Origin of the sequence: Streptomyces sp. rh34, from assembly GCF_002551245.1 — a bacterium.
Taxonomy (GTDB): domain Bacteria; phylum Actinomycetota; class Actinomycetes; order Streptomycetales; family Streptomycetaceae; genus Streptomyces.
Genome location: NZ_NTGZ01000033.1, coordinates 1 through 42,353 on the forward strand (window position 1 = coordinate 1; position 42,353 = coordinate 42,353).

The following is a 42,353-nucleotide window of genomic DNA, read 5'->3' on the forward strand; positions in this document are numbered from 1 at the left end:
AGATGTGTATAAGAGACAGGTGCGGCCCGGCGCCCTCGCCCGGCACGCCCACCTCGCCGGCGGTGCGCTGGACCGCGACCGCCGGATCGACCTGCTGCTGGCTGCCGCCCGGGACGCCGCGGCCCGCCTGGCCGACGAGGAGGCCGTCGGCCACTACCGGCGCGCACTCGCGGTGGCCTCCGGCGAGTCGAGTGAGTCGGGTGTGTCGGGTGAGCCAGGAGGCCGGGAGGAATCCGCGGGGCCGAAGGGGCCAGGAGGAGTCCCGGCATGCGGGCCGGGAGCGGCACACGGGACGGTAGCGGCGGATGGGACGGGAGCGGCCCGGCGTGCCGCGCTGATCGGTCTCGACCTCTCCGGACAGCTCCGGCACGCGGGGGAGACGGCCGAGGCGCAGCGTCTGCTGGACCGGTCGGTCGCCCTGGCCCGGGAGCTGGACGAACCGGAGCTGCTGGCCCGGGTGGCGATCACCCTCCACCGCGACCGTTCCCTGGGCGGCCACGACGTGCCCACGATGGGGCTCCTCGCCGAGGCCCACCGCAGGCTCACCGGCAAGGAGGGCCAGGAAAGCCTCTCCGACGACCGGCTCGCCCAGGAGCTGGCCATCCACATCATGGCGCTGGCCCGGAGCGGCTCGGACGACGAGGCGCTCGCCTTCTCGCTCTGGGCACGCCACGACTCCGTGTGGGGCCTCGGATCGGCGGTGGAGCGGCTCGGGCTGACCGACGAGATGACCGTCGTCGGCCGGCGCTCCCAGAACCAGGACATGGAGCTGCACGCGACGTCCATGCGCTGGGTGGCGCTGCTGGAGCTGGGCGACCCGGCCTTCATCGACCAGTTCCGGGCGTTCGTCCGGCTCGCCGAGCTGACCGGGCTGCCCCGGTTCGCCCTGGGAGTCGCCGTGGACACCAGTCTGATCGCCTCCCTTCAGGGCCGGTTCGCCGAGGCGTCCACCGCGCTGGAGGACGAAGCACTCGACCCCGAGAGCGATGAGCACGTGGCCTTCGGCTTCATGGGGCATCACCTGCGCTGGGCGTTGCATCTGCTCCAGGGACACTTCGCCGAGGCCGAGGAGGTCCTCGGCGCGCTTCCGGGCGCCGGGTACCCCTATCCCGGACTGCTGGAGGCGGTCACCGCCGTGGAGCAGGGCGACGCCACGCCCGCGCTGCGCCTGATCGCCGAACAGGCGGACCGCCCCGCCCCCTACCCTCGGGCGTTCATGCCGCTGTGGCTCCGGCTGCTGGCCCAGACGGCCGCGCTCACGGGCGACCCACGGCTCATCACCCGCGCGGAGGACGAGCTGACGCCCTACACGGGCCAGTGGATCGTCTCGCTGTACGGGTGCGACATCGGCGGCCCCGTCGACCTCTGGCTCGGCATGCTCGCCGCCGCCCGCGACGACCAGGACGCGGCGGTGGCGGCGCTCACCGAGGCCGCCGCCTCCTCGGACCGCCTCGGCGCCCGCCCCTGGGCCGTACGCGCCCGGCTGTGCCTGGCCCGTTCCCTGATCGCCCGCGCCGACGCGGCCGATGACGGGGCGGCCCGCGCTGGGGCGGACCGTGCCGGGAGCGCCGATGCCGGTGACGCCGGGCAGGCCCGTCGGCTGCTCGGTGAAGTGGAGCGGGAGGCGGGTGAGTTGGCCCTGGCCCACGTGGAGACCGAGGCCGCAGCCCTCCGCGCGGCCCCGCCCATCACCGCCGCCCCTGCCACTACCGCGAGCGACGCCCCCGCCGCCCCTCGCCCCGCCTCCGGTCCCTCCGTCTCGCGGGCCCGGGGCCCGGTCGCGGCTCCGGACCGGGGCACGTCTCCCGACCGGGGCACGGCAGGCGCAGCGGCCTGGTCGTCGGCGGCGGCAGAGACAGCTGCCGGGTCATCGGCAGGGCCCCGGGCCGTGCCGTCCGCCGAGTTCCGGCGGAACGGGCCGGTGTGGCAACTGCGTTGGGACGGGGTGACCGTGCACGTCCCGGACGCCAAGGGCCTGCGGGACCTGCACAGCCTGCTGGGGCAGCCCGGCGCCGACGTCCCGGCCGTCCGGCTCCTCGCACCCGAGGGCGGGGACCTCGTCGTCGCCGCCGGGCAGCTCGGCGGCGATCCGGTGCTCGACGAGGAGGCCAAGCGCCGCTACAAGGAACACCTGGCCCGGCTGGACGCCGAGATCGACCGGGCCGCCGCCCTGGACGACGCCCGGGGTGTCGAGACGTACGACCGGGAGCGGCAGGCCCTCCTCGACCAGCTCCGCACCGCGGCCGGGCTCGGCGGCCGGACCCGCCGGCTGGGCGACCAGACCGAGCGGGCCCGCAAGACGGTCACTGCCCGGATCCGCGACACCCTGCGCAAGCTGGACACCCTGCACCCCGCACTGGCGGCCCACCTGAAGGCCTCCGTGACGACCGGGACCACCTGCGCCTACCGCCCCGAACACTCCCCCGACTGGCGGCTCTGACCCGCCCCCTCGCCCCGGGAACACCCGCCCCTGCCACGGCCACCGGGGCGGGCCGCGCTTCCCCGAACAGCGCTTTCAGCAGCAGTGCACGCCCCGGGTGAAAAGCGGGCTCCTCCCGGCTCAGCGAACCGTCGTCGATCATCGACTGGACCAGGCTGTGGTCATGGGTGATCCGGAACAGCTCCCCGCCCCGCAGCGGAGGCCCGCGAGTCCCCCAGGTGCACGAGCCCGCGCACCACCCGGCCGATCCGGCTCAGGGGCATGCCGATCCTGCGCAGCCACGTCACAAGCCGGGCCCCCTCCCCTGTGCCGGGTCGTAGTACCGGTAGCCGTTCACCGGGTCGACCAGGGCGGGCCGGAGCAGGCCCAGCTCGTCGTAGCGCCGGAGCGCCTTGGCGGAGAGCCGGGACAACCGGGCGAACTCGCCGATCGTCACCAGCTCTCCGCTCGCGGCGTCCACCGCGCGGCCTTCGCGTTCCACCCCGTACCTCCTCGTACCGGGCGCCTTCCGCCCGGCCCCACCGATGCTGGGGCTTCCCCTGCGGGGAAGGTCAAGGATGCACGGCGGATACGTCCGCGGCCCCCGCGCGGGCAGGCAGGCCCGCCGCAGGTCACTTCCGGTTGTAGAGCCGCATCGTCACCGCGCCGAAGACCACCATGAGCACCCCGGCCCAGCCCAGCGTCCAGGCGATGTCGGAGGCCGGCCAGTTGCCCGCCATCAACTCACGCACCGCCGTGGCGAGGTGGGTGACCGGGCTGTTGTTCACGAAGGCCTGAAGCCAGCCCGGCATCGTCTTCGGGTCGACGAAGACATTGCTGAGGAACGTCAGCGGGAAGATCACCATCATGCTGACGCCCATCACCGACTTCTCGGAGCGCAGCAGCAGCCCGAACATCGTCCAGATCCAGGAGAACGCGAACGAGAACAGGACCAGCAGAGCGACACCGGCCAGCACGCCGAGCACACCGCCGCCCGGACGGAAACCGATGATCATGCCGATGGCGAGCATCACCACCGAAGCCAGCAGATACCGCAGAACGTCGCCGAGCAGATAGCCGACCATCGGAGCGGGCCGCCAGATCGGCAGCGTGCGGAACCGGTCGAAGACGCCCTTGGCGATGTCCGTGTTCACCGCGATGCCCGTGTACATCGTGATCATCACGACGCTCATCACCATGATGCCGGGCAGCAGGAACTGGATGTACTCCTCCGTGGAGCCGGCCAGCGCCCCTCCGAAGAGGTACGTGTACATCAGGACCAGCATGATCGGGAAAGCCGTCACATCGAAGAGCTGTTCCGGCACATGCTTGATCTTCAGCATGGCGCGCCAGCCGAAGGTCATCGATGCCGACAGGGCACTGGGCCTCGGCGGGCGCTCCCGGCCCACCAGGAGCGCCGAGAGGCGTTCCTTGTCCGGCGCGGCGAGCGCGACGCCCTCCAGCTCCGTCTTGGCGGTCGCGGTGCTCATGCCGCCACTCCCTTCTTGTCCGTGAGTGCGAGGAAGACCTCGTCGAGGCTGGGCTGTCCCAGCGAGAAGTTGTCGACCGTGATGCCGCAGCGGGCCAGCTCGGCCAGGGCCCGTCCGGCCTGCTCCGCGGCCCCCTGCTCGGTGCTCTGCCCGTCGACCCGGGCGGTCAGCGCCACCGGGTCCGCGTCCAGCTGGACCTCCACGTCCAGCGCGAGCGCCAGCACCCGCTGTGCCTCGGCCCGCTGACCGCCGTCCCGGAGCCGCAGATGGACGGTGCCGGCCCCGACGGAGGCCTTGAGCTCGCCCTTGGTTCCCTCGGCGATGACCTTGCCGTGGTCGATCACCGCGATACGGGAGGCCAGCTGGTCGGCCTCGTCCAGATACTGGGTGGTCAGCAGCACCGTGGTGCCGTGGGCGACGACCGCCCGCACGATGTCCCACACCTGGTTGCGGCTGCGGGGGTCGAGTCCGGTGGTCGGCTCGTCCAGGAACAGCACGTCCGGGGTGTTCAGGATGGACGCGGCGATGTCGATGCGCCGCCGCATGCCTCCCGAGTAGTTCTTCACCTGCTTGCCCGCCGCCTCGCTCAGCCCGAACCCTTCGAGCAGCTCGGCCGCCCGGTCGCGGGCCGCAGGCTTGGAGTGCCCGAGCAGCCGGCCGAGCAGGACGAGGTTCTCCACCCCGGTCAGGTCCTCGTCCACCGAGGCATACTGCCCGGTCAGACTGACCCGGCTGCGTACCGCGTCGGCGTCCTTCACGACGTCCTTGCCGAACACCCTGGCCGTGCCGCCGTCGGGGCGCAGCAGGGTCGCGAGCATACGGACGGCGGTGGTCTTCCCGGCGCCGTTGGGCCCGAGGACGCCGTAGACGGTGCCGGTGGGGACAGCGAGGTCGATGCCGTCCACCGCACGGTTGTCGCCGAAGACCTTCACCAGCCCCGTGGTCTCGATGGCCAGTTCAGTGCTCATGATCCATTCCTTGTGGGTCGTCGGTGGGAGTGTGCGATCTGCTTCGGATGCCGGGAGCTCATGAGACGTACGGGCGGACGGCGCGTGCCTCGCGCAGGGCCCAGCCCCACCAGCCGAGCTGGTCGAGCATCAGACCCACGGACCGGTCCCGGCCGGTGTCGCCGGAGTGGCCCTCCAGCGGCTGCCGGAGGAAATCGAGCGCGACCCCGTTCCTCAGGGTCACCGTGTGCAGCTCGGTGAAGACCGAACGCAGCTGCTCCACGGCGTACAGCCCGGCGGAACCGTGCCCGTAACTCACGAAGGCGACCGGCTTGGTCTGCCACTCCTCGTAGGCGAAGTCGATGGCCTGCTTCAGGGAGGCGGGGAACGAGCGGTTGTACTCCGGGGTGACCACGACGAAGGCCTCGGCCCTGGCGATCTCCTCGGTGAACTCCGTCATCTGCCCGGTCGCCCGTCCCGGATAGTGCACGGGGAAGTCGTAATCGGCGAGATCCAGCACGGCGAGGTCCAGCTCGCTCCGGTGCTGGGCCCGCTCCACGAACCAGCGGCCGACCGCGTCGCCGATGCGGCCCTCGCGGGTGCTGCCGATGATCACCGCGACACGCAGGGGAAGGATGCTTCCCGCGTCCGCGTCCCGGCCCCCGCCGGCGCTCTCGTCCGTCGTCATCGCTCGCTCCTCCTCCCGCGACCTCCGCCGCCTCCCGGGCCTCCCGGGACCTCTCGTCCGGCCCCGGCCGTTCCGCTCCCTCACCTCTGGGGCGCCAGACGCGGGGACGCGGCCGCCAGATTGAATCTGGCGGCCGCGGACGCGGTCGGAGACGCCGGGAACCCGATGTCCGGAGCCGGCCCCGGAAGCCGGCCCGGGACATCGGGCGGGCTTCAGGCCTCCCGCGTGTAGAAGACGTAGAACGAGACGCAGAGAACGCCCGCCCCGACCACCAGCCCCAGAACGGTCGACCTCAGCACGCTGGTGTCGGTGAGACTCACCAGGAAGCCGATGGCGCACGCGGTCAGCGCGCCGTACACGGCTGCCCGCAGCTCGCGCGGCAGCGAGCGCTGGATCCGGCCCACCGCGAAGCAGAGAACCGCCAGAGCGGCACCGGAGACGAGCCCGAGCAGGACCTGCCCGCCGGTGCTGGGGCCGCCGTCGCGACGGATGAACGCCGCGTAGAACCCGTAGACCACGCCGAGCACCAGGGGCAGTGCCCAGGCGAGCGGGGTGTGATGGCGGGTCCGCGCATGGGCGCGGGAACCGCTTCGGCCGGGCATGGCTGCGTGTGTGGCCATCGCGGACAGCTCCTTCCGTCGCCCCCGTCGCACGCTCCCCGTTCCTCCAGAGCACACCCGACCGCGCCGCCCGGCAACTCGAATGGCGTACGGCCCGGAGCGGCCCGGCCCCGTACGGGATTCCCTGGAGGAGTGCGGACACCCTCGGCGACCTCGGCGACCTCGGTGACCACGGCGGCCTTCTCGGCGGTCCTGCTCGTTCTGCTCGCCGTCCTCGTGCCGTTGAGCGCGCTCTCCGCCTGGGTCGACCTGGAGATCGACGACACCGACCGGTACGTCGCCGCCGTGTCGCCGCTCTCCTCCGACCCGGCGGTGCGGAGCACTGTCGCGGACCTGGTCACCGAGGAGGCGATGCGACAGATCGATCTCGGCCCGCTCCAGGACACGGTCCGGGAGTTCCTGCACGAGACCGTGCGGTCGTTCACCGCCACCGAGGCCTTCCGGAACGCGTGGGACACCGCGAACCGGTCCGCCCACAAAGCGGTGGCAGCCGCCCTGGACGGCGACAGCGGGGAGGCCGTGACAATCGATCTGGCGCCGGTGATCGACCAGGTCAAACAGGACCTGGTGCGCGACGGAGTGCCGTTCGCGGACCAGATCCCGGTCGAGCGGACGGAGATCACCGTACTCGGCCCCGGTCAGGCCGACGAGCTCAGGAGCTCGTTCCGGTGGCTGCGCTACTGCAGCATCTGGCCGGCCGTCGCCACCCTGGTGTTCCTCGTCCTGGTGGTCGGGATCGCAACCGTACGGCGCGGGCTGCGGGCCGGGCTGTGGGCCACCGCGACCGTAGGAGCCGGGTTTGTGCTCGGCGCGATCGTGCTCCGGGTGCTGGTCGCGGTCGGCCGCAGCCGGGTGCTGGAGGAGACGCCGGACAGCGACCGGGACACGGCCGCCGCGGTGGTCGACGCCCTGACCGCCTCGCTGCGGACCACGGTGTGGACGGTGCTGGCGGTCGGTGCGGTCCTGCTCGTGGGGGCGGTGCTGGCCCGGGTGCTCCTGCGGGGCGGGCGGTCCGCGGCCGGCGGCCGCCCCGCCGACGAGGTGGAGGGGTATCAGAGCTGACCACAGCCCCCAGGACGGACCGGAGGCTCCCCGCTCGGTGTTTCACGTGAAACACCGAGCGGGGAGCGGCACATCCGGGAGCCGCACGACCGGGCCGCGCCGTGGCCTCAGCTCTCCGGTGGGCGCCCCTGAAGACGTTCCATCTCCCGGCGGTCGCGCTTGGTCGGACGACCCGCGCCCCGGTCCCGTACCGGGACCTGGATCGCGAGCTCGCGGGGCGGCGGGGGCGGGCTGTTGTCGACGAAGCACTCCACGGCCACCGGCGGGCCGACCCGCTTCTTCACGATCTTCGAGACGACGACCACCCGGTCCCGCCCCGCGTGCCGGAGCCGCACCTCGTCGCCGACGCGTAGGGCCTGCGCGGGCTTGGCCCGCTCGCCGCCGACCTTCACATGTCCGGCCCGGCAGGCGGCGGCCGCCTGGGCACGGGTCTTCGTCAGCCGGACCGACCAGATCCACACGTCGACCCGGACGCTTCCCTCCGCCTGCGGCGCGTCACCGGAAACCATGCCCTCGACTCTAGTGCGGACCGGGCCGCGGGCGGGAGGCATCAAGCCCCCGCCCGCCGGACCTCACACGCCGATGTCGCGCCCGTCCTTCCGCCAGACGGCGACGACGGAGGGGCGGACGATCTTGCCCGGGCCGTCGGGCCAGATGCTCGCCGGCTTCTCCACGGAGGCCCCGTCGATCTCGCCCGGGTGCTGGACCGCGACCAGGACGCGACGGTCCTGGATGACGGGGCCGCAGGTCTCGGCCCCGGCCGGGACGGTCAGGAACTGCTTCAGCTCGCCACGCCGGTCACCCTGCGTCGCCACGCCGAACAGGCCGTCGTGCGAGTCGAGCTTGTTGCCGTCCGTGGAGATCCACAGGTTGCCGTGGTCGTCGAACGCCACGTTGTCCGGGCAGGAGATGGGGCTGACGTTCTCCTTGGGGAAACCGGCGAAGTACGTGGACGGGTCGTCCGGGTCGCCCGCCACGAGGAACAGGCGCCAGGCGAATCCGTCACTCGTCGGGTCGTCCCAGTTCTCCGCCAGCTCCAGGATCTGCCCGTGCTTGTTGTTGTTGCGCGGGTTGGCCTCGTCCGCACCGGCCTTGCCCGCCTTGCCGCGGTCCGTGTTGTTGGTGAGCGCCACGTACACCCGGCCGGTGCGCGGCGAGGGCTCGACGTCCTCGGGGCGGTCCATCTTGGTCGCGCCGACCTTGTCACCGGCGAGCCGCGTGTACACGTACACCTCGTCGGCGGTCATGCCGGGCACATGCGAAGTGGTGCCGGTGGCCAACGGGATCCAGACGCCGCTGCCGTCGAACTCCCCGTCGTCGGGCAGCTTTCCGGTGCCGTCGATCTCGGTGACCGGTGAGTCGCCGGTCAGCTTGGCGACGTACAGGGTGCCCTCGTCCAGCAGCGTCAGGTTGTGCTCGCGGGCGGCCCGCGAGTTGCCCTTCTGCATCCGCTTGCTGGAGACGAACTTGTAGAGGTAGTCGAACTTCTCGTCGTCGCCCATGTAGACGACCGGGCGCCCGTCGGAGGTGAGCCGGGGCTCTGCCGCCTCGTGCTTGAACCGGCCCAGCGCGGTCCGCTTGCGCGGGGTGGAGTCCGGGTCGTACGGGTCGAGTTCGACGACCCAGCCGAAGCGGTTGGCCTCGTTGGGCTCCTGCGCCAGGTCGAACCGCCGGTCGAACTGCTCCCACTTGCGCTCGGTGCCGCCGGTGCCGATCCCGTACCGCTTGTGCATGTCGGTGTTGCCGTGGGCGAAGTACTGGTTGAAGTTCTCCTCGCCGTGCAGCGTGGTGCCCCACGGAGTGGTGCCGCCCGCGCAGTTGTTGAGGGTGCCGAGCACCTTGCGGCCGGTTCGGTCGGCGGACGTGCGCAGCAGGGCGCTCCCCGCGGCCGGGCCCGTCATGCGGAACTCGCTGGTCGCGGTCAGACGGCGGTTCAGCGGGTGCCGGTTGACCGGCCCGAGCTTGCCGGTGCGGTGCTCCTCCTGGACGACGACCACGGAGAGTCCGTGCGCCGCCCAGGCGATCTCCACCTGCTCACGGGTCGGGTTGGCCGGATCGTAACCGCGGAACATGAGGATCTCGTCCGTGTACTCATGGTTCGCGACCATGACCTGCCGGCCGCGCTCGCCGCGCAGCGGGAGCAGGGAGAGGAAGTCGTTGTTGTAGCCGAACTGGCCGGCCTGGGCCTTCGCCGTCTGCTTGTCCGGGTCGAAGGCGGGCGCGCCGCGCAGGATCGGCTCGCCCCAGCGGATCACCACGTTCTGGGCGTACCCGTCGGGGATGGTGACCTTGTCGTCCTTGTTGGGCGCGACCGGCGAGAACCGCAGGCCACGCGCACCGGACGGGGCCGGTTTGTGGGGGTGGCCGGGCTTGTGCCCGTGCCCGGCGAGCGCGGCGGCTTCGGCCTGCGGGGCGCTCGGGCCGGTCAGCGCCGCGGTACCGGCGGCGGTGGCGACGGTGACCACGGCGGCGGCGCGCATCATCGAGCGGCGCGACACGGCACCGGCGATGATGTCGCCGGCGTACTCGTTGTCGCTGTTGTTGGGCGTCTCCTTGAAGCAGGCGTCCCCGCAGCGGAAGCGGCAGGTCAGCGCGGAACGCCCACCCGGATGCGAGCTGATGAACGGCAGCAGATTGCGCACGTGGATTCCCTCCGTCTGGTGTCGTGCGTGACGGTATGTGTGCCTCCACGCGGTCCGAGGGACTCCCGGTGAACGGCGGGTGAAGTCCGGGACACCGCTGTTCCCTTGGGTGTCGGTGGTGGACGCCGTCGCGGACTCGGTCCGGGAACGGTTTCGGCTCGGTTGACGCAGGGGTGGGCCGCACCGGCGAACGGCCGGATCCGGCCGCTAACCTTACGTATCCGTCCTGGCCAGGGAGGAATTCACCCAGGTCGGACATTCACCGCACCCAACTCATGCGAAAGGCCTCGCCCATGGGCATTCGGAGCTTGCTGCGTAAGGTGTTCGGCCGCACGGAGCAGGACGAGCCGACCACGGCCACCGTCCCGCCCCAGGCCGAGCGCACTCAGCCCAAGGAGCCGGAGCCGGAGACCACTTCGGCGGCCGAGCCCGCGACGGAGGCGAAGGCGTCGATCCCGGCCCCGGCCTCGCCCTCGTCCCCCGCCTCGTCCCCTGCCTCGTCCGCCGCGGAGACGCCCTCCGCCGCGTCCACGGCTTCCCCCGCCTCCGACTCCACGGAGCGTGACGACTCGCGGGCCGCCGACCTCGTGGCGGAGGCTTTCGACAAGGCGGCCGCCGCGCCAACGCCGCCGACCGTCCCCGCGCAGAAGTCGGCCCCGGAGGACGCTCCGAAGGCGGAGAAGCCCCAGGAGCCGGTGACCGCCGAGGAAGCCGCCCAGCCCGAGGAGCCGGTGGCTCCCGTCGAGCCCGTCGAGCCCAAGAAGCCGGTGGCAGCCGAGGAGCCCGCCAAGGCCGAGGAGCCCGAGCCGACGCCGGAGCCGATCACGATCGACCTCGACCTCGACGAGACCCCGGAGCCCGCACCGGAGCCGAAGGCCGAGCCGGAACCGGAGCCGGCAGCGGAAGCCGCCCCCGAAGCAGCGGAGATCGCGGCCCCTGAGGCCGCCCCCGAAGCACCTCAGGCCACCACCGAGGCACCCGAGGCGCCCCAGGAGGCAGCCAAGGCCTCAGCGGCACCGGCACCGGCAGCCGCAGAGACGCCGGAGACCGCAGAGGCGCCGTCCGCCGCGGAGACCCCGGCGGCCCCTGCCGCACCGGAGCCCGTCGCCGCCGCGTCGGAGCCGGCCGTCACCGCACCCGACCCTGTCGTCACCGCACCGGAGGCCGCCCCCGGCAAGCCCGCCACCGCGCTCGCGCGGGTCAAGTCGCGTGCTCCGCAGCTCGTCGCCCCGTACAAGGCGGCGCAGACAGCGCTCAAGGAGCACGGGCTGACCGGACTCCGCGCCCGCGTCTACCTGGTGCTCGACCGCTCCGGCTCGATGCGGCCGTTCTACAAGGACGGCAGCGCCCAGCACCTGGGCGACCGGACGCTCGCGCTCGCCGCGCACCTGGACGAGGACGCCACCGTGCAGGTCGTCTTCTTCTCGACGGAGATCGACGGCACCGGCGCCATCGAGCTCTCCGGCCACGAGGGGCGCGTCGACGAGCTGCACGCGGGCCTCGGCCGACTGGGCCGGACGCACTACGAACGTGCGGTCGAGGAGATCGTCGCGCACTACGAGAAGACGAAGGCCACCGGTCCGGCTCTCGTGATCTTCCAGACGGACGGCCCGCCGGACGCCAAGCAGGCCGCCCGGCAGGCCCTCACGGACGCGGCGCGGCTGCCGCTGTTCTTCCAGTTCGTCGCCTTCGGCGAGCAGGACGCGAAGGGCTTCGACTTCCTGCGGAAGCTCGACGCCCCGAACACCGGCTTCTTCCACGCCGGACCGGCGCCCCGCGAGATCGCGGACGCCGACCTCTACCGCGAGATCCTCGCCGGGCTGCCGGCCTGGACCGCCGCGCGCCCGGCCGGCCCCGAGGCCTGATCGACCGGCAGCCGTACGGTCACGGCGAGACCGCCGCCCTCCGGGCCCGGTATCGCCGTGACCGTTCCGCCGTGGGCCACCGCGATCGACCGGACGATCGACAGCCCGAGGCCCGACCCCGGGCCCATCCGGTCCCGGCCCTCGCCCCGCCGGAACGGCTCGAAGAACCCCGCGATATCGGCCTCGGAGACCACCGGTCCGGTGTTGCGCACCAGCAGCGCCCCCTCCCCGGTCAGCAAGACCTCCACCGAGCCGCCCGGCACGTTGTACGTGACCGCGTTGGCCAGCAGGTTCGCCACCAGCTGGGCGAGCAGCAGCCGGTTGCCGCGCACGGAACAGGCGGCCACCGCGACGTTCACGGCCGGTCCGCCGCCCGGCCCCCGGCCGCCCCCCGGACCGCCTCCGTCCGCTCCCCGGCCCTCCGGACCGCCGCCCGCGCCCCGTACCGCCGGACGGCGGGCCGCCTCCTCCCTGACCACGTGGTCGAGACGCACCGCCTCGCGCTCGTCCGCGGCCAGCCCCCGTTCGCTGCGGGCCAGCACGAGCAGCCCCTCGATGAGCCGCTCGCTGCGCCGGTTGGTGTCCAGCAGGGTCTGCCGGGTGGTCACGAGGTCCTCGGGGGACGGATCGTCCAGGCCGATCTGGATCGCGGCGCGCTGGGTGGCCAGCGGGGTTCTCAGCTCGTGCGAGGCGTTCGCGATGAATCTCTGCTGGCTGTCGAACGCCTTCTCCAGCCGGGCCAGCAGGGCGTCCAGCGTCTCGCCCAGTTCCTTGAGCTCGTCGTCGGGGCCGGTGGGCGCCATGCGCTCGTGGAGGGTGTGCGCGGAGAGCCGGCGGGCCTTCTCGGTCATGTCGTGGATGGGGCGCAGCACCCGCCCGGCGGTCCACCAGCCCACCGCGACCGCGCAGCCCGTCATCACGAGCAGAGCGGCGGCCGACCAGTACAGGAGCTGTTGCCCCGCCGCGTTGCTGACGTTGTCGGTGAGGTCGTAGACGGTGGGCGGCCCCAGGTGCCGGCGGGAGATCAGCGGACCGTTCACCGCGTAGCCCGGCTGGGCGACCGCGGCGGACGAGGCGATGGAGCGCGCCTCGGTCTCCGTACCGGCGCGGGAGGCCAGGTTGACGGTGGCCAGCAGGGCGGTGCCGAGCACCAGGAAGACACCGCCGTACACGAGGGCGATCCGGGTCCTGATCGTCGAGTGCGGCAGCTTCGAGGCGTCCACCAGCCGCCGCAGCGGGGACGGCCGCCTCACAGGGCGTACCCGACGCCCTGCACGGTGCGGATCAGCGCGGGCTCGCCGAGCTTGGCGCGGAGCTTGCTCATACAGACGCGCACGGCCCCGGTGAACGGATCGGCGTTGGCGTCCCAGGCCCTCTCCAGCAGCTCTTCCGCGCTGACCGTGCCGCCGTCGGCCTCCAGGAGCAGTTGCAGCACGGTGAACTCCTTCGGCGAGAGGTCCAGATCCCGGCCGTCGCGGGCCGCTGAGCGGCGTACGGTGTCGAGCCGGATGCCGTGCCGCTCCAGCTGGGGCGGCACGGGTCTGGCGCTGCGCCGGCGCAGGGCACGTACCCGGGAGACCAGCTCGGGGAACTCGAACGGCTTGGCCACGTAGTCGTCGGCCCCCAGATCGAGCCCGGCGACCCGCTCCTCCATGGTGCCGGAGGCGGTGAGCATCAGGATCCGGGTGCGGGAGCCGGAGGCGACCAGCCGGCGGGCCACGTCGTCGCCGTGCACCCGGGGGAGGTCGCGGTCGAGCACGACGACGTCGTAGTCGTACAGGCCGAGGTAGGCGAGGGCCGCGTCCCCGCTGTACACCGTGTCGACCGCGAAGCCGGCCCGGCGCAGTCCGGTGGCGACCAGTTCCGCGAGGATCTCCTCGTCCTCGGCGACCAGTACCCGCATGGTGGTGTCCCCTGCCTCGTGCACGCTTGTCCGCTCCCTCCCAGGATGCGACTTTCCTACGGGAACCATTACGGGAACGGATGTTTCGCAAAGCTCTCCACCGGAGGCCGCTGCTCCGCCCGTACGGGGGTCGCGTTTATCGATGTGAGTGGATCTTGATCTGGCCGTTAGGATTTCGACCATGGCGGCCACTGGATCCGAGAAGCAGGGGGCGAAGGCGTACTACGTCTCGACCCCCATCTACTACGTCAACGACGCTCCTCACCTGGGCCACGCCTACACGACCGTCGCAGGCGACGTGCTCACGCGCTGGCATCGCCAGCGCGGCGAGAAGGTGTGGTACCTCACCGGCACGGACGAGCACGGTCAGAAGATCATGCGCACGGCCGAGGCGAACGACGTCACTCCGCAGGCCTGGTGCGACAAGCTCGTCGAGGAGGCGTGGAAGCCCCTCTGGGAGCACCTCAACATCGCCAACGACGACTTCATCCGGACGACGGAGAAGCGGCACACCGACCGTGTGCAGGAGTTCGTGCAGGACCTGTACGACAAGGGTGAGATCTACAAGGGCGGGTACGAGGGCCCTTACTGCGTGGGGTGCGAGGAGTACAAGCTCCCCGGCGATCTGATCGACGGCGAGGGCGAGTTCGCCGGGCAGAAGCTCTGCCCGATCCACAAGAAGCCGGTGGAGCTCCTCAAGGAGGAGAACTACTTCTTCAAGCTGAGCGAGTACGGCCCGAAGCTGCTGGAGTTCTACGCGGCGAACCCCGGCTTCATCCAGCCCGAGTCGGCGCGCAACGAGGTCGTGAACTTCGTCGAGCAGGGTCTCCAGGACCTGTCGATCTCGCGCTCGACGTTCGACTGGGGCGTCCCGGTGCCGTGGGACGACAAGCACGTCATCTACGTGTGGGTCGACGCGCTGCTCAACTACGCGACGGCCGTGGGCTACGGCGCGAACCAGGAGAAGTTCGACGGTACGTTCCCGGCGAACGTGCACCTGATCGGCAAGGACATCCTCCGCTTCCACTCGGTGATCTGGCCCGCGATGCTGATGGCGCAGGGCCTGCCGCTGCCCGGCAAGGTCGTCGCCAACGGCTGGCTGATGGTCGGCGGCGAGAAGATGTCCAAGTCCAACCTGACCGGCATCAAGCCGCAGGACCTGACCTCGCACTTCGGCGTGGACGCGTACCGCTGGTACTTCCTGCGGGCCATCGCGTACGGCAGCGACGGGTCGTTCTCCTGGGAGGACTTCACCGCCCGCTACACCTCCGAGCTGGCCAACGACTACGGCAACCTCGCCTCGCGGGTCGCGGCGATGGTCGGCAAGTACTTCGGCGGTGCGCTGCCGGAGGCGACGGCCGCGGGTGACGCCGAGCGGGCGGTTCGGGAAGGCCTGGCGAAGGCCGTGGCGACCGCCGACCGGAAGATCGGTGAGGAGCTGGACTTCCAGTCCGGCATCCTGGCGGTCTTCGACTTCGTGAAGCAGGTCAACGGCTACATCACGGAGCAGGAGCCGTGGAAGGTGGCCAAGGACAGCAGCCCGGAGGGCCAGGCCCGCCTGGCGTCCATTCTGTACACGGCCGCCGAGTCCCTGCGCGGGGTCGCGGTCCTGCTGAACCCGGTGATGCCGGAGACCTCGCAGAAGCTCTGGGAGTCCCTGGGCGCCGAGGAGTCCCTGGGCGCGCTGGCCGACCAGCGGGTCCAGGACGCCGGCACCTGGGGCGTGCTGCCCGCGGGCGCGACGGTGACGAAGGGCGCGGTGCTGTTCCCGCGCCTGGAGGAGAAGCCGGCGTAACGCCTCCCGTACGTACGCGAGGAGCCCGGGACCGTGAACAGCGGTCCCGGGCTCCTCGCGTTCCGGCTCCGGGTCAGCGCACCCAGCTCTTGAGTGGCTCGGTGTCCAGCTCGATCCCGACCGGGTCGGGGAGGGTGACGGTCTTGCCGTACGGCACGGTGACGACCTGCTCGTAGCGCACACCGTCGGGCCCCGTTCACGAACTCCGGTCGCAGTGCCTCCTCAGCACGTATGGCGCTGCGGGCCAGTTCCTCGAAGACGTCCTGCCTCAGGACGCGGTCCTCGGCCACGCTCACCACGACCTCCTCCTGTACCGGGCCACCGGGTCACTCGCACCGGGAACGTCTTCAGCGGACGGGCCAGGGGCTCTGCCCGTACGCCCGATCAGCGCCTCACCGCCCCAGCCTCTCCGCGTCCCCCATCACGATCACCGGCTTCCTGGCCGGGTCCAGCGTGCGCAGCAGCTCCTCCATACGCGCCTCCGGGATGGAGACGCAGCCCTGGGTGGGGCCGCCGTGGTCGACGTGGATCCAGATGCCGCCGCCGCGTTCGAGGCCGAGGGGGCGGGTGCGGTCCAGGGGGCTGACTCCCTCCGTGCGGTTGTAGTTGATCGCGACGACGTAGTCGAAGGAGCCCTCCAGCGGCTCTCCGAAGAAGCCCTCGCCGTCCACCGCGAACCGGGGGTGCTCGTCGTACGGCAGAAGCGCTCCCGGGTCGGGGAGCCGGCCGCCCGCGTCGGTGAGCGGATAGACGCCCGTGGGGGACCTCAGGTCGCCCGCCACATGGTGGTCGGTCCAGCCCTCCATGCCGTTGTGCGCCGGCCAGGGTCCCGCGACCGGCTGCCAGCCCTTCGCCGGGCTCTCGCGGCTGTACAGGACGGCGCTCGACTGGTTGGAGTCGGCCGCCTCGCCGGTCACGACGAACACCTGCCGGGTCTCGGCGGGGATCCGGGCCAGGGTCTCCGGTCCCAGGCCGGGGATCTCGACGGGGCTCGGCGTGGGCTCCGGGCTGGGCGACGCCCGGCGTACGGAGGCGCCGCCCGACTCCGGGCCCGCGGCGCCCAGCCCCGGAACTCCTCCGGGAGCCTTCGCGGGAGCGGCGCCCAAGGAGCAGCCGGTGAGCAGCAGGGCCAGGACGAGGAGCGGTGCGGCGAGCAGGGCGGGCGGGCGGCGCGGGACGGACACGGTGGCGGACTCCTCGGGTGGCGGCGGACGGCGCGACGCGACAAGGCGGGGTGCGAGAGGGGTGTCTCGGTGCCAGTCCTTGCCGGGCCCGGCCCGGCCGAACCCGATCCGGGGCCATCCGGCTGTACCGCGTAGCCCTGACCGCGTAGCCCCGCTGCTCACCGGCTTTCCGCCGCGTGCGACGAAACAGCCCCCGATCGAGTGACCGGGGGCTGTTTCACGTGAAACATCCGCAGAGCGGGAGGAGCCGCGAGGGCCGCTTCTCCGGACCTACTTCTCCGTGGGCTTCTCCGACGCGCCCGCGCCCTTCGCGGCGACCGGCTTGCGCAGCTGGATGTTCAGCTCGCGCAGGCGGCTCTCGTCCAGCTCGGTCGGAGCGCCCATCATCAGGTCCTGGGCGTTGCCGTTGAGCGGGAAGGCGATCGTCTCGCGGATGTTGGGCTCGTCGGCCAGCAGCATCACGATGCGGTCGACGCCCGGGGCGATGCCACCGTGCGGCGGGGCACCGAGACGGAACGCGCGGAGCATGCCCGCGAACTCGTGCTCGACGGTCTCGCGGTCGTAACCGGCGATCTCGAAGGCCTTGAGCATCAGCTCGGGCTCGTGGTTACGGATGGCGCCCGAGGACAGCTCGATGCCGTTGCAGACGATGTCGTACTGCCAGGCGAGGATGTCCAGCGGGTCCTTCTCCTCCAGGTCGGCGAGGCCGCCCTGGGGCATCGAGAAGGGGTTGTGCGAGAAGTCGACCTTCCCGGTCTCCTCGTCCTTCTCGTACATCGGGAAGTCGACGATCCAGCAGAACCGGAAGACGCCCTCCTCGAAGTGGCCGGCGCGCTTGGCGGCCTCGACCCGGACCGCCGACATGATCTTGGAGACCTCGTCGAACTCGCCCGCGCCGAAGAAGACGGCGTGGCCCGGGACCAACGAGAGGCGCTCGGTGAGCGTCTTGACGTCGGTCTCGGTGAGGAACTTGGCGATCGGTCCGGCCAGCGCCCCGTCCTCACCCACGCGCACCCAGGCCAGGCCCTTGGCGCCGTGCTCGACGGCGTACTCGCCGAGGCCGTCGAAGAACTTCCGGGACTGGCCCGCGGTGTCCGGGACCGGCAGCGCGCGGACGTGCTTGCCGGCGAACGCCTTGAACCCGGAGTCGGCGAAGACGTCCGAGATGTCGACGAGCTCCAGCTTGGCGCGCAGGTCCGGCTTGTCGTTGCCGTACTTCAGCATCGACTCGCGGAACGGGATGCGCGGGAACGGCGAGGTGACCTCACGGCCGTTGCCGAACTCGGTGAAGAGCTCGGTCATCAGCTTCTCGATCGGCTGGAAGACGTCCTCCTGCTCGACGAAGGACATCTCGACGTCGAGCTGGTAGAACTCGCCCGGGGAGCGGTCCGCGCGGGCGTCCTCGTCGCGGAAGCAGGGCGCGATCTGGAAGTAGCGGTCGAAGCCCGAGATCATCAGCAGCTGCTTGAACTGCTGCGGGGCCTGCGGCAGCGCGTAGAACTTGCCGGGGTTCAGCCGGGACGGGACGACGAAGTCACGGGCGCCCTCGGGGGAGGTCGCGGTGAGGATCGGGGTCGCCATCTCGTTGAAGCCGAGGGCCACCATCTTGGAGCGGATGGAGGCGATCACGGCCGAGCGCAGCATGATGTTGCGGTGCATGCGCTCCCGGCGCAGGTCGAGGAAGCGGTACTCCAGGCGCCGCTCCTCGTTGACGCCGTCCTCGGTGTTGATCGTGAAGGGCAGCGGGCCGGCCTCGCCGAGCACCTCGACCTCGGTGACCTCGATCTCGATCTCGCCGGTCGGCAGCTCCGGGTTGACGTTGTCGGCGCCGCGCGCGGAGACCTTGCCGTCGATCCGGACGACGGTCTCCTTGGTGAGCTTCGCCAGGGCCTCGTTGCCGGGGGTATCGGGGCGGGCGACGAGCTGCACCAGACCGTAGTGGTCGCGCAGATCGATGAAGAGGATGCCACCCAGGTCTCGGCGATTGTGCAGCCAGCCGCTCAGCCGGACGTCGGTGCCGACGTCAGAGGCGCGGAGCTCGCCGCAGGTGTGGGACCTGTACCGATGCATCGTCGTTCATCCAGTCTTCGCGGTTCGGGGGTGCCCGGCGGATCAGGGCCCCTAAGGGTGGATCGAGCGTCCCCAGGCTACCGCCCGGGGACGTGACGCTTCATTTCCGATGACGCAGCGGCCCCGGCCGGGTGCCGGAGCAGGCGGCGGACCCTCGGTGGCGTCCGCCGAGCACATCTTCCTAAAGTGGGGCAATGCGCACCGAGGAAGTCCTGGCCGCGATCGCGACGGGCCTGTGGCGCTGGGACAACGCAGCCGGCACGGTCACGCTCGACGCGGAGGCGGCCCGGCTGCTGGGGCTGCCCGCCGAGCCCGGCAGCTACCGGGAGTCCACGGTGCGCTCCCGTTTCCACCCGGTCGACTGGAACGAGATCTACGCGGTGGTGACCCTCGCGGTCGCCGAGGGCACCCTCGCCGAGGCGCGGCTGCGGATCGTGGACGAGCGCGGCCGGGTCCTCCGTACCGTGCGCAGCCGCTCCAAGCCGGTCGTCCCGCCGGACCGGGACGTCGGGAGCTATGTGCTCTTCGGCACGCTCCAGGAGGTCGCCGAGCCGCAGCCCGGCTCCACCGACGCCGCCCACACGCCGATCACCGGGGACTGGCGGCGGTCCCGGGAAGCGTTCCTGCTGGACGCCGGGCGGGCGCTGGCCGAGGCCCGGTCCACCGCGGAGGTGCTGCGGGTCGCCGGATCGCTCTCCATGCCAGGCTTCTCCCCGGACGGTCTCGCGGTGTTCGGTTCCGCCGGGGAGCGGCTGACGGTCATCGGGCACCACGGGCACAGCGCGGGGGACGACGAGCCCTTCACCGACATGCCCCTGGAGACCGACTACCCGGCCGCCGAGGTCGTCCGTACCGGCCGCGCGATCTACCTCCCCTCCCCCGACGAGTACCGCCGCCGCTACCCGGCCTCCTGGCCGCTCGCCCGGCGTTTCGGACGGCAGTCCTGGGCGTATCTGCCCCTGGTGTCCTCCGGCCGCACGATGGGGGCCTGGATGGCGGCGTTCCGGCATCCGGTGGCGTTCTCCCCGGACGAGCGCGCGGTGCTCTCGACGGTCGCCCGCATGCTCGCCCAGGCCCTGGCCCGTGCCGGGGTGGCCGAGACGGAACGCGAGCTGTCGCTCGGGCTCCAGCGCTCGATGATGCCGACCCTGGGTCCGGAGATCCCCGGCATGACGGTGGCCGCGCGGTACGTACCGACCGGCGGCGGGCTCCAGGTGGGCGGCGACTGGTACGACATGATCCCGCTGCCCAACGGCCGCATCGCCCTGGTCATCGGCGACGTCCAGGGCCACGACGTGCGGGCCGCCGGGCTGATGGGCCAGCTCCGCATCGCCCTGCGCGCCTACGCCTCCGAGGGGCATCGCCCGGACGCCGTGCTCTCCCGGGCCTCGCGCTTCCTGTCCGGGCTCACCGACGCGTACGAGAGCGTCGAGGGCGACGCGGAACCCGCGACGCCGCGCTTCGCGACCTGCCTGTACGCGGAGGTGGACCCGGAGGCCGGAACCCTGGACATCGCCCGCGCGGGCCACCCCGACCCGGTGGTGATCAGCGCCGACGGGACCGCGGTGATCCGGCAGACGGCCGGCGGGCTGCCGCTGGGGATCGAGACGGACTCCGACTACCCCACCACCCGGGTGGTCCTGGAGCCCGGCGAGACGATCATGCTCTGCACGGACGGTCTCATCGAGACCGGCGGGCATGACATGGCCACCGGCTGGGACCGGCTGCGCCCGGTCCTGGAGGAGCCCGCCGAGGACCTGGAACAGCTGGCCGACGCCCTGGTCCAGGCCGTGCACGGGCCGACCTCGCATTACACGACGGGGCCGCTCGCGGACCGGCGGGAGGACGACATCGCGGTCCTGGTGCTGCGGCGCGAGAGCATCTCCGCCCGGGAGACGCCGCCCCGCCGCAGCGTCATGACCATCGCGCAGGCCGAGCCCGAGCGGATCTCGGTCGGCCGGCAGCTCGTGCGCGAACTGCTGCACGACTGGAGCGATCCCGAGCAGGTCGACTCGGCGGTCCTGATGGTCTCCGAGATGGCCACCAACGTGCTCGTCCACACGGACGGGGACGCGCTGATGGTGGCGGAGGTCTCCGGTGAACAGGGGGAGCGGCGGCTGCGCGTCGAGGTCGCCGACGCCAGCGACGAACTGCCGCACAAGAGGCGGCCGGGCGAGATGGCGTCCAGCGGGCGGGGTCTGGTGCTGATGGAGATGCTGGCGGACGCGTGGGGGGTGGATCCGCGCGGGGAGGGGAAGTCGATCTGGTTCGAGCTGTACGAATCGGACGAGCCGGGGGAGTTGGCGGAGGCCGCGGCCTCCTGAGCCCCTGAGGCCCCCGCACCTCTCGCGGCCCTGGCGCTCCCCGGCCCTCTCGGCCCTGGCGTCCGGAGCCCTCGGGCCCGCCCCCCGTAACGGTTCCGTCCTCAAACGCCGGACGGGCTGGGATGACTGCCGACCGGGCCGGGACCACCGCCTGGCCGACCGGGGTCAGGATCGCCGGGAACGCCGCCGGGCGGCCCGGAAGAAGGCCCGAAGCCGTTTCGCAGCTCGCCCAGGACCCCGAAGGCCGCCGCGCACAGGGGCACGGCCAGCAGCATGCCGAGCAGGCCCGCCACGCTCGCCCCCGCCGTCAGCGCGATCATGATCATGGCAGGGTGCATCTGGACCGTACGGCTCTGGATCATCGGCTGGAGCACATGGCCCTCCAGCACCTGGACCGCGAGGACCACCCCCAGGACCCACAGGGCGATCACGAACCCCCGGTCGGCCAACGCCACCAGCACCGCCACCGCGCCGGAGAGAAACGCCCCGAGGTACGGGATGTACGCGCCGACGAACACGAGCGCGCCGAGCCCCACCGCGCCGGGAACGTCCAGGATCAGCAGGCCCACCGTGATGCACACGGCGTCGATCAGGGCGATGAACGTGGTGCCGCGCATGAAGCCCTCGACGGCCTCGAACGCCCGGCGGCCCATGGCCTCCACCAGGTCCCCGGTGCCGCGCGGGGCCACCGAGTGGGCCAGGTTCACCGCCCGGTCCGAATCGCGCAGGAAGAAGAAGGTCAGCAGCAGGGCCAGCACACTGGTCGCCACCAGCGAACCGACCAGGCTGATGCCGCTGAGCAGACCGCCCGCCGCGCTCGCCCCGAACTTCTCGAACAGGTTCTTCGCGTTGTCGGCCAGGTCGTCGACGTCCGTGGCCCCGGCGATGTCCAGATGGTCCACGACCCACTGGCCGGCGTCCTTCAGCGAGTCGACGATCTGGGCACCGGAGTCGACGAGGGCGGTGACGACGATGTATCCGGCGCCCCCGACCACCGCGACGAGGGCCGCGCAGGTCAGCCCCGCGGCCAGCGACCGGTTGAGCCTGCGGGCGATGAGCCACCGGTGGACGGGTCCGAGCAGCGCGGTGCCGAGCAGGGCGAGCAGCACCGGGGTGACCGCGGTCTTGAGGACGACGACCAGCCAGATCGCGACGGCGGCGACACCCACGACGAGCAGGACGACACCGCACCAGGCGGCCGCGCGGCGGGCGCTCTCGGGGAGGAGGGGCTTGGGTGCGGGCACCCTCCCACCCGATCACGGTGTGCTGCGGCCGGCCCGTCCGCCGCCCCCGTACGGGTGACGGGGAGTCACCTGACGGAAGCGGCGGGATGGGTCACATGCCGTGGACCGCGGGGACCGTGCCCAGGCGGCCGGCCTGGAAGTCCTCGAAGGCCTGCTTCAGCTCGGCCTGACTGTTCATCACGAACGGCCCGTAGTGCGCCATCGGCTCCCGGATCGGGCGGCCCCCGAGCAGGACGACCTCCAGGTCCGGGGTGTTGCCGTCCTGCCGCTCGTCCGCGCGGACGGTCAGCGAGCCGCCGGCCCCGAACACCGCGGTCTGCCCCGTCGTGACGGGGCGGCGCTCCGCGCCGACCGAGCCGCGCCCGGCCAGGACGTAGGCGAGGCCGTTGAAGTCCTCGCGCCACGGCAGAGTCACCTCGGCGCCGGGCCGGACGGTGGCGTGGATCATCGTGATCGGGGTGTGGGTGATGCCAGGACCCTCGTGCCCGCCGAGTTCACCGGCGATGACCCGGAGCAGCGCGCCGCCGTCGGGGGAGGCGAGCAGCTGGACCTCGCCGCCGCGGATGTCCTGGTAGCGCGGGGCCATCATCTTGTCGGCCTTGGGCAGGTTCACCCAGAGCTGGAGGCCGTGGAAGAGTCCGCCGGACATGACGAGCGACTCCGGCGGGGCCTCGATGTGCAGCAGGCCCGACCCGGCGGTCATCCACTGGGTGTCGCCGTTCTCGATGGTGCCGCCGCCACCGTTGGAGTCCTGGTGGATGAAGGTCCCGTCGATCAGGTACGTGACCGTCTCGAAGCCGCGGTGCGGGTGCCAGGGGGTGCCCTTCGGCTCGCCTGCGGCGTACTCCACCTCACCCATCTGGTCCATCATGATGAACGGGTCGAGGTGCCGGTAGTTGATCCCCGCGAACGCGCGGCGGACGGGGAAACCCTCACCCTCGAATCCGCTCGGCGCGGTCGTGACGGCGAGGACGGGACGGGCTGCGGCGTCACCCGAAGCGGCCACCTTGGGCAGGGTCAGCGGGTTGTCGACGGTCACTGCGGGCATGGAAGCCACCTCCGGGCGAGTGTTCTGCGATCAATTTAGTTGAATGATGAACATCTCGCAAGGCGTCACGCATTCCCGGGTGACCGCACCGGTGGGCCCACCCGTGAACCCGACAGCGAAAAGGGCCCGCGCCACCCCTGGCACGGACCCGTATCCGAACGACGAAACAGCAGGTCAGCGACCCACCAGGACGTCACGACTACCCGTACATACGGCGCATCGCGAAGTCGACCATCTGCTCGACGGCCTTGGCGTCGAAGACCATCCGGTGATCACCCTCCATGTCCAGGACGAAGCCGTAGCCCGTCGGCAGCAGGTCGATCACCTCGGCCCCGGTGATCACGAAGAACTTGGACTCCTTGCCCGCGTACAGCCGCAGCTCCTTGAGCGTGGTGAACATCGGGATCACCGGCTGCTGCGTGTTGTGCAGCGCCAGGAAACCCGGGTTGTCGCCGCGCGGGCAGTAGACCTTCGACGTGGCGAAGATCTGCTGGAAGTCCTCGGCGGAGAGGGAGCCGGTGGTGAAGGCCCGTACCGCGTCGGCCAGGGAGGGCGGCGACGGTTCCGGATACAGCGGCTGCTCCCCGTAGCCGCCGCCCATCTGACCCATCTGGCCCATCTGACCCATCTGCTGCTGAGCACCAGGGTTCTGGTCGTAGCCGTACATGCTGCAAAGAGTAATCGGACACATCTGCGGCTTGAGGGGTTGCACCTTATTACTGACGGGTAGCATCATCGTAGAGGTCAGCTGATAGACCTACGCCCGCCTGTCGCCCGACCCGCATCACTCCCCGGGGCGCTGTGCGCCACTGCTATTGATTACGGAGCCTTCCCATGGGGCACTACAAGTCGAATCTCCGCGACATCGAGTTCAACCTCTTCGAGGTCCTCGGGCGCGACAAGGTGTACGGCACCGGTCCGTTCGGTGAGATGGACGTCGACACCGCGAAGAGCATCCTGGACGAGATCGCACGCCTCGCGGAGAACGAGCTCGCCGACTCCTACGCCGACGCCGACCGCAACCCGCCGGTCTTCGACCCGGAGACCAGGACCGCCCCGGTCCCGGCGAGCTTCAAGAAGTCGTACCAGGCCTTCATGGACTCCGAGTACTGGCGCCTGGGTCTTCCCGAGGAGATCGGCGGCACCACGTCGCCCCGCTCCCTGATCTGGGGCTACGCGGAGCTGCTGCTCGGCGCGAACCCGGCCGTGTGGATGTACTCCTCCGGTCCGGCGTTCGCCGGCATCCTCTTCGACGAGGGCAACGAGGAGCAGAAGAAGATCGCGGAGATCGCCGTCGAGAAGCAGTGGGGCTCGACGATGGTGCTGACCGAGCCGGACGCCGGCTCCGACGTCGGCGCCGGCCGGACGAAGGCCGTGCGGCAGGAGGACGGCTCCTGGCACATCGAGGGTGTGAAGCGTTTCATCACCTCGGGCGAGCACGACATGTCCGAGAACATCCTCCACTACGTGCTGGCCCGCCCCGAGGGCGCGGGACCCGGCACCAAGGGCCTCTCGCTCTTCATGGTCCCGAAGTTCCACTTCGACTGGACCACCGGCGAGCTGGGCGAGCGCAACGGCGTGTACGCGACGAACGTCGAACACAAGATGGGCCTCAAGGCCTCCAACACCTGCGAGATGACGTTCGGCGACCAGCACCCCGCCAAGGGCTGGCTGATCGGCGACAAGCACGACGGCATCCGCCAGATGTTCCGCATCATCGAGTTCGCCCGCATGATGGTCGGCACGAAGGCCATCGCCGCCCTCTCCGCGGGCTACCTGAACGCGCTGGAGTACGCCAAGGAGCGCGTCCAGGGTCCGGACCTGGCGAACTTCATGGACAAGTCGGCGCCCAAGGTCACCATCACGCACCACCCCGACGTGCGCCGCTCGCTGATGACGCAGAAGGCGTACGCCGAGGGCATGCGCTCCCTCGTGCTGTACACCGCCTCCGTCCAGGACGCGATCCAGGAGCAGGAGGCCGCGGGCGAGGACGCCAAGGCGCTCAACGGCCTCAACGACCTGCTGCTGCCGATCGTGAAGGGCTACGGCTCCGAGAAGTCCTACGAGCAGCTCGCGCAGTCGCTCCAGACCTTCGGCGGCTCCGGCTACCTCCAGGAGTACCCGGTCGAGCAGTACATCCGGGACGCCAAGATCGACACCCTCTACGAGGGCACCACGGCGATCCAGGGCCAGGACTTCTTCTTCCGGAAGATCGTCCGCGACCAGGGCGCCTCGCTCAACACGCTCTCCGAGGAGATCAAGAAGTTCCTCGCGGGCGCCCACGGCAACGAGGAGCTGGCCCCGGCGCTGGACTCGCTCGCCAAGGCCGCCGTGGATCTGGAGGCGATCGTCGGCACGATGATCACCGACCTCACCGCGACCGGCGAGGACGTCAAGAACATCTACAAGGTGGGCCTCAACACGACCCGCCTGCTGATGGCCTCCGGCGATGTCGTCGTCGGCTACCTGCTGCTCAAGGGCGCTGCCGTGGCGGCCGAGAAGCTGCCGACCGCCTCCGCCAAGGACGTCCCCTTCTACCAGGGCAAGATCGCCGCCGCGAAGTTCTTCGCCGCGAACGTCCTGCCGGGCGTCTCGACCGAGCGCGCGCTCGCCGAGGCGGTCGACAACTCGCTGATGGAGCTGGACGAGGCCGCGTTCTAAAGAATCGCTCACCTGTTTCGTCAAAACGCGCCGCCGCCCGGACTTCGTTCGGGCGGCGGCGCTGTCGTATCAGCTGGCTACGCTGAGTGCACGGCCCAGAATCCCGTCCATGGGGAAATCCGTGGCCGCCACCGGGGCGCCGTCCGACTCGTCGCACCGCCAGTCGGACGGTTCCAGGTGGCCGCTCCCGCCGCCGGGCGGCTACACCTTGGACGAGTTCTTCACGCTCGACCTCCCGCCGCACACCGAGCTGATCGACGGGAGCCTGGTTCTCGTCCGTCATCACCTACGAACCCGACCCGGTCAACAAGACGTACGTCTCCACCGGCGTCCACCACGACCGGCTCAAGCTCTCCGCCCCGTACGACGTCGACATCGACCTGACCTCGATCGACGGGCTGTAGGGGCGACCGAACTCCCCGGTCACCGGATACCGAACCCCGAGTCCTCGTTACAGTGAAGAACATGAGTTCCCCTCTCCGGTTCGACCGCGCGCACACCGATGACCTGATGACCTTCCTGGCGGCCAGCCCGTCCCCGTACCACGCCGTGGCGAACGCCGCCGGGCGCCTGGAGGAGGCCGGCTTCCGGCAGGTCGAGGAGACCGCCGCCTGGGACGCGTCGGCCGGCGGGAAGTACGTGCTGCGCGGCGGGGCGATCATCGCCTGGTACGTGCCGGAGGGCGCGTCCGCGCACACCCCGTTCCGGATCGCGGGGGCGCACACCGACTCCCCGAACCTGCGGGTGAAGCCGCTGCCCGACACCGGGGCGCACGGCTGGCGCCAGATCGCCGTCGAGGTCTACGGCGGCACCCTGCTGAACACCTGGCTCGACCGGGACCTGGGCCTGGCCGGGCGGATCTCGCTGCGGGACGGCACCCACCGGCTGGTCAACATCGACCGGGCGCTGCTGCGGGTGCCGCAGCTGGCCGTGCACCTGGACCGGTCGGCCAACACCGAGGGGCTCAAGCTCGACCGGCAGAAGCACATGCAGCCGATCTGGGGGCTCGGCGACGTCGAGGAGGGCGACCTGATCCGTTTCGTCGCCGGGGAGGCGGGTGTCGACGCGGCGGACGTCACCGGCTGGGACCTGATGCCGCACGCCATCGAGCCGCCCTCCTACCTGGGCCGGGACCGGGAGCTGGTGGCCGGGCCCCGGATGGACAACCTCCTCTCGGTGCACGCCGCGACCGCCGCGCTGGCCGCCGTCGCCGGGCAGAACGACGCCGACATCCCGTACATCCCGGTGCTCGCGGCCTTCGACCACGAGGAGAACGGCTCCCAGTCCGACACCGGGGCCGACGGGCCGCTGCTGGGCTCGGTGCTGGAGCGCTCGGTGTTCGCGCGCGGCGGCACGTACGAGGACCGCGCCCGCGCCTTCGCCGGCACGGTCTGCCTCTCCTCCGACACCGGCCACGCCGTGCACCCCAACTACGCGGAGCGGCACGACCCGACGCACCACCCGGTCGCCAACGGCGGGCCGATCCTCAAGGTCAACGTCAACATGCGGTACGCCACCGACGGCAGCGGCCGTGCGGTGTTCGCCGCGGCCTGCGAGAAGGCGGGCGTGCCGTGGCAGAGCTTCGTGTCGAACAACGCGATGCCCTGCGGTACCACGATCGGACCGATCACCGCGGCCCGGCACGGCATCCAGACCGTGGACATCGGCGTGGCGATCCTCTCGATGCACAGCGCGCGGGAGCTGTGCGGCGCCGACGACCCGTATCTGCTGGCGAACGCGCTCACCTCGTTCCTGGCGGGCTGACCCGCCCGCACAACCGCCCTCGCACACATGGTTGTTGCCGGGCCGGGTACGCGGTCCGTACACCGGCCCGGACTCACCGGGCGGTCGAGGAGGCGGAATTCATGGGACTCGGAGGATGCATTCTCCTGATCGGTGGGGGCGCGATCCTGGCGTTCGCCACCGACTGGCAGATGGACACCGTCAACGTCGACCTGGTCGGCTGGATCATGATGCTCGTCGGCCTCGTGGGGGTCTTCGTCTACATGAGCATCGCGCGGCGCCGCCGTATGGTCGTGCCGCCCACCACCACCGTCGTCTCGGACGACGAGCACCGCTACCGCTGACGGTCCCCGCGACGACCGGTCCGTGTGGACGGCAGGTCCGCGTGGACGGCCGGCCCGCGCGACGACCGTCCCGCGCAGAGGGCCGGAAGCCGTCACCGGGTCGGCCGGCTCTGCGCGGGGCCTGCGGAATCCCCGATATTCTGGGCAGGATCCCGCGCCCCCACCGTGGGTGCGTCCCGCCCGGAAGGGGAGCCGCCCGTGGAGTTCCGGCTGCTCGGCACGGTCTCCGTCGAAACGCTCACCGGGCCCCTGCCCCTGGGGCCGGCCAAACGGCGCAGTCTGCTCGCCGCTCTGCTGCTGTCCGCCAACACACCCGTCTCCGTCGGGCGGTTGACGGACTGTCTGTGGGACGACGAGCCGCCGTCCCAGGCCCGTGGCGTCATCCAGGGGCACGTATCCCGGCTGCGCGCCCTGCTGGCGGGCGCGGACGCGGAGGCGTACGGGGTGGAGCTGGCCACCGTCGGCGACGCCTACGTGCTGCGCGCCCCGGAGACACTGCTGGACTCACAGCGGTTCGAGGAACTGCTGACGCTGGCACGGGAGCAGCGCGGTCCCGCCGACGCCGTGCTGATGCTCAAGGAGGCCCTGTCCCTGTGGCAGGGCCCCGCGCTCAGCGGGGCGTTCGCCGGCCCGCCGCTCCGGGTGGCCGCGCACTCCCTGGAGGAATCGCGGCTGGCGACGGTCGAGCAGCTGTCCCGCGCGTACGGGGCGCTCGGGGAGCACCACCGGGCCGCCGCCCTGTTGACGGCGGAGACGGCGGCGCATCCGCTGCGCGAGTCGCTGGCCGCGGAGCTGATGCTGGCGCTGTTCCGGGCGGGGCGCCAGTCGGAGGCCCTGGACCGCTTCCACCGTACGAGGCGGCTTCTCGCCGACGAGCTGGGCATCGACCCGGGGCATGAGCTCGCCGACGCCTACGCGCTGATCCTGCGCGGCGCCCCGGGGCCGCCCGCGGGCGCCACCCCGCCGGAGGCCTCCGGGCCCTCACCCGCCGCCGTGCCGCCGCCCGCCGGCGAACCGCACCCCGTCGACCTGCTGCCCCGTGCGCCCCGCGGCTTCCACGGGCGCGCCACCGAACTGGCCGCGCTCAGCCGGTCGGCGGCGGGCGAGGCGCCCGTCTGTCTGGTCACCGGTCCTGCCGGGGTCGGCAAGACCGCGCTGGCCCTCCAGTGGGCGCACCGCTCCCCCGCGCTCTTCCCGGACGGGCGGCTCTTCGCCGATCTGCGCGGGTTCAGCGCGGCCGGGGAACCCGCGCTCATCGACGTCCTGCGGGAGTTCCTGCTCGCGCTCGGCGTCTCCCCGCGCCGCGTTCCGGAGTCCGTGCCGGCCGCCGCCGCGCTGTTCCGCTCGCTGACCGCCCGGCGCAGGCTGCTGGTGGTCCTGGACAACGCGCGCGACTCCGCCACCGTCAGGACGCTGCTGCCGGGCGGTGCCGACTGCGTCACGCTGGTCACCAGCCGCCACCGGCTGGAGGGGCTCATCGCCTCGGACGCCGCCCGGCCGGTCCCGCTCGACACCCTGGAGACCGACGACGGCACGGCGCTGCTCGCCGGAGTGCTGGGGGAGGAGCGGGTCCTCGCCGAACCGGTGGCGGCCCGCCGGCTCTCCGAGCTGTGCGGCGGACTGCCCCTCGCCCTGCGCGTCACCGCGGCCCGCCTGGCGGGACGTCCCCGCTGGACGCTGGCCGCGCTCGCCGGAGAGCTGGCCGACGAGCGCGGCCGGCTGGCGTATCTCGACGTGGACGACACCGGGGTCGCCGCCGCGCTGCGGCTCACCGTCCAGCATCTGCCGCCCGGGGCCGTCCACCAGCTGGCGCGGCTCGGCCACCACCCGGGCGGCCGTTACGACCCGTACGCGGCGGCCGCGCTCGCGGGGACGGACCCGGTCACCGCGAGGGCGGCGCTGGAGCAACTGGCCGCCGCCCACCTCGTCACCGAGACCGCCCCCGGGCGCTGGGTCCTGCACGACCTGGTGCGCCTCTACGCCCGGAGCCTGGACCCGGCGTCCGCGCGCGAGGCCCTGATCGGCGTGCTCGACCACTGCATCGCCACCGCACTGGCCGCCGCCGACACGGCGGAGCCCGGCGGCGAACCCTGCTTCGTGCTCCCGGAGGACTACCGCCGGCCCAGCGCCGTACGGGACTTCGCCGACCGTGCGGAGGCGATGCGCTGGCTGGCCACCGAGCGAGAGGACCTGGCGCTGACCGCGCTCGCGGCCCGGGAGGCGGGGCTCGACGACCGGGCCTGGCGGATCATTCTGCTCCAGTGGCCGCAGATGGTCTGGCGGGCACGGGACAGCTGGTCCCCGTTGCTGGAACTGGCCCTGGAGTCGGCTCGCGCCGAGAAGGACGCCTACGCGGAGTCGAGGGTGCTCGCGCTGCTGGGCTGGGTGCTGACGGAGGAGGGCCGCACCACCGAGGCCGTCGCCCTGCTGGAGCGCTCGCCGGCGTTGGCCCGGGAGGCCGGGGACCCGCTGGGCGAGGCGACCGCTCTGATCAACCTGGCGATCGTCCAGGCCGAGCTGGGCTCCCTCCCCACCGCGGTGGAGAACTGCGCACGCGCCGTCGCACTGGCGCGCCGGGAGGGCGACCGGCACACGGAGATGCTCGCGCTCCAGCACCTCGCCCGGATGCACCTGACCGCGCACCGCCCCGAGGAGGCTCTCGCCTGTGCCCGGGCCGGGCTCGATCTCGGACCCGAGCACGAGGAGGCGGCGCGCCGTTCCCTGCTGCTGGCCGTCTGCGGCGAGGCCCACCTGGCCCTGGGCGAGGAGGAGGACGGCGTACGGCTGCTGGACCGGGCCGCGCAGGAGGCGGAGCGGGCCGGCTACGACGAGGGGGCCGTACGGTCCCTGGCGGCGCTGCTGCGGGTGTCCGCACGGGCGGATTTCCGACGGCGGCACGACGAGGCGCTGCGACGGATCGCCGCGGAGAGCTGAGCGGAGCGGGCGTCCGGCGCGGCCCCGCCCTGCCCGACGTCAGCAGGACGTCAGCGGGACGGCAGCGATACGTGAGCGGCGGCGGGCAGAGTCGTTCCTGTCAGCAGCTCGGAGGCGACGTCTCGACCGGGCGTTCGCCTCGCCTTCTCCTCGGGGGATCCTCCATGCGCACCTTCCGCAACCGCACCACCGTCCTGGCCGCCGCGACCGCGGCGGCTCTCGCTCTCACGCTCACCGCCTGCGGTGACGACGGCACCGGAACCCGGTCGGAGGGCCCGGCGACGAGCGACTCCGCGACCGTCGCCGCGTCGGCCGCCGAGTCCGGGAAGGCCGCCGACGACGCTGCGGAGACCGGCACGACGGGATCCACCGGCGGCGGCACCGGAACCGCGCAGGCCGCAGGCGCGGCCAAGAGCTCCGAAACCGCCGGCGGCACGTCCGCCGGGGCCTCCGCCCCTCTCTGCACGGCGAAGGGTCTGACGATCACCGCCGAGCGTCAGGACGGCCCGCCCTACACCCACCTCACGCTGAGCGCGAAGAACACCTCCGGCGCCGGCTGTGAGATGAGGGAGTACCCGCACATCCACTTCCTGGACAACGCGCGGGGCATCGTCCCGCCCGTCGCCAAGAGCAAGCCGGAGGCCCCGGTGATCCTGGAGCCCGGCCAGTCCGCTTACGTCGCGGTGCGCATGTCCGAGGGCGGCCGGAAGGAGAGCACCGAGACGGTGAAGGAGTTCACGGTCACACTGAAGGCCAACGGCGGCGGCATGGCGGTGGTGCAGTCCCCCGCCCCCGAGGGCCTCTCCGTCAACCCGCAGAAGTGGGCGACGGGTTACTGGACCACGGAGCTGCGCAACGGCGCCGACGACTTCTAGGCAGAGCGGGCGGGCCGCCCGTGCCGACAGACGGCCGGACGGCCGGCCGCCTGTCGGACCCCCTCCGGGCCCCTCAGCCCTGCTCGTCCATGCCCGCCAGCACCAGCGGCAGCCGGGGCGTTCCCTCCGCGGTCACGCGGACGGGGACGCCCCAGTCCTGTTGGTGCACATGGCAGGCCGGGTACTCGTTGGCCGGGTCGTCGTCGCAGGACGCCGCCATCGCGGAGACGTGGAGCACGCCTTCGGTGACCCCGTCCGCGAGGACCAGGTCGCGCCCGAGGTCCGTCCCCGCGCCGGAGCCCTCCGCCAGCAGCTCGGGCGGGGTCGCGGAGACCAGCAGCCGGGTCGAGGGGCCGTAGCGGGTGTCCAGCTTCTGGCCCGCGGGCGCCTGGAAGACGACGTCGAGGCGGAGGGTGCCCGGGGCGATCTCGGTCGCGGCCCGCTGGGTGCGGTGCGCCCGGTCGGCGACCCGGACCGCCTCCTCCGGCAGCCGGAGCCGGGTCAGCCGGTGGCGGGCCGACTCGACGACGACCAGATCGCCGTCGACCAGCACCGCGTCGCTGGGCTCGCGGACATCGGTGGCCAGGGTGGTGACCTCGCCGGAGGCGGGGTCGTACCGGCGCAGGGCGTGGTTGTACGTGTCGCTGATCGCGACCGACCCGTCGGGCAGCGCGGTCACGCCGAGCGGATGCTGGAGGAGCGCCTGCTCGGCGGCCCCGTCGCGGTGGCCGAAGTCGAAGAGGCCGGTGCCGACGGCGGTGCGGACGTGCTCATCGCGGTCGACCCAGCGCAGCGCGGAGGTCTCCGAGTCGGCGACCCAGAGCCGCTCGCCGTCGGCGGAGACGGCGAGCCCGGACGGCTGGGCGAACCAGGCCTCGGCGGCCGGCCCGTCGACCAGGCCCTCGTTGGTGGTCCCGGCGGCGACGCGTACGGTCGCGCTCTCCGGGTCGTACGTCCACAGCTGGTGCACGCCCGCCATGGCGATCCACAGCCGGTCGCCGAACCAGGCGACGTCCCACGGCGAGGAGAGGTCCACCTCGCGCGCCGGACCACTGGTCGCGGTCCCCTGCCACCACTGGCGGCCGGTCCCGGCGAGGGTGCTGGTCACTCCGGTCGTGAGGTCCAGGGCGCGGATGGCGTGGTTGACGGTGTCCGCGACGGCGATCCGGCCGTCGGGCAGCGCGGCGAGCCCCTGCGGCTCGCTGAACCGGGCCGTCTCCGGGCCGCCGTCGTTCAGGCCGCGTTCGCCCGTGCCGAAGTGGCGGCGTACGGTCTCGCCGTCGGCGTCCAGCTCGACGAGGCGGTGCCGGGTGGTGTCGGAGACCAGGAATCCCCCGTCCGGCAGGAGCAGCGCCTTGCCGGGGAAGCGCAGATGCGTGGCGACGGGCTCGGGCGCGACGTAGGGGCCGTCACCGCGGCGCAGCGTGCCCTTGGCCCCGTGCTCGGCCTCCAGCTCCTCGACGAGCTTCTCGATGGCGTGCGCGTGGCCCTCGCCCGCGTGCTGGGCGACCACGTAGCCCTCGGGGTCGATCACGACGAGCGTCGGCCAGGCCCGTACGGCGTACTGCTTCCAGGTGGCCAGTTCGGGGTCGTCGAGGACGGGGTGGTGGACCTCGTAGCGCTCGACTGCGTCGACGACGGCCTGGTGCTCGGCCTCGTGGACGAACTTGGGCGAGTGGACTCCGATGATCACCACGGTGTCGCGGTGCTTCTCCTCCAGCTCGCGCAGCTCGTCCAGGACATGCAGACAGTTCACACAGCAGAACGTCCAGAAGTCGAGGATGACGATGCGCCCTCGCAGGTCAGCGAGGGTGTACTGCTGGTCGCCTGTATTGAGCCAGCCGCCCCTGCCGATGAGTTCGGGGGCGCGGACGCGTGCACGTGATGCCATGCCACCAGTCAACACCGTGACCGCCTGCGCGCATTCCGCCGGACCCCGGGGGAACCTGTGACGCATGAGACTTCTCGTACGTGAGCGGCTGTTCGCCATCGGCGACGACTACTGGATCGAGGACGACGGGGGCCACAAGGTCTTCCTGGTCGACGGCAAGGCGATGCGGCTGCGTGACACCTTCGAGCTGAAGGACGCCGACGGCCGGGTCCTGGTCGAACTGCGGCAGAAGCTGATCAGCCTGCGCGACACGATGCTCATCGAGCGGGACGGCGAGGAGCTGGCCAAGGTCAAGCGCAAGCGGCTGTCGCTGCTCCGCAACCACTACCGGGTGACGCTGGTGGACGGCACGGAGCTGGACGTCAGCGGCAGGATCCTGGACCGCGAGTTCGCCATCGAGTACGACGGCGAGCTGCTGGCCCAGGTCTCGCGCCGCTGGCTGACCCTCCGGGACACGTACGGCATCGACGTCGTCCGGGACGACGCCGACACCGCGCTGCTCATCGCGGTGTCGATGTGCGTGATCGTGCTGGCGGACAAGGAGAACGAGGACTGAGCGCCCTGCACGCTCGCGAGGACTGAGCGCCTGCACCCACGGGGGCTCGGCTCCTGCCCGCGCGCGGGAGTTCGGTGTTTCACGTGAAACGTGGAGCCCGGGTTCTCGGACGGGTTCTCGGACGGGTTCTCGGACGGTCGGGGTTCGGCTCACCCCGCTTGTCGCGCGGCCGCCCGCCGGTCCGCCTGGACGAAGGCCGCCGCCGTGAGGGCCACGGTGGTCGCGAAGGAAACCGCGAGCGTCGGGTTGAGCCAGGAGGGGACGACCCGACTGGTGAAGTGCCCGCCGTCGGTGGTGCGGCACAGGACGTGCACCGGGAGGTAGCGCACCTCGTGCGTCTCCACGTGAGCGCCTTCCGGCAGGTTGGGCGCGTACACGCACTGGTGCATGGGCGTCGAGTTCGTTCCCGACCCGACCTCGCTGACCGTGAAACCCACGAGGAGGAGGCCGAAGAGGTAGAGGACGACCGTGACCGAGGCGGCGAAGATCGCCGTTCCACGGAGCGACGTCGATTCGGAACCGCCCGGTTCAGCCATGGCGCTCACTGTAGACAGGGCGTCCCGGCCGCCCGCATCGAGCCGCCCTCAGAGCGGCGGCGCGAGCCCCAGCCGACGGTCCTTCAGGGCCGGGAACTGCTCCCGGGTCGTGCGCACCTTCGCCGGGTCCAGCTCGACGGTGAGGACCTCCTCGTCCGCGCCCGCCCGGGCCAGCACCTCGCCCCAGGGGTCGACGACGATGCTGTGCCCGGCCTGCTGGACATCGGCGTGGGTGCCCGCCGTGCCGACGGCCAGGACGTACGCCTGGTTCTCCACGGCACGGGCCTGCGCCAGGAGCGTCCAGTGGGAGCGCCTGCGCTCGGGCCAGCCCGCCGCGACGACCAGCGTCTCGGCGCCCGCGTCGACGAGCCCCCGGAACTGCTCCGGGAAGCGCAGGTCGTAACAGGTGGCGAGGCCCAGGGTGGTGTCCGGCAGGGCGACGGTCACCAGCTCCTCGCCCGCGCCCATCATCACCGCCTCGCCCCGGTCGAAGCCGAAGCGGTGGATCTTGCGGTAGACAGCCGTGCGCTCGCCCTGGGGCGAGAAGACCAGGCTGGTGTTGTAAAGGGTGCCGTCGTCCGCCCGCTCGACGAAGGAACCGGCGTGCAGCCAGGCCCCGGCCTCGGCGGCGGCCTTCGCCATCACCTTGTGCGTCGGGCCCTCCAACGGCTCTGCCTCCGCCTCGAATGCGGTGTAGGCGAACGCCCCGACCGGCCACAGTTCAGGAAGAACCACCAGGTCAGCACCGTGCTGGGCGACCACCATCGAGGCCGCCCGCGCCCTGCGGGCATCGACGGATTCGTCCGGGTCCACTGCGATCTGGATGAGGGAGGCGCGCACACTACCACCGTCCTGGCATTCGAGCCGTCAACACAGGCCTACGATCGTCACACGAAAGCACTGCCGGGGTGCCTGCTTGCAGCGTAACTTGGACCCACCGCCGGTGGGTCCGGCGGTCGAACCTCCACGCAGCTCGCCGACAGCGCCGTCAGTGCCAGCCCACCCGCCAGCACTCCCTGCTCTCTCCAGCCCATGCACCGCAGAACCGCACGAGGGGTCCCGTGACCGTCCATCCCAGCCTCCAGCCCTACACCGACGCCGCGACCCACTCCATCGAGGCGATAGCCGAGCTGGTGAAGCCCCTCGCCGAGGGCGAGTGGAACCGCCGAACGCCCTGCCCGGGATGGTCGGTGCGCGACATCGTGTCGCACGTCATCGGCATGGAGTGCGAGATGCTCGGCGATCCCCGGCCGATCCACACCCTGCCGCGCGACCTCTACCACGTGCAGAGCGACTTCGCCCGCTACATGGAGATGCAGGTCGACGTCCGGCGGCACCACACCGCCCCGGAGATCACCTCCGAGCTGGAGTACGTCCTCATCCGCCGGGCCCGCCAGATCCGCAACGAGTCGCGCGGCCCCGAGACCAAGGTCCGCGCGCCGCTGGGCGCGGAGCAGACCCTCGAAGCAGCGCTGAACCTGCGGGCCTTCGACGTCTGGGTGCACGAGCAGGACCTGCGCGCCACGCTCGGGCAGCCCGGCAACCTGGACTCCCCCGGCGCCCTGATCACCCGGGACATGCTGCTCGCCGGGCTGCCGAAGGTGGTCGCCAAGAAGGCGGGCGCGCCCGCGAATTCGGCGGTCGTCTTCGACGTGCACGGGCCGGTGGAGTTCCTGCGGACGGTACGGGTCGACGCGGAGGGCCGCGGTTCGGTGGACGGCGCGCCCTCGCTGGGCCCCGCCGTGACACTGTCGCTGGACTGGGAGACGTACGTCCGGCTCGCCTGCGGCCGGGTCCGCCACACGGCCGTCGCCGACCGGATCAAGGTCGAGGGCGACCAGGAGCTGGCCACCGCGATCCTGGACAACTTCGCCGTGACCCCGTGACCCCGTAGCACCGTCCCCGCGCCCCGGCGGCGCCCGTCCCGGACCATGGGCGACGGGCGCGCCACCGCGCGCGAAGGAGACGGCTACGCCGGTACGTGCACGGCCTCGACGCGGCTCACCACGTGGTGCTCGCGTTCCCTGAGCGCCGCCCGGCGGCGCAGCCGCAGGATCTGGGTGACGCCGAGCGCCTCCAGGACGAAGACCGAGGCGAACGCGATGCGGTAGTTGTCGCCCGTGGCGTCCAGCAGGACCCCGACGGCGAACAGGGTGGTCATCGAGGCGATGAACCCTCCCATGTTGACGATGCCCGAGGCGGTTCCCTGACGTTCGGGCGGATTGGCCGGCCGAGCGAAGTCGAAGCCGACCATCGAGGCCGGTCCGCAGGTGCCGAGCACCACGCACAGGGCGACCAGCAGCCACATCGGCGTGCGGTCGGCCGGGTAGAGGATCGCGGACGCCCAGAGCAGGGCCGTCGTCGCCACCGTGCCCAGCGCGATCGGGACCCGCGCCTCGTGGTGGCGGGCGATGATCTGCCCGTAGACGAGCCCCACCACCATGTTGGACAGCACCACCAGGGTGAGCAGCGTGCCCGCCGTGCCCCGGCTCAGCCCCTGCGCCTCGACCAGGAACGGCATCCCCCACAGCAGCAGGAACACCATCGCCGGGAACTGGGTGGTGAAGTGCACCCACATGCCCAGCCGGGTCCCCGGCTCCCGCCAGGCGGCGGCGATCTGCCGACGGACGTACGCGGCCCCGGCGTGCTCGGCGGGCGGCGGCTCGTGGCCTTCGGGGTGGTCCTTGAGGAACAGCAGGAGCGGCACCAGCACCACGACACCGGCCAGCGAGCTGCCGACGAACGTCGCGGTCCAGCCGTAGCTGTGCAGGGCCCGCGCGATGAACAGCGTCGAGACGAGGTTGCCCGCCATCCCGAACAGCGCCGCGACCTGGCCGATCAGCGGTCCGCGCCGGGCCGGGAACCAGCGGCTGCCGAGCCGCAGCACGCTGATGAACGTCATCGCGTCGCCGCAGCCGAGCAGCGCGCGGGCCGCCAGCGCCATGCCGTACGAGGGGGAGAGCGCGAAGCCGAGCTGCCCGACGGTGAACAGGACGGCCCCGATCGTGAGGACCTTCTTGGTGCCGAGCCGGTCGACCATCAGGCCGACGGGTATCTGCATGCCCGCGTAGACGAGGAGCTGGAGGATCGAGAACGTGGACAGCGCGGAGGCGTTGACGTCGAACCGGTCGGCGGCGTCGAGTCCGGCGACGCCCAGGCTCGTACGGAAGATGATCGCGACAAAGTAGACGGCGACCCCGATGCCCCAGACCCAGGCGGCACTCCGGCCACCGGGTGGATCACCGGGAAGGGAGAGCGTGGGGGCGGCCGAACTCACCGGTCCTCCCCCCGCACCAGCACCCGCACCCGGCTGACATGGCGGCGCACGACCAGGGCCGCCCCGTCGGCGTCCCCGGCCCGGATCGCCTCCAGCAGCTCACCGTGCTCGGTGATGTTGGCCTCGATCCTGCCCGGGTGGGCCTCCATCACCGCGACACCCATCCGCAGCTGACGGTCGCGCAGCTGGTCGTAGAGGCGCGAGAGGATCTCGTTGCCGGCGTTCTTCACGATCTCGGCGTGGAAACAGCGGTCCTTGACGGCCACCGCGGCCAGATCGCCGTCCTCGGCCAACTGCCGCTGCTCATCCAGGAGCTGCTCCAGCCGGGCGATCAACTGCGGAGACGCGGGCACCGCCTTGCGCGCGGCGAACTCCTCGACCAGCAGCCGGGTCTCCACCACGTCCTTGATCTCCTGCGCGGAGACGGCGAGCACGAGGGCGCCCTTCTTCGGGTAGAGCTTGATCAGCCCCTCGACCTCCAGCCGCAGCAACGCCTCGCGCACCGGCGTCCGGGAGACGCCGACCGCGTCCGCGAGATCCCCCTCGGTGAGCAGGGTCCCGCCCTCGTAGCGGCGGTCCAGGACGGCTTCCTTGATGTGCGTGTACACGCGCTCGGCGGCGGGCGGGCGCTTCAGGGAGGAGGTCGGCGGCTGTACGGGGGCGGAGGGCGCGGCAGGCATGCGCACAGCATAGATACAACATGCACGCATGTCGGCCCCCGTCCGGATTCTGGACCTCCGACGAGCGGCCGAAAGAACGATCAGTTCAGGATCTCCTGAATTCAGGATCTGCTGTACTGTCTCCCCCATGCTGACCGTCGCTTCCGACATCGAGGTCCTCGCACGCTTCGGCCGCGCGCTCGCCGACCCGATCCGCTGCCGCCTGCTGCTCGCGCTCCGTGAGGCGCCGGCCTACCCCTCCGACCTCGCCGACGCCCTGGGCATCTCCCGCACCCGGCTCTCCAACCACCTGGCCTGCCTGCGCGACTGCGGCCTCGTCGTCACCGTGCCGGACGGCCGCCGGACGCGCTACGAACTGGCCGACGAACGCCTCGGCAGCGCACTGGACGACCTGCGCTCCGCAGTGGTGGCCGTCGAGTCGGACCGCACCTGCCCGGACGCGGAGACGAAGGACTGCTGCTGATGGCCACGCTCTCCCTCGGCCCCTCCCCGGCCCGCCGGGACGCGCTCGCCCGCCGGATACGGCTGCTGGTCGCGGTCACCATCGCCTACAACGTCGTCGAGGCGGCGGTCGCCCTCACCGCCGGAACCATGGCCTCCTCCAGCGCCCTGATCGGCTTCGGCCTGGACTCCGTCATCGAGGTCTCCTCCGCCGCCGCGGTCGCCTGGCAGTTCTCCGCCCGGGAGCACGCGGTGCGCGAGAGCCGGGAGAGGACGGCACTCCGGATCATCTCCGTATCGTTCTTCGCGCTCGCCGCGTACGTCGCCGTCGACGCGGCCCGAGCGCTGACCGGGACCGGCGAGGCCGAACCGTCCCCCCTCGGCATCGTCATCGCCGCGCTCTCGCTGGCGGTCATGCCGTTCCTCTCGGCCGCCCAGCGGCGCGCGGGACGCGAGATCGGGTCCGCCTCCGCCGTCGCGGACTCGAAGCAGACCCTGCTGTGCACGTACCTCTCCGCCGTACTGCTGGTCGGGCTGCTCCTCAACGCGACGCTCGGCTGGTCCTGGGCCGACCCCGTCGCCGCCCTGACCATCGCCGTCATCGCGGCCAAGGAGGGCCGCGAGGCCTGGCGGGGCAAGGGCTGCTGCGCCCCGACGACTCATGGTCAAGCCTGCGCAAATTCACCCGATCAGTAACACATCCATTGCCCCGCCTCAGGAGTCTCACCTCCGAGCGGCACCCTTATGTGGCCGCATATCAGGGGCATTTGGAGCGTTCAGTTGAATATCCGCATCAAGCGCATCAATCGCGTCACCGTCACGGCCACCGTGACCCTCACCGCCGGTGCGGTGCTCGCGGGCAGCGCCTTCGCCTCCACGGCGCACGCCGCCACTCCGCCGACTCCGAAGATCGTCGCCAAGGGCGGCTTCGTGATGAACAACGGCACCGGCAAGACCCTCTTCACCAAGTCCGCGGACACCCGCCGTTCCACGGGCTCCACCACCAAGATCATGACGGCACTGGTGGTCCTGTCGCAGAAGAACGTGAACCTGAAGTCCAAGGTCACGGTCCAGAAGGCGTACAGCGACTACATCGTCAAGAAGAACGCCTCGTCCGCCCGGCTCATCGTCGGCGACAAGCCCACCGTGGGCCAGCTCCTCTACGGCCTGATGCTCCCCTCCGGCTGCGACGCGGCGTACGCCCTGGCCGACAAGTTCGGCTCCGGCAAGACCCGTGCGGCCCGCGTGAAGTCGTTCATCGGCAAGATGAACGCCACGGCGAAGAGCCTCAAGCTGAAGAACACCCGCTTCGACTCGTTCGACGGCATAGGGGGTGGCAACAACTACTCGACCCCCCGTGACCTGACGAAGATCGCCAGCAAGGCGATGAAGAACTCCACGTTCCGCTCGATCGTCAAGACCAAGTCGACGAAGCAGAAGGTGACCACGAAGAGCGGCGGCTACCGCTACATGTCGTGGAGCAACACCAACAAGATGCTCAGCAGCTACAGCGGCGACATCGGCGTCAAGACCGGCTCCGGTCCGACCGCCAAGTACTGCCTGGTCTTCGCCGCGACCCGCAAGGGCAAGACGGTCATCGGCACGGTGCTGACGTCGTCCTCCGAGGCGAACCGCACCGCCGACGCGAAGAAGCTGATGGACTACGGCTTCAAGAAGTAGGCCGCCCGCGTTGTACGGCGAAGGGGCCCGGCCCGCACGGTGTGTGCGGGCCGGGCCCCTTCGCGTCGCCGAGGCTTACGGCTGCCGGCGGCGCAGGTCGGCCGTGAAGGCGTCCCAGGCGGCGGGTGCGAGGGTGAGGACGGGGCCGCCGAGGTGTTTGGAGTCGCGGACGGCGACGGTGCGGGGGATGGTGCGGGCGACCTCGACGCACTCCTGCCCAGCGTTGCCGCCGCTGTAGCTGGACTTGACGAATTCGTACGCGGGCACGGGGCCTACAACTCCTGGCTCCTGATCGTCGCGCAGCTCGCCGACGACTGGGGCGTCGAGCCGCTCACGGTGGGGAAGACCGTGTTCGCCGAAATCGCCGTGCGGTGAGGGCCGGGCATGCCGGTGGGCCCGTACGGAGAAACGTACGGGCCCACCGGAATAAGCAGCTACGCCCAGGTGATCAGGCGCTTCGGCTGCTCCAGGATCGCCGCCACATCGGCCAGCACCTTGGAGCCCAGCTCGCCGTCGACCAGGCGGTGGTCGAACGACAGGGCCAGCGTGGTGACCTGACGCGGCTTCACCTTGCCCTTGTGGACCCACGGCTGGAGCTTGATCGCGCCGACCGCCAGGATCGCGGACTCGCCCGGGTTGAGGATCGGCGTGCCGGTGTCGACGCCGAAGACGCCGACGTTGGTGATGGTCACCGTGCCGCCCGCCATCGCCGCCGGGGACGTCTTGCCGTCCCGGGCCGTGGCGACCAGCTCGCCCAGGGCCGCCGCGAGCTGCGGCAGCGTCTTGTCGTGCGCGTCCTTGATGTTCGGCACGATCAGACCGCGCGGGGTGGCCGCCGCGATGCCCAGGTTCACGTAGTGCTTCTGCACGATCTCCTGGTTGGCCTCGTCCCAGGCGGCGTTGACCTCGGGGTTCCGCTTGATCGCGACGAGGAGGGCCTTGGCGATGATCAGGAGCGGGTTGACCCGCACCCCCGCCATGTCCTTGTCCTCCTTGAGCTCGGCCACGAGCTTCATCGTGCGCGTCACGTCGACCGTGACGAACTCGGTGACGTGCGGCGCGGTGAACGCGCTGCCCACCATCGCCTGCGCGATGGCCTTGCGGACGCCCTTGACCGGGATACGGGTCTCCCGGGCGGAGGCGGGGACGTCGGCTGCTGCCGGAGCCTCGGCGGTCACCGGTGCGGGCGCCGGCGTAACCGGGGCCACCTCGGAGGCCGCGGCCGGAGCCGCCGCCGCGTGGACGTCCTCGCGGGTGATGACGCCGTCCTTGCCCGTCGGCACCACCGTCGCGAGGTCGATGCCCAGGTCCTTGGCGAGCTTGCGGACCGGCGGCTTGGCGAGCGGACGGCCGCCGGCCGGAGCATCGGCCACGGCCACGGGCGCGGGAGCGGGAGCGGCGGGTGCCGCGTGCCCGTTCAGCTCGGCCTGCACC

34 protein-coding genes and 4 pseudogenes are annotated in these 42,353 nt (G+C 71.7%); 16 read left to right on the forward strand and 22 right to left on the reverse strand.

All coding sequences use genetic code 11. The annotated features are described in order from the left end of the window. Positions 1-2,440: pseudogene (locus CR470_RS09565) on the forward strand (ATPase); the annotation flags it as partial. Between the two features lie 31 nt (positions 2,441-2,471). Here the strand turns inward: CR470_RS09565 and CR470_RS09570 are convergent. The 5 genes and pseudogenes from CR470_RS09570 to CR470_RS09590 form a co-directional block, all read right to left on the reverse strand. Further along, a pseudogene (locus CR470_RS09570) lies at positions 2,472-2,921 on the reverse strand (MerR family transcriptional regulator); the annotation flags it as partial. Positions 2,922-3,051: 130 nt separating this feature from the next. Further along, the gene (locus CR470_RS09575) at positions 3,052-3,909 is read right to left on the reverse strand and encodes an ABC transporter permease (protein ID WP_097867140.1); all 858 of its coding nucleotides are present in this window, start codon (positions 3,907-3,909) and stop codon (positions 3,052-3,054) included. Beyond that, complete coding sequence (locus CR470_RS09580) at positions 3,906-4,877, reverse strand: ATP-binding cassette domain-containing protein (protein WP_097867141.1); 972 nt, start codon at positions 4,875-4,877, stop codon at positions 3,906-3,908. Before CR470_RS09580 ends, CR470_RS09575 begins: the two co-directional genes overlap by 4 nt. A gap of 58 nt (positions 4,878-4,935) precedes the next feature. Next, positions 4,936-5,544, reverse strand: coding sequence for an NADPH-dependent FMN reductase (locus CR470_RS09585; RefSeq protein WP_097867142.1), 609 nt, complete (start codon positions 5,542-5,544; stop codon positions 4,936-4,938). 212 nt (positions 5,545-5,756) lie between these two features. Next, a complete protein-coding gene (locus CR470_RS09590; RefSeq protein WP_097867143.1) occupies positions 5,757-6,164 on the reverse strand; it encodes a hypothetical protein in 408 nt (135 codons plus the stop codon). Positions 6,165-6,296: 132 nt separating this feature from the next. Here CR470_RS09590 and CR470_RS09595 point away from each other — a divergent pair, with 132 nt between their 5' ends. Continuing rightward, on the forward strand, positions 6,297-7,226 hold the full coding sequence (locus CR470_RS09595; RefSeq protein WP_097867144.1) for a hypothetical protein: 930 nt from the start codon (positions 6,297-6,299) through the stop codon (positions 7,224-7,226). 107 nt (positions 7,227-7,333) lie between these two features. Here CR470_RS09595 and CR470_RS09600 read toward each other — a convergent pair whose 3' ends face one another. Together CR470_RS09600 and CR470_RS09605 are read right to left on the reverse strand one after the other, a co-directional pair. Further along, entirely contained in the window at positions 7,334-7,735 is a 402-nt protein-coding gene (locus tag CR470_RS09600) for an RNA-binding S4 domain-containing protein (RefSeq protein WP_097867145.1), read from the reverse strand. A gap of 63 nt (positions 7,736-7,798) precedes the next feature. Next, entirely contained in the window at positions 7,799-9,868 is a 2,070-nt protein-coding gene (locus CR470_RS09605; protein ID WP_097867146.1) for a PhoX family protein, read from the reverse strand. A 293-nt stretch (positions 9,869-10,161) separates the two neighbouring features. Between CR470_RS09605 and CR470_RS09610 the strand changes: the two genes are divergently transcribed. Beyond that, the gene (locus CR470_RS09610; protein WP_097867171.1) at positions 10,162-11,733 is read left to right on the forward strand and encodes a VWA domain-containing protein; all 1,572 of its coding nucleotides are present in this window, start codon (positions 10,162-10,164) and stop codon (positions 11,731-11,733) included. On the opposite strand, the gene CR470_RS09615 is transcribed toward CR470_RS09610, so the two are convergent. Together CR470_RS09615 and CR470_RS09620 are read right to left on the reverse strand one after the other, a co-directional pair. Beyond that, on the reverse strand, positions 11,667-12,986 hold the full coding sequence (locus CR470_RS09615; RefSeq protein ID WP_097867147.1) for a sensor histidine kinase: 1,320 nt from the start codon (positions 12,984-12,986) through the stop codon (positions 11,667-11,669). The two genes, CR470_RS09610 and CR470_RS09615, sit on opposite strands and share 67 nt — an antisense overlap. Further along, complete coding sequence (locus tag CR470_RS09620; RefSeq protein WP_218923758.1) at positions 12,983-13,636, reverse strand: response regulator transcription factor; 654 nt, start codon at positions 13,634-13,636, stop codon at positions 12,983-12,985. The genes CR470_RS09615 and CR470_RS09620 overlap by 4 nt, the downstream gene beginning before the upstream one ends. A 181-nt stretch (positions 13,637-13,817) precedes the next feature. On the opposite strand from CR470_RS09620, the gene metG reads away from it, so the two are divergent. Continuing rightward, on the forward strand, positions 13,818-15,431 hold the full coding sequence (gene metG / locus CR470_RS09625) for a methionine--tRNA ligase (protein WP_097867149.1): 1,614 nt from the start codon (positions 13,818-13,820) through the stop codon (positions 15,429-15,431). A 73-nt stretch (positions 15,432-15,504) separates the two neighbouring features. Here metG and CR470_RS41280 read toward each other — a convergent pair. The 3 genes and pseudogenes from CR470_RS41280 to aspS form a co-directional block, all read right to left on the reverse strand. Then, positions 15,505-15,621 (reverse strand): annotated as a pseudogene (locus tag CR470_RS41280) (Uma2 family endonuclease); the annotation flags it as partial. Between the two features lie 202 nt (positions 15,622-15,823). Beyond that, on the reverse strand, positions 15,824-16,615 hold the full coding sequence (locus CR470_RS09630) for a L,D-transpeptidase family protein (protein WP_097867150.1): 792 nt from the start codon (positions 16,613-16,615) through the stop codon (positions 15,824-15,826). A gap of 270 nt (positions 16,616-16,885) precedes the next feature. Beyond that, positions 16,886-18,685, reverse strand: a complete 1,800-nt coding sequence (gene aspS / locus CR470_RS09635) for an aspartate--tRNA ligase (protein WP_097867151.1) — start codon at positions 18,683-18,685, stop codon at positions 16,886-16,888. Positions 18,686-18,879: 194 nt separating this feature from the next. Here aspS and CR470_RS09640 point away from each other — a divergent pair, with 194 nt between their 5' ends. Next, positions 18,880-21,009, forward strand: coding sequence for an ATP-binding SpoIIE family protein phosphatase (locus tag CR470_RS09640; RefSeq protein ID WP_097867152.1), 2,130 nt, complete (start codon positions 18,880-18,882; stop codon positions 21,007-21,009). A gap of 101 nt (positions 21,010-21,110) precedes the next feature. On the opposite strand, the gene CR470_RS09645 is transcribed toward CR470_RS09640, so the two are convergent. The 3 genes from CR470_RS09645 to CR470_RS09655 all read right to left on the reverse strand — a co-directional run bounded on the left by CR470_RS09645 (position 21,111) and on the right by CR470_RS09655 (position 23,968). Continuing rightward, a complete protein-coding gene (locus CR470_RS09645) occupies positions 21,111-22,253 on the reverse strand; it encodes an AI-2E family transporter (RefSeq protein WP_097867153.1) in 1,143 nt (380 codons plus the stop codon). A 91-nt stretch (positions 22,254-22,344) separates the two neighbouring features. Then, on the reverse strand, positions 22,345-23,301 hold the full coding sequence (locus tag CR470_RS09650; protein WP_097867154.1) for a pirin family protein: 957 nt from the start codon (positions 23,299-23,301) through the stop codon (positions 22,345-22,347). Positions 23,302-23,500: 199 nt separating this feature from the next. After that, a complete protein-coding gene (locus CR470_RS09655; RefSeq protein ID WP_097867155.1) occupies positions 23,501-23,968 on the reverse strand; it encodes an SseB family protein in 468 nt (155 codons plus the stop codon). A 167-nt stretch (positions 23,969-24,135) separates the two neighbouring features. Between CR470_RS09655 and CR470_RS09660 the strand changes: the two genes are divergently transcribed. The 6 genes and pseudogenes from CR470_RS09660 to CR470_RS09685 all read left to right on the forward strand — a co-directional run bounded on the left by CR470_RS09660 (position 24,136) and on the right by CR470_RS09685 (position 31,858). Continuing rightward, a complete protein-coding gene (locus CR470_RS09660) occupies positions 24,136-25,962 on the forward strand; it encodes an acyl-CoA dehydrogenase (RefSeq protein ID WP_097867156.1) in 1,827 nt (608 codons plus the stop codon). A 109-nt stretch (positions 25,963-26,071) separates the two neighbouring features. Further along, a pseudogene (locus CR470_RS41130) lies at positions 26,072-26,240 on the forward strand (Uma2 family endonuclease); the annotation flags it as partial. A gap of 187 nt (positions 26,241-26,427) precedes the next feature. Beyond that, positions 26,428-27,726, forward strand: a complete 1,299-nt coding sequence (locus CR470_RS09670) for a M18 family aminopeptidase (RefSeq protein ID WP_097867172.1) — start codon at positions 26,428-26,430, stop codon at positions 27,724-27,726. 101 nt (positions 27,727-27,827) lie between these two features. Beyond that, positions 27,828-28,049 carry a DUF6458 family protein gene (locus CR470_RS09675; protein ID WP_097867157.1) on the forward strand — a complete coding sequence of 74 codons (222 nt, stop codon included), beginning with the start codon at positions 27,828-27,830 and terminating at the stop codon, positions 28,047-28,049. A gap of 198 nt (positions 28,050-28,247) precedes the next feature. Next, positions 28,248-30,983 carry an AfsR/SARP family transcriptional regulator gene (locus CR470_RS09680; RefSeq protein ID WP_097867158.1) on the forward strand — a complete coding sequence of 912 codons (2,736 nt, stop codon included), beginning with the start codon at positions 28,248-28,250 and terminating at the stop codon, positions 30,981-30,983. A 164-nt stretch (positions 30,984-31,147) separates the two neighbouring features. After that, positions 31,148-31,858 (forward strand): DUF4232 domain-containing protein, encoded by a 711-nt coding sequence (locus CR470_RS09685; RefSeq protein ID WP_097867159.1) that lies wholly within the window; start codon positions 31,148-31,150, stop codon positions 31,856-31,858. 73 nt (positions 31,859-31,931) lie between these two features. Here CR470_RS09685 and CR470_RS09690 read toward each other — a convergent pair whose 3' ends face one another. After that, on the reverse strand, positions 31,932-33,749 hold the full coding sequence (locus CR470_RS09690) for an NHL domain-containing thioredoxin family protein (protein ID WP_097867160.1): 1,818 nt from the start codon (positions 33,747-33,749) through the stop codon (positions 31,932-31,934). A gap of 64 nt (positions 33,750-33,813) precedes the next feature. Between CR470_RS09690 and CR470_RS09695 the strand changes: the two genes are divergently transcribed. After that, positions 33,814-34,305 carry an LURP-one-related/scramblase family protein gene (locus CR470_RS09695; RefSeq protein ID WP_097867161.1) on the forward strand — a complete coding sequence of 164 codons (492 nt, stop codon included), beginning with the start codon at positions 33,814-33,816 and terminating at the stop codon, positions 34,303-34,305. Between the two features lie 149 nt (positions 34,306-34,454). On the opposite strand, the gene CR470_RS09700 is transcribed toward CR470_RS09695, so the two are convergent. Next, the gene (locus CR470_RS09700) at positions 34,455-34,841 is read right to left on the reverse strand and encodes a hypothetical protein (protein WP_097867162.1); all 387 of its coding nucleotides are present in this window, start codon (positions 34,839-34,841) and stop codon (positions 34,455-34,457) included. Between the two features lie 48 nt (positions 34,842-34,889). Continuing rightward, entirely contained in the window at positions 34,890-35,681 is a 792-nt protein-coding gene (locus CR470_RS09705) for a carbon-nitrogen family hydrolase (protein ID WP_097867163.1), read from the reverse strand. 221 nt (positions 35,682-35,902) lie between these two features. Between CR470_RS09705 and CR470_RS09710 the strand changes: the two genes are divergently transcribed. Then, positions 35,903-36,727, forward strand: coding sequence for a maleylpyruvate isomerase family mycothiol-dependent enzyme (locus CR470_RS09710; protein WP_097867164.1), 825 nt, complete (start codon positions 35,903-35,905; stop codon positions 36,725-36,727). Positions 36,728-36,810: 83 nt separating this feature from the next. On the opposite strand, the gene CR470_RS09715 is transcribed toward CR470_RS09710, so the two are convergent. Together CR470_RS09715 and CR470_RS09720 are read right to left on the reverse strand one after the other, a co-directional pair. Continuing rightward, complete coding sequence (locus CR470_RS09715) at positions 36,811-38,118, reverse strand: MFS transporter (protein WP_097867165.1); 1,308 nt, start codon at positions 38,116-38,118, stop codon at positions 36,811-36,813. Continuing rightward, complete coding sequence (locus tag CR470_RS09720) at positions 38,115-38,798, reverse strand: GntR family transcriptional regulator (protein ID WP_097867173.1); 684 nt, start codon at positions 38,796-38,798, stop codon at positions 38,115-38,117. Before CR470_RS09720 ends, CR470_RS09715 begins: the two co-directional genes overlap by 4 nt. A 127-nt stretch (positions 38,799-38,925) precedes the next feature. Between CR470_RS09720 and CR470_RS09725 the strand changes: the two genes are divergently transcribed. The 3 genes from CR470_RS09725 to CR470_RS09735 all read left to right on the forward strand — a co-directional run bounded on the left by CR470_RS09725 (position 38,926) and on the right by CR470_RS09735 (position 40,919). After that, positions 38,926-39,261 carry an ArsR/SmtB family transcription factor gene (locus tag CR470_RS09725; protein WP_097867166.1) on the forward strand — a complete coding sequence of 112 codons (336 nt, stop codon included), beginning with the start codon at positions 38,926-38,928 and terminating at the stop codon, positions 39,259-39,261. Further along, positions 39,261-39,935 (forward strand): cation diffusion facilitator family transporter, encoded by a 675-nt coding sequence (locus CR470_RS09730; protein WP_097867167.1) that lies wholly within the window; start codon positions 39,261-39,263, stop codon positions 39,933-39,935. Before CR470_RS09725 ends, CR470_RS09730 begins: the two co-directional genes overlap by 1 nt. An 84-nt stretch (positions 39,936-40,019) precedes the next feature. Beyond that, on the forward strand, positions 40,020-40,919 hold the full coding sequence (locus CR470_RS09735; RefSeq protein ID WP_097867168.1) for a D-alanyl-D-alanine carboxypeptidase family protein: 900 nt from the start codon (positions 40,020-40,022) through the stop codon (positions 40,917-40,919). A gap of 75 nt (positions 40,920-40,994) precedes the next feature. Here CR470_RS09735 and CR470_RS09740 read toward each other — a convergent pair whose 3' ends face one another. After that, positions 40,995-41,186 (reverse strand): DUF397 domain-containing protein, encoded by a 192-nt coding sequence (locus CR470_RS09740; RefSeq protein ID WP_097867169.1) that lies wholly within the window; start codon positions 41,184-41,186, stop codon positions 40,995-40,997. Positions 41,187-41,353: 167 nt separating this feature from the next. Further along, positions 41,354-42,353 (reverse strand): dihydrolipoamide acetyltransferase family protein (locus tag CR470_RS09745; protein WP_097867170.1); only part of this gene is annotated, 1,000 nt, incomplete at its 5' end.

Excerpts from the sequence above, each read along its gene's own strand:
- CR470_RS09575 (WP_097867140.1), bottom strand. The coding sequence starts at position 3,909 with ATGAGCACCGCGACCGCCAAGACGGAGCTGGAGGGCGTCGCGCTCGCC.
- CR470_RS09580 (WP_097867141.1), bottom strand. The coding sequence starts at position 4,877 with ATGAGCACTGAACTGGCCATCGAGACCACGGGGCTGGTGAAGGTCTTC.
- CR470_RS09585 (WP_097867142.1), bottom strand. The coding sequence starts at position 5,544 with ATGACGACGGACGAGAGCGCCGGCGGGGGCCGGGACGCGGACGCGGGA.
- CR470_RS09590 (WP_097867143.1), bottom strand. The coding sequence starts at position 6,164 with ATGGCCACACACGCAGCCATGCCCGGCCGAAGCGGTTCCCGCGCCCAT.
- CR470_RS09600 (WP_097867145.1), bottom strand. The coding sequence starts at position 7,735 with ATGGTTTCCGGTGACGCGCCGCAGGCGGAGGGAAGCGTCCGGGTCGAC.
- CR470_RS09610 (WP_097867171.1), top strand. The coding sequence starts at position 10,162 with ATGGGCATTCGGAGCTTGCTGCGTAAGGTGTTCGGCCGCACGGAGCAG.
- CR470_RS09620 (WP_218923758.1), bottom strand. The coding sequence starts at position 13,636 with ATGCGGGTACTGGTCGCCGAGGACGAGGAGATCCTCGCGGAACTGGTC.
- metG (WP_097867149.1), top strand. The coding sequence starts at position 13,818 with ATGGCGGCCACTGGATCCGAGAAGCAGGGGGCGAAGGCGTACTACGTC.
- aspS (WP_097867151.1), bottom strand. The coding sequence starts at position 18,685 with ATGCATCGGTACAGGTCCCACACCTGCGGCGAGCTCCGCGCCTCTGAC.
- CR470_RS09640 (WP_097867152.1), top strand. The coding sequence starts at position 18,880 with ATGCGCACCGAGGAAGTCCTGGCCGCGATCGCGACGGGCCTGTGGCGC.
- CR470_RS09650 (WP_097867154.1), bottom strand. The coding sequence starts at position 23,301 with ATGCCCGCAGTGACCGTCGACAACCCGCTGACCCTGCCCAAGGTGGCC.
- CR470_RS09655 (WP_097867155.1), bottom strand. The coding sequence starts at position 23,968 with ATGTACGGCTACGACCAGAACCCTGGTGCTCAGCAGCAGATGGGTCAG.
- CR470_RS09660 (WP_097867156.1), top strand. The coding sequence starts at position 24,136 with ATGGGGCACTACAAGTCGAATCTCCGCGACATCGAGTTCAACCTCTTC.
- CR470_RS09670 (WP_097867172.1), top strand. The coding sequence starts at position 26,428 with ATGAGTTCCCCTCTCCGGTTCGACCGCGCGCACACCGATGACCTGATG.
- CR470_RS09675 (WP_097867157.1), top strand. The coding sequence starts at position 27,828 with ATGGGACTCGGAGGATGCATTCTCCTGATCGGTGGGGGCGCGATCCTG.
- CR470_RS09685 (WP_097867159.1), top strand. The coding sequence starts at position 31,148 with ATGCGCACCTTCCGCAACCGCACCACCGTCCTGGCCGCCGCGACCGCG.
- CR470_RS09690 (WP_097867160.1), bottom strand. The coding sequence starts at position 33,749 with ATGGCATCACGTGCACGCGTCCGCGCCCCCGAACTCATCGGCAGGGGC.
- CR470_RS09695 (WP_097867161.1), top strand. The coding sequence starts at position 33,814 with ATGAGACTTCTCGTACGTGAGCGGCTGTTCGCCATCGGCGACGACTAC.
- CR470_RS09700 (WP_097867162.1), bottom strand. The coding sequence starts at position 34,841 with ATGGCTGAACCGGGCGGTTCCGAATCGACGTCGCTCCGTGGAACGGCG.
- CR470_RS09720 (WP_097867173.1), bottom strand. The coding sequence starts at position 38,798 with ATGCCTGCCGCGCCCTCCGCCCCCGTACAGCCGCCGACCTCCTCCCTG.
- CR470_RS09725 (WP_097867166.1), top strand. The coding sequence starts at position 38,926 with ATGCTGACCGTCGCTTCCGACATCGAGGTCCTCGCACGCTTCGGCCGC.
- CR470_RS09730 (WP_097867167.1), top strand. The coding sequence starts at position 39,261 with ATGGCCACGCTCTCCCTCGGCCCCTCCCCGGCCCGCCGGGACGCGCTC.